The 57,671-nt window shown below is 59.9% G+C and carries 45 protein-coding genes (1 of these 45 cut by a window edge); 26 read left to right on the top strand and 19 right to left on the bottom strand.

Going from position 1 to position 57,671, the window contains the following annotated elements; translation table 11 throughout:
* The 4 genes from BGIM_RS0121560 to BGIM_RS0121545 all read right to left on the bottom strand — a co-directional run.
* A protein-coding gene (locus tag BGIM_RS0121560; RefSeq protein WP_020471808.1) for an efflux RND transporter permease subunit crosses the window boundary here: on the bottom strand, nucleotides 1–1,151 show its start. It extends 2,020 nt beyond the left edge of the window; only the first 1,151 of its 3,171 coding nucleotides appear in the window; its start codon is at nucleotides 1,149–1,151; its stop codon lies beyond the left edge, outside the window.
* A gap of 176 nt (nucleotides 1,152–1,327) precedes the next feature.
* Nucleotides 1,328–2,668, bottom strand: coding sequence for an efflux RND transporter periplasmic adaptor subunit (locus tag BGIM_RS0121555; protein ID WP_157369327.1), 1,341 nt, complete (start codon nucleotides 2,666–2,668; stop codon nucleotides 1,328–1,330).
* A 35-nt stretch (nucleotides 2,669–2,703) separates the two neighbouring features.
* The gene (locus BGIM_RS0121550; protein ID WP_020471806.1) at nucleotides 2,704–3,735 is read right to left on the bottom strand and encodes an aldo/keto reductase; all 1,032 of its coding nucleotides are present in this window, start codon (nucleotides 3,733–3,735) and stop codon (nucleotides 2,704–2,706) included.
* A 139-nt stretch (nucleotides 3,736–3,874) separates the two neighbouring features.
* The gene (locus BGIM_RS0121545; protein ID WP_020471805.1) at nucleotides 3,875–5,344 is read right to left on the bottom strand and encodes a sigma-54-dependent transcriptional regulator; all 1,470 of its coding nucleotides are present in this window, start codon (nucleotides 5,342–5,344) and stop codon (nucleotides 3,875–3,877) included.
* A 241-nt stretch (nucleotides 5,345–5,585) separates the two neighbouring features.
* Between BGIM_RS0121545 and BGIM_RS0121530 the strand changes: the two genes are divergently transcribed.
* Genes BGIM_RS0121530 through BGIM_RS57985 form a run of 4 tightly spaced genes read left to right on the top strand, consistent with a single transcriptional unit; the run spans nucleotide 5,586 to nucleotide 10,608 of the window.
* Nucleotides 5,586–8,414: a PAS domain S-box protein gene (locus tag BGIM_RS0121530; protein WP_020471803.1), complete on the top strand. Its 2,829-nt coding sequence runs from the start codon at nucleotides 5,586–5,588 to the stop codon at nucleotides 8,412–8,414.
* On the top strand, nucleotides 8,411–8,872 hold the full coding sequence (locus BGIM_RS0121525) for a response regulator (protein ID WP_020471802.1): 462 nt from the start codon (nucleotides 8,411–8,413) through the stop codon (nucleotides 8,870–8,872). The genes BGIM_RS0121530 and BGIM_RS0121525 overlap by 4 nt, the downstream gene beginning before the upstream one ends.
* Nucleotides 8,850–10,037 carry a hybrid sensor histidine kinase/response regulator gene (locus BGIM_RS0121520; RefSeq protein ID WP_020471801.1) on the top strand — a complete coding sequence of 396 codons (1,188 nt, stop codon included), beginning with the start codon at nucleotides 8,850–8,852 and terminating at the stop codon, nucleotides 10,035–10,037. The genes BGIM_RS0121525 and BGIM_RS0121520 overlap by 23 nt, the downstream gene beginning before the upstream one ends.
* A 16-nt stretch (nucleotides 10,038–10,053) precedes the next feature.
* Complete coding sequence (locus tag BGIM_RS57985; protein ID WP_020471800.1) at nucleotides 10,054–10,608, top strand: PNPOx family protein; 555 nt, start codon at nucleotides 10,054–10,056, stop codon at nucleotides 10,606–10,608.
* Nucleotides 10,609–10,618: 10 nt separating this feature from the next.
* Here the strand turns inward: BGIM_RS57985 and BGIM_RS0121510 are convergent, their stop codons facing one another.
* Nucleotides 10,619–11,191 (bottom strand): protoglobin family protein, encoded by a 573-nt coding sequence (locus BGIM_RS0121510; RefSeq protein WP_020471799.1) that lies wholly within the window; start codon nucleotides 11,189–11,191, stop codon nucleotides 10,619–10,621.
* Between the two features lie 109 nt (nucleotides 11,192–11,300).
* Here BGIM_RS0121510 and BGIM_RS0121505 point away from each other — a divergent pair, with 109 nt between their 5' ends.
* Together BGIM_RS0121505 and BGIM_RS0121500 are read left to right on the top strand one after the other, a co-directional pair.
* On the top strand, nucleotides 11,301–11,768 hold the full coding sequence (locus BGIM_RS0121505) for an RrF2 family transcriptional regulator (RefSeq protein ID WP_020471798.1): 468 nt from the start codon (nucleotides 11,301–11,303) through the stop codon (nucleotides 11,766–11,768).
* 93 nt (nucleotides 11,769–11,861) lie between these two features.
* The gene (locus BGIM_RS0121500) at nucleotides 11,862–12,704 is read left to right on the top strand and encodes a fumarylacetoacetate hydrolase family protein (protein ID WP_020471797.1); all 843 of its coding nucleotides are present in this window, start codon (nucleotides 11,862–11,864) and stop codon (nucleotides 12,702–12,704) included.
* Nucleotides 12,705–12,718: 14 nt separating this feature from the next.
* Here BGIM_RS0121500 and BGIM_RS0121495 read toward each other — a convergent pair whose 3' ends face one another.
* The 3 genes from BGIM_RS0121495 to BGIM_RS0121485 form a co-directional block, all read right to left on the bottom strand.
* Nucleotides 12,719–13,507 (bottom strand): DUF4058 family protein, encoded by a 789-nt coding sequence (locus BGIM_RS0121495; protein ID WP_020471796.1) that lies wholly within the window; start codon nucleotides 13,505–13,507, stop codon nucleotides 12,719–12,721.
* 147 nt (nucleotides 13,508–13,654) lie between these two features.
* On the bottom strand, nucleotides 13,655–15,142 hold the full coding sequence (locus BGIM_RS0121490; protein ID WP_020471795.1) for a DUF1501 domain-containing protein: 1,488 nt from the start codon (nucleotides 15,140–15,142) through the stop codon (nucleotides 13,655–13,657).
* 108 nt (nucleotides 15,143–15,250) lie between these two features.
* Nucleotides 15,251–15,979, bottom strand: coding sequence for a hypothetical protein (locus BGIM_RS0121485; RefSeq protein ID WP_020471794.1), 729 nt, complete (start codon nucleotides 15,977–15,979; stop codon nucleotides 15,251–15,253).
* A gap of 324 nt (nucleotides 15,980–16,303) precedes the next feature.
* Between BGIM_RS0121485 and BGIM_RS65960 the strand changes: the two genes are divergently transcribed.
* Nucleotides 16,304–16,702, top strand: a complete 399-nt coding sequence (locus BGIM_RS65960; protein ID WP_020471793.1) for a hypothetical protein — start codon at nucleotides 16,304–16,306, stop codon at nucleotides 16,700–16,702.
* Nucleotides 16,703–16,785: 83 nt separating this feature from the next.
* Complete coding sequence (locus BGIM_RS0121475; RefSeq protein ID WP_020471792.1) at nucleotides 16,786–17,688, top strand: metallophosphoesterase; 903 nt, start codon at nucleotides 16,786–16,788, stop codon at nucleotides 17,686–17,688.
* A gap of 222 nt (nucleotides 17,689–17,910) precedes the next feature.
* Here BGIM_RS0121475 and BGIM_RS51695 read toward each other — a convergent pair whose 3' ends face one another.
* Nucleotides 17,911–18,267: an ArsC family (seleno)protein gene (locus BGIM_RS51695; protein WP_020471791.1), complete on the bottom strand. Its 357-nt coding sequence runs from the start codon at nucleotides 18,265–18,267 to the stop codon at nucleotides 17,911–17,913.
* Between the two features lie 298 nt (nucleotides 18,268–18,565).
* Here BGIM_RS51695 and BGIM_RS0121465 point away from each other — a divergent pair, with 298 nt between their 5' ends.
* On the top strand, nucleotides 18,566–21,103 hold the full coding sequence (locus BGIM_RS0121465) for a hypothetical protein (protein ID WP_157369326.1): 2,538 nt from the start codon (nucleotides 18,566–18,568) through the stop codon (nucleotides 21,101–21,103).
* Here BGIM_RS0121465 and BGIM_RS0121460 read toward each other — a convergent pair.
* Nucleotides 21,073–21,537 carry a hypothetical protein gene (locus BGIM_RS0121460; protein WP_029630250.1) on the bottom strand — a complete coding sequence of 155 codons (465 nt, stop codon included), beginning with the start codon at nucleotides 21,535–21,537 and terminating at the stop codon, nucleotides 21,073–21,075. The genes BGIM_RS0121465 and BGIM_RS0121460 overlap by 31 nt on opposite strands.
* Nucleotides 21,538–21,595: 58 nt before the next feature.
* On the opposite strand from BGIM_RS0121460, the gene BGIM_RS0121455 reads away from it, so the two are divergent.
* Entirely contained in the window at nucleotides 21,596–22,774 is a 1,179-nt protein-coding gene (locus tag BGIM_RS0121455) for an MFS transporter (RefSeq protein WP_020471789.1), read from the top strand.
* A gap of 73 nt (nucleotides 22,775–22,847) precedes the next feature.
* Nucleotides 22,848–23,810, top strand: a complete 963-nt coding sequence (locus tag BGIM_RS0121450) for an alpha/beta hydrolase family protein (RefSeq protein ID WP_020471788.1) — start codon at nucleotides 22,848–22,850, stop codon at nucleotides 23,808–23,810.
* A gap of 25 nt (nucleotides 23,811–23,835) precedes the next feature.
* On the opposite strand, the gene BGIM_RS0121445 is transcribed toward BGIM_RS0121450, so the two are convergent.
* The 3 genes from BGIM_RS0121445 to BGIM_RS0121435 all read right to left on the bottom strand — a co-directional run bounded on the left by BGIM_RS0121445 (nucleotide 23,836) and on the right by BGIM_RS0121435 (nucleotide 28,554).
* Nucleotides 23,836–25,521: a hypothetical protein gene (locus BGIM_RS0121445; RefSeq protein ID WP_020471787.1), complete on the bottom strand. Its 1,686-nt coding sequence runs from the start codon at nucleotides 25,519–25,521 to the stop codon at nucleotides 23,836–23,838.
* Nucleotides 25,518–27,146: a hypothetical protein gene (locus tag BGIM_RS0121440; RefSeq protein WP_020471786.1), complete on the bottom strand. Its 1,629-nt coding sequence runs from the start codon at nucleotides 27,144–27,146 to the stop codon at nucleotides 25,518–25,520. Before BGIM_RS0121440 ends, BGIM_RS0121445 begins: the two co-directional genes overlap by 4 nt.
* Nucleotides 27,147–27,408: 262 nt before the next feature.
* Nucleotides 27,409–28,554 carry a GntR family transcriptional regulator gene (locus BGIM_RS0121435; RefSeq protein ID WP_020471785.1) on the bottom strand — a complete coding sequence of 382 codons (1,146 nt, stop codon included), beginning with the start codon at nucleotides 28,552–28,554 and terminating at the stop codon, nucleotides 27,409–27,411.
* A gap of 310 nt (nucleotides 28,555–28,864) precedes the next feature.
* Here BGIM_RS0121435 and BGIM_RS57980 point away from each other — a divergent pair, with 310 nt between their 5' ends.
* The 4 genes from BGIM_RS57980 to BGIM_RS0121415 all read left to right on the top strand — a co-directional run bounded on the left by BGIM_RS57980 (nucleotide 28,865) and on the right by BGIM_RS0121415 (nucleotide 33,132).
* A complete protein-coding gene (locus tag BGIM_RS57980; RefSeq protein ID WP_020471784.1) occupies nucleotides 28,865–29,866 on the top strand; it encodes a DUF1559 family PulG-like putative transporter in 1,002 nt (333 codons plus the stop codon).
* 98 nt (nucleotides 29,867–29,964) lie between these two features.
* Nucleotides 29,965–30,525, top strand: coding sequence for a GNAT family N-acetyltransferase (locus tag BGIM_RS0121425; protein WP_020471783.1), 561 nt, complete (start codon nucleotides 29,965–29,967; stop codon nucleotides 30,523–30,525).
* Nucleotides 30,526–30,558: 33 nt separating this feature from the next.
* Nucleotides 30,559–31,791, top strand: a complete 1,233-nt coding sequence (locus tag BGIM_RS0121420) for a M16 family metallopeptidase (protein WP_040890016.1) — start codon at nucleotides 30,559–30,561, stop codon at nucleotides 31,789–31,791.
* Nucleotides 31,792–31,890: 99 nt separating this feature from the next.
* Nucleotides 31,891–33,132: a M16 family metallopeptidase gene (locus BGIM_RS0121415; RefSeq protein ID WP_020471781.1), complete on the top strand. Its 1,242-nt coding sequence runs from the start codon at nucleotides 31,891–31,893 to the stop codon at nucleotides 33,130–33,132.
* A gap of 243 nt (nucleotides 33,133–33,375) precedes the next feature.
* Here BGIM_RS0121415 and BGIM_RS0121410 read toward each other — a convergent pair whose 3' ends face one another.
* Nucleotides 33,376–34,074, bottom strand: a complete 699-nt coding sequence (locus tag BGIM_RS0121410) for a pirin family protein (RefSeq protein WP_020471780.1) — start codon at nucleotides 34,072–34,074, stop codon at nucleotides 33,376–33,378.
* A gap of 246 nt (nucleotides 34,075–34,320) precedes the next feature.
* Here BGIM_RS0121410 and BGIM_RS51685 point away from each other — a divergent pair, with 246 nt between their 5' ends.
* The 11 genes from BGIM_RS51685 to BGIM_RS0121355 all read left to right on the top strand — a co-directional run bounded on the left by BGIM_RS51685 (nucleotide 34,321) and on the right by BGIM_RS0121355 (nucleotide 50,792).
* The gene (locus BGIM_RS51685) at nucleotides 34,321–35,868 is read left to right on the top strand and encodes a hybrid sensor histidine kinase/response regulator (protein ID WP_162136274.1); all 1,548 of its coding nucleotides are present in this window, start codon (nucleotides 34,321–34,323) and stop codon (nucleotides 35,866–35,868) included.
* 56 nt (nucleotides 35,869–35,924) lie between these two features.
* On the top strand, nucleotides 35,925–37,073 hold the full coding sequence (locus tag BGIM_RS57975) for a metallophosphoesterase (protein WP_157369325.1): 1,149 nt from the start codon (nucleotides 35,925–35,927) through the stop codon (nucleotides 37,071–37,073).
* Nucleotides 37,074–37,279: 206 nt separating this feature from the next.
* Entirely contained in the window at nucleotides 37,280–39,994 is a 2,715-nt protein-coding gene (locus BGIM_RS0121395) for a PSD1 and planctomycete cytochrome C domain-containing protein (protein WP_020471778.1), read from the top strand.
* A gap of 65 nt (nucleotides 39,995–40,059) precedes the next feature.
* On the top strand, nucleotides 40,060–40,311 hold the full coding sequence (locus BGIM_RS0121390) for a hypothetical protein (protein ID WP_157369324.1): 252 nt from the start codon (nucleotides 40,060–40,062) through the stop codon (nucleotides 40,309–40,311).
* Nucleotides 40,312–40,452: 141 nt separating this feature from the next.
* Nucleotides 40,453–40,713, top strand: coding sequence for a type II toxin-antitoxin system VapC family toxin (locus tag BGIM_RS51675; protein WP_238537696.1), 261 nt, complete (start codon nucleotides 40,453–40,455; stop codon nucleotides 40,711–40,713).
* Nucleotides 40,714–40,723: 10 nt separating this feature from the next.
* Nucleotides 40,724–42,124 carry a DUF1501 domain-containing protein gene (locus BGIM_RS0121380; protein ID WP_029630248.1) on the top strand — a complete coding sequence of 467 codons (1,401 nt, stop codon included), beginning with the start codon at nucleotides 40,724–40,726 and terminating at the stop codon, nucleotides 42,122–42,124.
* A gap of 214 nt (nucleotides 42,125–42,338) precedes the next feature.
* Nucleotides 42,339–42,746, top strand: coding sequence for a YidH family protein (locus BGIM_RS0121375; RefSeq protein ID WP_020471774.1), 408 nt, complete (start codon nucleotides 42,339–42,341; stop codon nucleotides 42,744–42,746).
* A gap of 29 nt (nucleotides 42,747–42,775) precedes the next feature.
* The gene (locus tag BGIM_RS57970; protein ID WP_020471773.1) at nucleotides 42,776–44,281 is read left to right on the top strand and encodes a sensor histidine kinase; all 1,506 of its coding nucleotides are present in this window, start codon (nucleotides 42,776–42,778) and stop codon (nucleotides 44,279–44,281) included.
* On the top strand, nucleotides 44,256–45,683 hold the full coding sequence (locus BGIM_RS0121365; protein ID WP_020471772.1) for a sigma-54-dependent transcriptional regulator: 1,428 nt from the start codon (nucleotides 44,256–44,258) through the stop codon (nucleotides 45,681–45,683). Before BGIM_RS57970 ends, BGIM_RS0121365 begins: the two co-directional genes overlap by 26 nt.
* A 188-nt stretch (nucleotides 45,684–45,871) precedes the next feature.
* On the top strand, nucleotides 45,872–47,308 hold the full coding sequence (locus BGIM_RS0121360; RefSeq protein WP_020471771.1) for an efflux RND transporter periplasmic adaptor subunit: 1,437 nt from the start codon (nucleotides 45,872–45,874) through the stop codon (nucleotides 47,306–47,308).
* A gap of 40 nt (nucleotides 47,309–47,348) precedes the next feature.
* Entirely contained in the window at nucleotides 47,349–50,792 is a 3,444-nt protein-coding gene (locus tag BGIM_RS0121355; protein ID WP_020471770.1) for an efflux RND transporter permease subunit, read from the top strand.
* Here BGIM_RS0121355 and BGIM_RS0121350 read toward each other — a convergent pair.
* From BGIM_RS0121350 to BGIM_RS51665, 5 genes are all read right to left on the bottom strand, one after another.
* A complete protein-coding gene (locus tag BGIM_RS0121350; RefSeq protein ID WP_020471769.1) occupies nucleotides 50,703–52,205 on the bottom strand; it encodes a TolC family protein in 1,503 nt (500 codons plus the stop codon). The two genes, BGIM_RS0121355 and BGIM_RS0121350, sit on opposite strands and share 90 nt — an antisense overlap.
* Nucleotides 52,202–53,752 (bottom strand): TolC family protein, encoded by a 1,551-nt coding sequence (locus BGIM_RS0121345; RefSeq protein ID WP_020471768.1) that lies wholly within the window; start codon nucleotides 53,750–53,752, stop codon nucleotides 52,202–52,204. Before BGIM_RS0121345 ends, BGIM_RS0121350 begins: the two co-directional genes overlap by 4 nt.
* 204 nt (nucleotides 53,753–53,956) lie before the next feature.
* On the bottom strand, nucleotides 53,957–54,961 hold the full coding sequence (locus BGIM_RS0121340; protein ID WP_020471767.1) for a hypothetical protein: 1,005 nt from the start codon (nucleotides 54,959–54,961) through the stop codon (nucleotides 53,957–53,959).
* Nucleotides 54,962–55,064: 103 nt separating this feature from the next.
* Nucleotides 55,065–57,149 carry a WD40 repeat domain-containing protein gene (locus BGIM_RS0121335; RefSeq protein WP_020471766.1) on the bottom strand — a complete coding sequence of 695 codons (2,085 nt, stop codon included), beginning with the start codon at nucleotides 57,147–57,149 and terminating at the stop codon, nucleotides 55,065–55,067.
* Nucleotides 57,150–57,304: 155 nt separating this feature from the next.
* A partial coding sequence (locus BGIM_RS51665; protein WP_040889895.1) for a transposase occupies nucleotides 57,305–57,671 on the bottom strand: 367 nt, incomplete at its 5' end.

The raw sequence follows: 57,671 nt of genomic DNA, 5'->3' as shown, positions 1-57,671 counted from the left end.
AACGCAAAAGCCCCGATGATGGTCACAGGCACCGTCGTCGCGGGGACGAGCAAGGCCCGCCAGCTTTGCAGGAACACCAAGATCACGATCAGCACCAGCACCCCGGCTTCGATCAAGGTGCGATACACGTTGTTGATGGCCGATTCGACAAACTTCGTCGTGTCGAACGGGATGGTGTATTCCATGCCGTCGGGCAGGCTTGGCTTGATCTTTTCCATCGTCTCGCGGACGCGGATGGCCACGTCCAGGGCGTTTGACCCCGGAAGCTGGAAGATCAGCAAGTTGGCGGCCGGCATCCCGTCCCGTGTTTCAAACGTGTCATAGGACTGGCCGCCGAGTTCCACGCGGGCCACATCTCGAAGGTAAACCGTCTGCCCGTTTGCCCCGGCCTTGACAATCACTCCCTCAAACTGGGCCGGATCGGTGAGCCGGCCCAAGGTGGTGACGGTGAGCTGGAACGACTGTCCCGACGGCGTCGGCGGCTGGCCCACCTGACCGGCGGCCACTTGCACGTTTTGCCGGGCGAGGGCGGCCGTCACGTCTTGCGTCGTGAGTTGCCGGGCCGCAAGTTTGTCCGGGTCCAGCCAGATGCGCATCGAGTAAGCGCCGGCCCCCTTGACGGTCACTTCGCCCACGCCGTTCACCCGACTCATGTCGTCCCGCAACCGCAGGGTGGCATAGTTGGAGAGGAACAGCGGATCGTAAGTCCCGTTCTCGGACGTGAGTGAAATCACGAGCAGAATGTTCGATGATTGCTTTTTGACCGTCACCCCCTGGCGCCGAACTTCTTCGGGCAGGGTCGGCTCGGCGATGCTCAATCGGTTTTGGACAAGCACTTGGGCGTCGTCCAGATTCGTGCCGATTTCAAAGGTGATGGTCAGGGCATACGAACCGTCAGCCGAACTGGTGGAGGACATGTACATCATGTTCTCCACGCCGTTGATCTGCTGCTCGATCGGGGCGGCCACCGTGTCCGCGACGACCTTGGCGCTCGCCCCCGGATAGTTCGTGCTGACCACCACCGTCGGCGGCGTGATCGCCGGATACCGTTCGATGGGGAGCCGCTTGAGGGCGACGAACCCGAACAGGATCATCAGGATGGCGAGGACGTTGGCGAAAATCGGCCGGTCGATGAAAAAACGAGAAATCACTTGGAATGCCCGAAATAGGTGACGGGGTGGACGAAACGATGGGCCGTTTTGCTTCTATTCATGATGCCCGAGAGCCCCGCTGCGTCAGCGGCGGGGGGGACCGTCACCCACGGAAAGCAACCCCATGACTGACGCATGCGGCTCTTGGGTGTCTGGAGACGACCGTTGGATTGGACTCACTTTTTCACCGGCTCGTCGCCGGCGGGGCCGCGGAATTCCGCCATCTCCGGGGTGACCGGTGTTTCGGGTCTGGCTCGCTGCAACCCGTTCACGACGATGCGGTCCCCTTCTTTCAACCCTTCTTCCACGGACACCACCGCACGCACACTCGGCGGGGCTTCCTTCTTGGGTGGAGCATCTTTTTTGGCCGGCTCATCCTTTTTGGGCGGCTCATCCTTCTTGGCCGGGCCTTTCACGTCCGTCAACGTCCAGGGATGGACGAGGTCGTCTGACTTTTCCGGTGAGCGCCAAATGGTCGCCCCCAGTTTGAGCCGCCGCTTTTTGACGATGTTCTCATCATTGAGCACATACACATACCGGCCTTCCTGACCTGTCATCAAGGCATCCTCCGGGATCACCAATTGTGGTTCGGGGTCGCCCATCGGAATGCGAACGCGGGCATACAGACCGGGGTACATCAGCCGGACATTTCCGGGGGGAATCTTCGGGTTTTCCAGACGACCCCGCAGACGGACGGTGCCCGTCCCGGAGTCCACTTTGTTTTCGCGGAAGTCGATGATCCCTTTGTGCGGGTATCCCTGTTCCGTGGAAATCCCGACAAACAACGGATGCGCCCCGGTGGGAGACTTGGACTCCGGCTGGTCCCGAAGACCTCGCTGATATTCGATGAGATCGCGTTCGGGGACATCGAAGTACACATACAGTTGCTCGATGCCCACAATGGTCGTCAACAGCGTGTTTTCATTCTGCCCGACGAGGTTGCCGCGCGTGATGAGCGTGCGGTTGATCTGGCCGTCGATGGGAGCGTGGATTTGCGTGTATTCCAAGTCGAGTTTGGCCATGTCGATGGCCGCCTCGGTTTGTTTCAGCACGGCATCGGCGGTTTCCCGGCTGGCGACCCGTTGCTGGAAGTCTTCCATGCTGAGGGCTTGCGTCGCCAGCAGTTGTTTCGCCCGGTCTTCGTCCGCCCGTGTCCGCTTCAACTCGGCCATCGCCTTTAGTTTGTCCGCGTTGGCCTTCTTGAAGTTCACGTCGTATTCGCGGGGATCAATCTGGAAGAGCAAGTCACCCTTCTTGACCTCGGTTCCCTCGACAAATTTGATGTCGTTCAAAAAGCCCTTGACGCGCGCGGTGATCTGGACGGTTTCGACCGCCTCCAAATAGCCGTTGTATTCCAAATACTTTTGAACCCGGAATTTAACCGGCTTGGTCACCGTGACCGCCGGAGGCGGGGGCGCGGGCGGGGCTTCCTTCTTTTGGGCGCAGCCGACCGATGAAAGCGAGGCTATTCCGGTGATTCCCAACAATAACAGGCCGAACATCAGTCGGGTTCGCACGATCATCCTCCGAACAGAAAAGATTTGGGACACCATCACACCGGCGGGGGATTGCGTTCGCCGAAACCGCGTTGATGCCAGTACGGGTAGGCAAGCGTCGTGGCGCTCGCCGAATCCAACACGGACACTTGCTGGGCGGTCAGGTTCCATCCAATGGCGCCTAGATTGTCACGGAGTTGCGCCTCGTCTCGCGCCCCGACAATAATGTTCGCCACGGTCGGCCGCTGTAACAGCCAGTTCAGGGCAACCTGCGGCACCGTCTTGCCCGTTTCGGCCGCCACGGCAATCAGGGCATCGACCACCTTGTACAGATACTCGTCGGCCACCGGCGGCCCGTTGTCGATCACGCTCTTGTTGTGAAGCCGGCTGTTGGCCGGTAGCGGCTGTCCTCGGCGAATCTTGCCGGTGAGGCGGCCCCAGCCAAGCGGACTCCAAACCACGGCGCCGACGCCCTGATCCAATCCCAAAGGCATCAGCTCCCATTCATAGTCACGACCGATGAGCGAATAGTAGGCTTGATGGGCCACATAGCGGGTCCACCCATAACGGTCGGCGGCCGCCAAAGACTTCATCAGATGCCAGCCGGAGAAGTTTGAACAGCCGATGTAGCGGATTTTCCCCGCTTTCACGAGTTGATCGAGGGCTGAGACGGTTTCCTCAACCGGCGTCATCGCGTCGAAGCCGTGTAGTTGGAACAAGTCGATGTAATCGGTACCCAGACGCTTGAGACTTGCTTCGCAGGCTTCGATGAGGTGATATCGCGACGAGCCGACATCGTTCGGCCCGCTGCCTTGGCGAAAAGTGGCTTTTGTGGAAATAAGGACTTTGTCCCGCCGTCCCTTGATGGCGTGGCCCAAGATTTCCTCGGCCAGCCCGGCCGAATAAATGTCGGCCGAATCAAAGAAATTCAACCCGGCTTCGAGACAGACATCGACGAGTTTGGAGGCCCCGCCCGAATCCGTGGTGCCCCAAGCCTTGAAAAAATCGCTCCCGCCGCCAAAAGTGCCGGTGCCAAGGCTTAGGACGGGCACGCGAAAGCCCGACCGGCCCAGTTGTCTGTATTCCATGAATCCGCTCCCCCGCAACGGCAGGCAATTCCCGCCCCGATTGGCGGGGCTTGGGGAGTAATACCCGCCTGAGAGGTGAAGCTTACAGAGACGCAAGGCCGAGGCAACTTTGTGCTGGCTTTGTGAAGGCCGATCGCCCTTACTCTTGTTTGAATTCCTCTTTGTCAATCTTGTAATGGGCGATTTTATCCGTGATGCTGCGGCGGGAGAGGCCGCTAATCTTGGCACACTTGCCCACATGGCCGCGGGTCTTTCGCATCGCCTTGCGAAGATAGCGTTCCTCAAAAGCGGATGTCAGTTCCGAAAGCTGTTCGGGCAGCGAACGGGCAAGATCAGGTTGGAAGGGGTGTTTTGTCTCGCTGTTCCGCTTGTGGATGTCCGGCGGCAGATTGGCCGGCAGGATCAAGCCATCTCGCGCCGTCACACAAGAGCGTTCGATGGCGTTCTCCAATTGCCGGACATTACCGGGCCACGGGCTTTTCAACAGGATTTCCATCGCCTCCGGGCTGACGGTGGCGGGCGCGTGGCCGGGGCGGGCAAACCGGCTGCAAAAATGACTCACCAACACCGGAATATCTTCCGGGCGATCCCGCAGGGGGGGCAGATCGATCCGCACGACGTTGAGCCGATAGAACAAATCCTCGCGGAATTTGCCTTCTTTCACCAGTTGTTCCAATGGCTGGTGGGTGGCCGCCACCACCCGGACGTCGATCTCGATCGGCTCCGATCCGCCGATCCGCTCGAATTTGCGTTCTTGCAACACCCGCAGCAGTTTCACCTGCATGTTCAGCGGAATATCGCCGACTTCGTCCAAAAACAGCGTCCCTTTGTGGGCCTGCTCAAAACGCCCCTTGCGCTGGGTGGCGGCCCCGGTGAACGAGCCTTTTTCGTGGCCGAACAACTCGCTTTCCAGCAAGGTTTCCGGCACGGCGGCGCAGTTAATGGCCACAAAATTGCCCGAACGGGCCGGGGCCGAGGCCTGATGCACGGCCCGAGCAATTTGTTCTTTCCCGGTGCCGGTTTCGCCAATGATCAAAATGGTGGAAGTAGTGTCCGAAATCTGGTCGATGAGGTCGAACACCTCCATCATTCGCGGGCTTTTGCTGATAACATTCTGAAACGAATGCCGCCCCTGCAATTGCTCCCGGAGAGCGATCACCTCATCTTGCAGCGCTCGTTCCCGCAAGGCCCGTTGCACCATCAAGGTAAGGTGTTGCGGGTCGGCCGGTTTCGTCAGAAAGTCGTAAGCCCCGAGCCGCATCGCATGGACGGCATCCTGCACGCCGCCGTGCCCGGTGGTGACGATCACCGTCACCGGCAGTTTGCGGGCGTGGATTTCCTCCATCAATTTCATGCCGTTCATTTTCGGCATGCGCAAGTCGGTCACGAGGATGCTGTAAGACCGTTCCTCCAACATGGCGAGAGCCTTCGCTCCGTCCTCGGCGGTATCCACGTCCAGCGACAGGGCCATTTGGAGAACTTGCTGGAGGGAATTTCGGGCATCCTCCAGATCCTCGGCGATCAAAATTCGTTGGATGCCAGTCGGCGCGGCCGACGAAACAGACGCGGGGGGGGGCGTGGCGGTCAGATGAGTGGAACTGGCCGACATCGGTGACTCCGGGTGGTGCGATCTCATTGATTTCCTAATTCTAGTCCGTGGCCCCATTGTTGCTATGGGAGATGGTTGACTCGAATGATCGCAACCGGGAACGGAGCACGGAGAATCGGGAGTTCGGAGGCAAAATCCCTCGCCAGAAAAGCCGCCTTGGACGGTTTTTTGCATTTATTCCGAATCCAGCGTTTCAAAAGATGTGTTTCCCAAGCGACATCGCCAATCGGGAGGACAACCGTTGTTTGAGTTTTTCACCGGTCTTTTTGATTCCTCGCCGTTTGTTCGGATGCAAACGGTGGCCGGATGGACCCGGAATCTCATCTGGCTGCACACTGGCTCGGATGTCGCCATTTCTCTCGCGTGTGTGCTTGTCCCGCTGGTGGCGTTTCTGCTCACTCGCCGACAGAACCTGCCGCCGCCTCCTCGCGTGGTTTGGATGTTCGGTCTGTTCCTGGCCATGATCGGGCTGACTCACTTTGTCATGGCAATCATGTTTCAGGCCCCCGTCTACCGGTTCGCTGGGACCATGAAACTTCTCACGGCCGTGGCCGGCTGGGCCGCCGTCATCACGCTGATTCCGGCGATCCCCAAGGCAATCGCTTGGTGGGAAGCCTGCCGGGCGTTGTCCCAAGGTTCGACAATCACTGACCCGGAACCCGAGTCGGACAATCGGTTTCTCGATTACATGGTGGCGGGCATCGCCGCCGGGGTGGCCGTTCTCATCCGGCAAGTGCTGGACCCGTTGCTGGCCGGCGACCACGCGATGGTCATTCCGCTGGTGGCCGTGATGCTCATTTCGTGGCGAAGCGGATTTGGTCCCGCCATCCTCACGATGTTCCTGAGCATGTTGGGGGTGTTGGTGTTGTTTGTGCTTCCCAGTGAAAAGCGTCAGATCGAGGCCGTCAGCGATCAGATTGTCGTGGGGATGTTCCTGTTTTGCGGAGTGGTGACCGCCATTCTCGGGGAAGCCCAGCGAACCGGGCGAAAACGGGTGCAACAAACGCTCGCTGATCTTCGCACGGCCAACGAGCAACTGGCCGACTCTCAGCGGGAGACGGCCGCCGCCCTCGCCCGGTTGAATGCGTTTATCGACAACGCCCCGGTCGGCATCGCGTTCTTTGATGAAAAGCTCCGATCCCTGAAGGCGAACCTGCCCCTGTTGCAAGCCCGGAACAAGCCCGTGGCCAATCCGATGGGCCGCCTGCCGAGGGAAGTATTGCCGGAATTTTCCGATGACTTGCTGGCCGAATTGGAACAAGCGATGGCGAAAAACACGCCGATCGCCAGCCGGATCGGCGAAGTGCCCCCGCGAGACAACAAAGGGGAACCGACGGTCTGGCTGTTGAGCGCCTTCCCGATCCGGCACGAATACGGCTTCAGCCTCGGCCTCGGCGTGATCGCGAGGGACATCACCGAACAGCACCGCGCCCAGCGTCAATTGCAGGAAAGCGAAGACCGCTTCCGCACGCTTGCGGAGGCGATGCCGCAGATCGTCTGGACGGCCCGGCCGGATGGCTACCTCGAATATTTCAATGCTCGCTGGTACGAATTCACCGGCCTGACCCCGGAAGAGAGCATCGGCTCCGACTGGAAATATCCCCTGCATCCGGGAGATTCTGAAAACACCCGGGTACGCTGGCAACACTCGTTGCAAACGGGCGATTTTTACGAGATTGAATACCGGCTCCGGGGCCGGGAGGGCGACTATCGCTGGTTCATCGCCCGCGCCACGCCCGTGCGAAACGCGGCGGGGCAGATCATCCGCTGGTTCGGAACCTGCACGGATATCGATGATTTCCGAAGAATTTCGGACGAGGCGCAGACAAACGCCCAACGCTTCCGCACGCTCACGGAATCAATTCCGCAACTTGTCTGGAACACCGATTCTCATGGGCGGCCCACTTACTTCAACACTCGCTGGAGGGAGTACACCGGGCTGGCCGATCTGGGTCGCGGGGATCTCTCATGGAAAGACATCATCCACCCGGACGACTTGAACACAGTCGGGGAAGCTTGGGGCCGGGTTCTGCGCGGGTTGCCGGAGGTTTCCCGGCTGGAAATTCGGGTTCGACGGGCGGAGGACGGGCAGTTTCGATGGTTCCAGACCGCCATCGAACCCTTGCGGCGTCCGGACGGTTCCGTGGATCAGTGGATCGGCTCGCTCAACGACATCGACGATCAAAAACGAGAGGCCGAGCGACTGGAGGATCGTGTCCGGGAACAAACTGCCGTGTTGCGGCAGACGAACGAGACGTTGCAAATGGAGGTTTCGGAACGCCAGCATGCCGAGGAGCAAGTGCGGTCGGTGGCCATTGAACTGCGCCGCAGCAACGAAGAACTGGAGCAATTTGCCTACGTCGCCTCGCATGATTTGCAGGAACCGCTTCGTAAAATCCAAGCCTTCGGGGATCGGTTGGCCAACAAGTTCCGGGAACAGGTCGGCGAGCAGGGGCGAGAATACATTGATCGCATGTTGAATTCGGCCGGCCGGATGAGGTCGCTCATCAACGATCTGCTCTCTTTTTCGCGGGTGAGCAGCAAGGCGCACGTCTTCGCCCCGGTGGATCTTGGCCGGGTGGTGCGCGAGGTGCTGTCGGATTTGGAAGTCCGTATCGGTGAAACCGGGGCAACGGTTACGCCGGGGTTGCTGCCAACCATCGAAGCCGACGCCCTTCAAATGCGGCAACTTTTTCAAAACCTGATCGCCAATTCATTGAAGTTTCGCAAAAAAGACGTGGCCCCCCGCATCGAGGTGACGGCGACGCCGACCGGGGAACTGCCGCCCAACACGGACCCTCCCGCAACCGTGGACGGGGTGCGGATCACCCTGCGGGACAATGGCATCGGTTTTGATCAATCTTACGCCGAACGGATCTTTGAAGTGTTTCAGCGTTTGCACGCCAAGCACGAATTTGAGGGAACTGGCATCGGACTTGCAGTCTGTCGGAAGATCGTGGAACGCCACGGTGGAACAATCGTTGCCCGCAGCCAGCCCAATGAAGGAGCTGTCTTCCTCATCGACATGCCAGTCTCCCAGGCCAAAGCAACGAGGAAGGTGCTTCCATGAAATCCGTCAGACCCGTGACCATCTTGGTGGCCGACGACGATCCGGATGACCGACAACTGACCAAAGAGGCTTTTGACGAGGCCAGACTCGCCAATGACCTGCGGTTCGTCGAAGATGGCGTTGAATTGCTCGATTATCTGAACCAGCGAGGCAAGTTCTCCAATCCGGAGGACGCGCCGCGGCCGAGCATCATCTTGCTCGACTTGAACATGCCCCGCAAGGATGGCCGCCAGGCATTGGCCGAATTGAAGGCCGACCCCCGGTTTAAGTCTATCCGGGTGATTATTATGACGACCTCCAAGGCGGAGGAAGACATTCTGAGAACATATGACCTCTCCGCTGCGTCATATATCACGAAACCGGTAACGTTCGACGCCCTTGTGGATGTGGTGAGGACGATCGGCAAGTATTGGCTGGAGATCGTGGAGTTGCCTGATGTCCAACGCCAGACGCCCTGAGGGCGTGATTCGGCTTCTGTTGGTGGATGACGACCCGGACGACTACGCCCTCACCAAGGAAGTCGTCGCCGAGATGCCGCGCGGACCTTACGAACTGGTTTGGGTCTCCGACTACGAATCAGCCAAAGAGGCCATTTCCAAGGGCGATTATCACGTCTTCCTGATCGACTACCGCATTGGGGCGAAAACCGGGCTTGATCTGGTGAAGGAAACTCAAGTTCATGCTCTGCACGGCCCGGTGATCTTGCTGACCGGGCAGAGCGAGGACGAGATTGACACAGCCGCCATGTCCGCCGGGGCCTCGGATTATCTCGAAAAGAACCGCCTGAACGCCGTGGTGCTGGAACGGGCTATCCGTTTTGCCCGGCGGCAATGGGAAACCGAACAAGAACTGGAACGCAAGGTCGCCGAGCGGACCAAGAAATTGGAGGCTGCCAACGAAGCTCTGCTGGACGCCGACCGCCGAAAAGATGACTTTCTCGCCACCCTGGCCCACGAACTTCGCAATCCGCTTGCCCCCATCCGCAACGCCTTGGAAATCCTGCGGCTTGCCCAGGGGAACCCGAATGCCGTCGAACAATCCCGCCAGATGATGGACCGGCAGGTCCGTCACATGGTCCGCCTCATCGACGACCTGCTGGACGTCTCCCGGCTCGCACGCGGCAAACTTCGCCTGACTTTCGTCGAGGCCGACCTGAACGAGGTGATGCAAGACGCCATTGAGGCCGTGCTTCCGATCATCCAAAAAGCCGGGCTGACGCTCGAAGCCCCCCGGCACCCGGAAAAACTCCCCATTGTGGCCGACCGTGTCCGTCTGGTGCAGATGCTCACGAACATCTTGGGCAACGCCGCCAAATATACCGAGACGGGTGGAAAAGTGACGATGAGCGCCGCTCTCAACGAAGATCACTACGTCATCACCATCCGGGACACGGGCGTCGGCATTCCTCCGGAATTGTTGCCGAAAATCTTCGATCTGTTCACGCAAATTGACCGCACTCTGAACCGTTCCCAAGGTGGCTTGGGGATCGGCCTCGCCCTTGTGAAGAGGCTTGTTGACATGCACGGCGGCTTCGTGACCGCCCACAGCGAAGGCACCGGAACCGGGGCGGAATTTCAACTTCGGCTGCCATTGAAACCACCGGAGACAAGCCACGAGCGATAGTTGCTCGGCAAAAAACATGATCGATCTGACGAGCGTCTCTGAGATCTTCGCTTTTCTCAATCGAGAAGACGGCTTCCGATTATTGAGCATGGCGTCGCTCGGTCCGGGTTTTTTCCCCGAATCCCGGCTGGTGGTGCGCCGCCGCGTCGATGAATCGACACGATCAATTCATGTTCACACAGATGTGCGAAGCCCCAAAATTGCCCAGTTGCAGACCGATCCCCGATTGACCCTCCTCTTTTACGATCCAGCCACCCGGATTCAGGTCCGGTGCCGGGCGGTGGCGTCAATTCACATCGAGGACGGCATCGCCCACGATGCGTGGCTGTCCATCGCCCCGCTCAACCGGGTCATGTATGCCGCTGTGGAATCGCCGGGGCAGATGGTTGAGGATCATCCCCCGATGCCCGCCATCCCGGAGGAAGACGACCTGGTGGCTTTTCGACATTTTGCCGTGATCGTCTGCTACCTGACGGAAATGGACGTGCTGGAATTGACTGCGGACCAAAATCGCCGTGCCCTCTTGCGCTGGACCGGAAGCGGATGGGAATCGGCGAAGTTGGCCCCGTGATTGACCCTTTTCAGACGGCATACTGCCGTGTGATTAAATCATTCTGAATCCACAACAACTTGCCAAAAGCCCGCAGAGTGGCGACTTCTGTCGCCCGATCCAGTCCGAGGCCCAAGATGGTCGCATTGAAAGCATCGGCCACGAAACCCATCAGGGCGTTCATTTGCACAAGGGGGACATGGATGTTTTTCGACCCGGCCTTGTTGGTGTGCATTTTGCCCACCATGTCGAGATAAGAAAGCATTTTGCCGTCGTAGGGTTTGGTCACCAGCGTCACCAAATACCGGCTCAGATGTTCCTTGCGGAAAGCGATAACCGGGTGATCCGGAGGAAGATCTTCCAGAGCCATCGGAAGGCCACCGGTAAAACCATCCTGTCGGGGGACGAAGTGCCGCCAAGTGGACGTGTAGTTGAAAAGCTTGGCGTAAACGGCGTCTACCAACCCCGGCACCAACGGGGCCAAGGCTCCGGCGGCCCCGTGGATGGCGGCAATGTCCGCCTCGCCGAAGCCCATGAATTCGGCCACATAACCGAATCGGTACGCCAGGTCGCTTTCCAGTCGCGGTTCATCAATTGTTTGCATCAGATTTCTCGCCAAATTGAATATCGGATCTAAATGTCTTGTTTTGGTTTCAATCTAATCCGCGTATCATGGAATTCAACATCAAAACGTCCGATTTCCGGAGCGAGCTTTGTTTTCCCAATCGGTCGAATATGCCCTGCGGGCCGTGGTTTACCTCGCCACCCACATGGAGGAACCATCGACGACGGAAGCCATGGCCGCCACCACCAAGGTGCCCGCCCCTTACCTTGCCAAGATTTTGCAAGGGTTGAACCGGCATGGAATCGTAAAGTCTCAACGCGGCATCGGCGGCGGGATACTGCTGGCAAAGCCGCCGGCCGAGTTGACCATTCTGGAAGTCGTCAACGCTGTCGATCCGATTAAACGCATCAAAACATGCCCCCTTGGCATTTCCACACACGGGGTCAATCTGTGTCCGTTGCATAAACGCATGGATGATGCTCTCGCAATGGTTGAAAAAGCCTTTCATGAAAGCACGCTGGCCGAGGTGCTTGCGGAACCCAATCCGAGCGTGCCATTGTGCGAATTTCCCGGCGTGCCGCTGGGGGTGAGGACAAAGGCGAAGAAGATGAGTTGAATGCCGATGGCTTGCCGCGATTCCCCCTCTTGTCAAACGCCCGGTTCGCCGGACAATTTTGAGAATTGAATCCGACTCTCACAGGGTGGCATCATGCAGTTGGCCAAAGTCCGCACCGCGGACGGCATCATTCGGTTCGGGGCTGTCGCCCACGGGAAGTTTCACGCCTTTTCGTGGCCGGGAACGCTTGGCGATTTGCTGGCGGCCCCGAATCCCGAGACGTTGACCGCCGAGCAACTGGCCGCCAATCCGAACGGCGTCCCCTTCACGGACGTGACCATACTTCCCCCGGTGGACAAGCAGGAAATCTGGGCGGCGGGCGTCACCTACAAGCGAAGCAAACTCGCCCGCGAGGAGGAATCAGCCGGGGCCGCATCGTTCTACGACAAGGTGTATTCGGCCGACCGCCCAGAGTTGTTCATGAAGGCCTCCTCTTGGCGGGCCGTCCCGACGGGTGGCAAGGTGCGCATCCGGGCCGACGGCAAATGGAACGTGCCAGAACCGGAACTAACGCTGGTGATTTCCCCGGCCCTCAAGATTGTCGGCTACACCATCGGCAACGACATGTCCTCCCGCGACATCGAGGGGGAAAACCCCCTCTATCTGCCGCAGGCGAAGATTTACGACGGTTCCTGTGCCATCGGCCCGGTCATCACACTGGTGAGCGGCATGCCCCCGTTGCCGGAAGTCAGTATCAAGCTGACCATCGAACGCGACGGCAAACCGGCCTTTGAAGGAACCACCAATCTCGGCATGATGGCCCGCACCCCCGAGGCGTTGGTGGAATGGCTCGGAAAGGAAATGAGCTTCCCGGACGGCGTGTTGTTGATGACGGGAACCGGCATCGTCCCCCCTGATGCCTTCACACTGGCGAGCAGCGACGTGATCCACATCACGATTGACGGCATCGGGACGCTGACCAACACCGTCGCGTAAAACAAGCGGCCGGTTTAACTGGAAACCGCGTTCGGCCCGCGACCGGCCGGAATGAGGCCCGAGGCCCAAGCCTCGTCCTCGGGCGAAAGCGGCGGCTCGGGGGGATTACGATAGATCACTCGCTCGTATCTCACCCGGTCATAGGTTTCGTTCAGAAGTTCTTGCAAATTCACTTGGATTGGCGAGTCTGGTTCCAGCAGGGGGACGGGGATGACCGGAAGTTCGTCCCGAAGGGCGACGGGCCAGACACCCACGGCCGGGCGGTCCTCTCGTCGGCTGACCAGCATGCAGTAATCGCAGACGGGTAATTCTGGCGGCGCGGGCCGCAAGCCGCCCCGGCGAAGATCAATCTCCACAAAGTGCGAGTCACTTCGCAACACCTGCAATCGTTTGGCCAGATATTCTTCCCGGCCCCGGCCGTTGGTCTTGTTGCTCGGGCTGAGGAGTTCGATCACTGTCACCACGCGGCGGGTTGATCCCTCGATCACCTCCAGCCAGCGCTCCCGTTCCTCCTCCACGGCGGGAAGCATCAGCCGGACGGGGGCAGTGATTGTCGCCGTCGTCGGCCCCGGTCGGGGATGGTCATCGCTCAGAATACCCGCGTCAGCGATGGCGATTCCGGAAAACCGTTCATCGGCTGATCGTTCGTGGAACACCACGCGGACTTCGCATTTCACGAAATATCGTTCGGATAGTTTTTCCGCGAGGATTTTTTGAAGGGTCATTAGAAAGTTGTTGTGGAAATCCCGCCAGCTATCTGCCGTCTCGAAATACGGGTTCATGCCGGGGAAGGGAGAGGGCATTGCTTCTGTCTCCGACTTTGGTCACAGTCCTTGTTTGTGACAAGGAGACAAGGTGACACGGTGACACGGTGAGAAAACCGTTTGTTTTGATCACCGTGTCACCTTGTCTCCTTGTCTCCTTGTCTCCTTGTCTTCGTGTCATCTTCATTATGCCAACAACTCCCGCACCACGCTCCCGCCGGGGATGATCGGCACCGGGCGGCCGGTTTTGTCCCGGAGCATGGTTTCCAGGTCGTAGCCCAGCAGGTGGTACATGGTGGCCAGCACGTCCTTCGGAGAGGTCGGGCGGTCGGTCACGGTGCCGCCGATCTTGTCCGTCTTGCCGACCACGCGGCCACGGGCGGTGCCTCCACCGGCGAAGAGGGCGGTGTAGGCTTGCGCCCAGTGGTCCCGGCCGCCGCCGTTCACGGTGGTGATCTTCGGGGTCCGGCCGTGTTCGCTGAGCATGACCACCAACGTGTCGTCCAGCATTCCCCGTTGTTCAAGATCGAGGATCAACCCGGAGAAGGCCCGGTCGAAGCCCGGCATCAGTTCGTTTTTCATCCGGGGGTAATGTTCCCAGTGGGTGTCCCAACCGCTGCCGGCGAAGCCAAACTCGTCCCAGAACACGGTGACGAACTTGGAACCGGCCTCCACTAACCGCCGGGCCGCCAACGAGGCTTGGCCGAAGACGGTCATGCCGTAATTTTCCCGCGTCTTCACGGATTCCCGGCTGATGTCGAGGGCATCCCGCACCGTGCTGGTGGAGATCATTTCATAGGCAGTTCGGCGGTGTTCTTCGTAAGTCGCCGGAGCCTCGCCCCGCAGGCGGCGCGCATCATCAAATTGGGCCAGCAGGCTTTTGCGGCGGTCCAGCCGGTCCAGCGTCATCTCGGCCGTTGGCGTCGCCGCATCCCCGAGCGTAAACCGGCCGTTCGGGGCGATGCCGACATACGGTTCCTTGAAGGTTTCGTATTTGCCTTGGAGCGTTTTGGTGATTTCCCGAGTGGCTTCGCCGACAAATTCGGTGTAATGCGGGTGATACCGGCTTCCCAGATACGCGGCATACGGTCCCGCCCGTTGCACCTCTCCGGTGCGGCGGGAACTGAAGGGCCAAGGCAGGGCAATGTTGTCCGGGACCGCCTTGCGGGTCTTTTTCTGTTGTTCCAAGTAGCTGACCACCGACCCGACGAACGGCCAGTGTCGGCCATCGTGCGGATTGAGTTCCATCGCCACGTCGATGTTGTCAATTCCCGTGGTCGCGTAGGCAACGCCGTGAATCGGGTGCTTGTGCGTCAAAGATCGCAGCACGGTCACCCGGTCCATTACCCGGCTGGTGTATGGCAGCAATTCGCAGACATCGCAACCCGGCAACGAGGACCGAATGGCCTTGAGTTCGCCGCGAATCTCGGGCGGGGCGTCCGGCTTCATGTCCGCCAGTTCCAACTGGCTCGGGGAACCATACAGATACAGGAGAATGCAATTTTTCGCCTTGCCAAAGGAAAGATCCTTCGGTTGATCGGCCGACGGGGGCGTGGAAGCCCGCAAATGATCGGCAAGCGTCAGGCCGAGCATGTTCAAGCCGCCGACCCACATGGCGTCTCGCCGGGTGAGGCCGTCGCAGAAATTTTTCGCGGAACCAAGGACACGAAGCACGGATGGCCCCTTTCGTGGGTCGAAGGGGAGAGATAAAACGGAACACCAGCAGAGGGTTAATCATCACCCAAACCGACCCCAAACGCAAGGGGGAAGCCCCCGGTTTTCTCAAGCCGGTTTTCTCAGCCCAATCTTGGCGATCCGATAGAGGTACTCGATCAGGAAAATCGTGGTCAGCGCGCCGAAGGTGTGCCAGAGCCAGTGGGTTCCCATCGGCAACAACGGCGGGCGCCATGTGTCGGCGATCCGGCAGAGCCAGGCCAGACCGAAACAGGCCAGCGAAGAGACGATCCACCCGACATCGCGGAATTTCGTGCGAATCAGCACGATGACAATGGGGGAGAGAATGATAATCGCCAATCCCGCGTAGGACATATTAATGGCCCAATGGTGGGGCAGTTTCCAGTGGCCCAGTAATTGCAAAAATCCCAAGACAGCCAGTATTCCGAAGAGATATCGAAGTTTTGGCCCAAGCCGAATCCATAGGTAGAGACTAACCATCAATCCCAATAGATAGATGGGGACGACATCCAAGAGAAAAAAACCGGTCCAGTTCCGCAAACCGTGGTAGAGGGTGCCACCCACGCCTCCGACAAACAACAGAGGCAAGGCCATCGATAAAAATGGATATTCCCGATAACGGCCACGAAGCCGCCAAACCCATACAAGGACAATAAGGACGAAAAAGAATCCGGTGACGGTGTTCCACGGTTCCGCAACCCAGCCGGGGTACGGTTCCAACCGCCGGATCTCGTCGGGGGTTTCGATGTAGAACGGTCCATGGTCGAGTCCCACCACAGGTTCGGCCTGTCCGGCGGGGGAATCGGCATCAGACATGGGGCACTCTCCGGTCGGCCAAAAACACGGCATCGGGCGTTGTAACGATATGAAATATTTCACCGGAATCCGGGTTTCTGCTTTCTCGGCTTGACACCCCCGGAGAGCGTTCCTAAAGAAGCGTCTACGAATCGGAACCCCGGTCTCCGACAGGCATTTGCGTGTCGTCCGGGCCGGATTGTCCCTGTCTCTGAAAAATCAGTTACCCACCGGCCGAACGGGTCCTGTCGGCTTGGTGGTTAAGGCTGGAGTTTCGTCGCGAAACTTCCGATAGCCAAAGAAAATGCACGGACTCTGATCCATTGGCACTGAGGAACCTTTCCCATGACCGGCCGCACCAAACTGCTCCTGGCGGGGCTTGCCGAGGCGGGAATCCACCCGTTTCCGGCCCGAAACCCCGCGCCAACCGAACGGACGCCCCTTTGGGCCGCCCGTGATGAAGATGATGTTGACGAAGACGACGCCGAAGACGATGCGGATGATGACGACGACGATGAAGACGAAGAGGACGAGGAAGAATTCGAGGACGACGACCTTGAGGACGACGACCTTGAGGACGAAGAATTTGAAGACGACGATTTCGACGATGATGATTTCGACGATGACGATGACGATCTGGACGACGACGATTTCGGAGATGACGACGAGGACGATGATGATGACGACGAGGACGATGATGATGACGACGAGGACGATGATGATGACGAGGAACCGGCGGTTTGACCCGCTGTTACAATGAGGAACACGGCGTTTCGGTGAAACGCCGGTCTTGATTGGTTTTCGCCTCTGTTATTGGATTCAACACCATGCCGGAAGTTCGGTCCGGTTTACCCGGTTTGTCCTCCCCGGCGGTTGTTTCTTCCCCGACCGCCCGCTGGGTGGGTCGGCAATGGGCCCGTTGGAATTATGCCCGTCAAATCGAGCCGGTCTGGCTTGAGGAAAACGATCTCACCATCCCCGTTCGCGATTTGCCAGCCCCATTGGAGGGGCTGACGATCGCCCATCTGACGGACTTTCACGACGGGCCGCAACTACCTGCGGAATACTTCCACGAAGTGATCGAGCGGACCAACGGCCGCCGGCCGGATCTGATCGCCCTCACGGGGGATTACATCCATCATGGTTACAAGTCCGTGGCGTCGGCCGCCGAGACGCTTGGCCGGTTGAAGGCCCCCTTGGGGGTGTTCGCCGTGCTGGGGAATCATGATTTTTCCGTGCGGAATGCCTTGGGCCTGCGGCGGCATCGCGGATTGCACCAAGCCATCGCGGATGCCCTGTCAAACAAAGGGATCCGCGTATTGCGGAATGAGGGTTTGCTGATCGGCCAAGGGGCCGTCTCCTTTGGATTGGCGGGCATTGATGATTTGTGGTCCCGCGAGTGCGACCCGGCCACCGCCCTGCGAGATTTGCCTTGGGATCTTCCCCGCGTGTTGCTGGCCCATAATCCGCAAACCGTCGAAATGCTGGCCGGCCACCGATCCGACCTCATGCTGAGCGGTCACACCCACGGCGGGCAGGTGAACTGGCCGGGCTTGGGCCGGGTGTTCCTAAGTAAAAAGTCCCGCCGGATGGCGGCGGGCTTGCACCATCACGAATCGGTCCCCGTGTATGTGAACAAGGGAGTGGGCTTCGGCTGGCGCTTCCGTTTCGGTGTGCGCCCGGAAATCGCCTTCCTCCGGCTCACCCGGATGAAGCAAAGAGAAGACTAACCACAAAGACGCAAAGGTCACACAAAGTTTCACAAAGAATAAAACCGGACCGGAAGCAAAGAAAAGAAAAAGTCAGTGAAGAAAGAAAACAGTGCTTTTCTTGGTTTCGCTCAGTGTTCTTTTTCTTCCCTTTGCTTGTTGCTTTCGGTCCGGTTTTATTCTTTGTGAAACTTTATGTGACCTTTGCGTCTTTGTGGTTAGTCTTCTCTTTGCTTTCCCACCTCACAAGCCGAGGATGGTCTTGTAGGTTTCCTCATGGAAGCCGACCATCATTGTCTTGCCGACGAAGGCGGTGGGCGCTCGCAGGTTGCCGGTCGGGCCGATCAGGACCGCCAGTAATTCCTCATCCGATGGCGGGTTCTTCTTCAAGTCGAATTCAACCACCTTTTGGCCTTTCATCGCCACCACGCGGTCGGCCGTCCGGGCGAGTTTCAGGGCCTCCTCCGGGCTGATGCGTTCCTTGGAGGCTTCCTTCTTCTCGCTGACGGTCACCCCGCCGACGGATTCCATGTAGCCCCGAGCTTTTTTGCAGGTGACACAGGATTTTCGGTCGTACATCCAGTCAATTTTTTTTGCCATTACGGCGTCTCCTCAAAATTGCGGTGAAAAGCGAAGCATGAGTGAATGAATACCAGACAATCCCCCTCCCGTCCGATGGAACACCCTTGCCGTGACGGATTTGTGTGCCATGATTTCCCTGAAGAGGTTGGAAGGAATCAACTAAACCGTGTGTTCGGCCACCCCTCCCATCTCCCCGACTGGCCGGGCAAACCTGACCTTCCTTCTAATTTGCTAATTTGGGTACAATCTGAAAGCCTTGACGGACAATACCCGGGACCAGGGAGCCGACGGGACATCAACCGCCGGAAATGAGCATATGCAGGTTCAACCGTTTCAAACCACCAGCGGCATGATGTCGCCGGGAACGTCCGTTCACTCGTTTGGCGGCGATCCGCGCATCAACGTCCCGGCCGGGCACGGCCCGGTTCCCCCCAGCCTGTTTGCCATCTTCCTTCAAGAGATTTTGAAGCGGAAGGCGCTGTTGGTTGTGTGGGGGATCATCACGATCGTCCTCGCGGCCGCCCTGATCTTCAAATTTGCCAAGCCAATGTACCGGGCCGAGGGGAAACTGGCCTACATCCCGAACTATCGCGGCGGAACCCGGCCGCTCTACAACCCGCCGAACATCCAGACGATGGGGCAGATCATCAAGTCGATGGACGCCCCCGAAAGCGTTCGTGAAAAGCACATGCCGTGGGTCTCCAAGGATGACTTTGCGAAGAACCTGCATGTCGAAGTTTCCAAGATGTCCGAGTTTCTGGATGTCTCCTATGACTCGACCGACCCGGAAACCGCCATCACCATCGCCAACGCGGTAATGGATGAATCCATTCTGTACTTCGGAAAATACCGGCAAACCACGCTGAAAGAGCGAGCCGCCGAGGTGAAGGCTGATTTGGAACGCGCGATGGCCGATCTGCAAAAGGCCAATGATGAGTTTTCAAAAGCCGAAAGAAGCAAGGGTGTTTCAAACATCAAAGTGGATATCGACAACGCCAAGGCGGCCCTCGCGGACGAAGAACGAAATCTTCGAACACTCAGGGAAGCCGAGGCTAAGTTGAAACTGGAATTTGCTTTTTTGAAGAATCGCCAAGAAAGCTCACAGACAGACACCGAACGTGGGGTGGATGAATCGTTCAATCCAATTCTTCAAGCATTGCAAAGCGAGTACACGGTCGGACAACAAACGGCCCAGATTTACATGGCGGCCAAAGCCAAAGTCATCCAGTTGCAATCTGAAGAGGAGCGGATGCGTGTATTGACAGCCCGGGGAGTGAATCCGATCAGTGAATATCAGAAAGTAGTCGCCGACCTCCAAGCCAATGAGGCCATTGTCAAACAATATGAGGATTCACAGGAACTCCGGGAGGCAATGAAAAAACGGTATGACTTGTTGAAAAAACATCTTCTCAGTGGCAAGCCATTGCGGTTGAGTAATAACTCAGAGATGGACAAGGCCGCCAAAGACTTGGCGACAATGCCTGCGGTGATTGCCAGCAGCGAAGCCCAAGTCAATGAAAAACGGATCGCTCTGACGTCTCTGCTGACCCTTCAGCATGATCTTGAACCGAAGCAAGTGGCCATTACCTTGACTTTCAACCGGGTCACCCAATTGTCGGATCAACTCAATGATTCGGTGGGCCGAGACAAGGACCCCAACGCGGACGATCTCAAGATTGCCACTCCGGCTTCCACCGGCAACGGTCCTTACGCGACCAACGTGCCGAAACTGGCGGCCTCCGTTTTGGGACTCTCGTCGTTGCTTTTCCTCGGCTACATCGCCTTGTTCGCGATTCCGCAGGTGATGGCCAGCCATCATCGGGCGGCGGCTGTCCAAACCCAGCAACCAAGGGCGCTGCTCGCCGTGGTTCCGGTGGCGGCCAATGTCCCGATGAATCCCCAGCCGACCGCCGCCGCTCCGGAACAACCCAAGGCTCCGCGTTTGATCGAAGGATCGGGCGGCGAGATGATATCCCTCTCGGAACCCGTTCCGGCCCCAACCCCGGCCAAGCCAACTCCTGCCCACACCGTGTCCGCGCCGACCGAACACGAAATCATCATTCCGCTGGAAGCCACGCCCGCCCAGCCGAAGCCGGTTCCCGCGAAGGCGACCCAATTCCCGCCGTCCAGGGCTTCTTTGTCGCTCAAGGATCTGGGTAGTTCTTCCAAGTCCGTGCCGCTCGCGCCGACGCCCATTCCGCAAACGCCGGTCCCGGCGCCGATGCCGACAAAGGAACCTGTCCAACCGATAGTGAAAGCACCGGCGCCGATGACCGATGCCGTGCAGGCGTTGGCGAAGCGGATTTCGCAGGAAGGCGTGGATCGGGGGAGCATCGTTCTGTTCACCCCCACGCAAGAACAGCTTCAACTCACGCCGATCATTGGCGACCTTGGCCGACAACTCAGTCAGGAAGGCAACCGTGTGCTGGTGTTCGACGCTCGCACCGGCGTTGAGCATCCCTCATGGGCCGGGCCGAACACGCCGGGCGTAGCCAATCGCGTCGAGGGGTATCTGGATGGCCAATCCGAAGCAACGCATTGCTTCGTGCCCACCTCCATGAAGAACGTCGAATATTCGCGGGCCGATCTCACCAACCGCGTCAGCGGGGTGATGTCCGCCCACCGTTTCCGGCAACTGGTCGAAGAAATGCGGGAACGCTATTCGCTCGTGCTGATGGTCGCCCCGACAATGGAATTGGGCGGCAATGATCCGCTGCTGACCGCTCTGGCCGAGGGGTTGGTCCTCGTCACCGAAAGCACCGCCCCGGCGAATCAGATCAGGGCCTACATCGACCATCTGGCCGAACAAGTTCCGGCCCCGGTTTACGGAGCCTTGTCGGTTCCCAAGGCGTAATCCCGCAGCGTCAGGGCGGTCCAGGCCAGACTGGCCGCCCAGATGGCCGTGGCGGCGAGAAGATAGAGTCGGTGCCACCAATAAAACACCTCGAATTGCGGAATCAACTCCCCCTCGGCCGCATCCACAAACCGGCCGATCACCGGATGAAGGGCGAACTCGCCCGCCAGACCGGACACCATGATTCCCCAGCAAACCCAGCGATACTTTGACTTCCCGGCCGCCAGTTGATCCCAAGCCATCAGCAGCAGGGCTGGCAGGCCGATCAGATTCATCCATTCCGTGACCGGCCGGGTCACGCGCCCTTGGGTGAATCCTCCCAATTCATCAGTACCCATGGGAACCACAATGGCGGCGTAAAACAAAAATCCCCCCTGCCAGAACATGAGGGCCTGCCAGACCAGCCAGCGTCGAACCGTTTTCCAATTCTTCATGTTTTGTTTCGTTCCTCGGGGGCGCCACGTTGTCATCCTATTTCCGTACCCTGACCCCATGCGGACGTTTAGCTCCCTCCGGCATCGGAATTACCGACTTTATTTCATCGGACAATTGGTCTCGTTGATCGGGTCGTGGACGCAGACCACCGCCCTGATGTGGATCGCCCACCAGAAGACCGGCCTCGCCCAGTGGCCGGCGTTTTTGGTGGCCGTGCAGATCGGCCCGACGTTTCTCTTTGGCGCCTTGGGTGGATCGCTGGCCGACCGGGTGCCGAAACGCCGGCTCATCGTGGCCACGCAATCGTGCTTTCTCACGGCTGCCGGAATCTTGATGGCTCTTTACTATCTGGACGCCCTGACGCTGTGGGTGATGCTCGCCATCATGTTCTTCCACGGGTGCGTGCAGGCCATCGACCTCCCGGCCCGGCTGGCGTTCGTGCCGGGGTTGGTTCCGCGTGAAGACCTAATTAACGCCGTCGCCCTCAATTCGCTGCTTTTCAACGCCGCGCGGGCCATTGGCCCGGCCATCGCCGGGTTTCTGCTGCATGTCTCCGGGCCGGGGTTGTGCTTCTTGGTGAACGCCATCAGCTATCTGGCGGTGCTGTTCGCGCTGCGATTGATGACGCTGCCGCCGGAGGAGGAAATCGTTCCCGCGAAAACGCCCGGCGGCGGGTTCGGCGTGTTGTCCCGCGAAGGGCGGTTGCTGGCCTTGGTGCTGGTGGCGGGGTTGGTGGCCATCGGCGGCTGGCCGTTGCTGGCGTTGCTCCCCTCGTATGCGGCGAAGGTGCTGGGCCGGGGGGAGGATGGTTACAGCATGCTCCTGAGTTCCGTGGGGGCCGGGGCGTTGCTGGCGGCCCTGACGGCGGCGACCTATGGCTCCGAAACCCGGCGCCGCCGGTTGCTCTTCGCCGGGTTGTGTCTTGTGGCGATGGCCCTCGTCGGGATGGCGGCCGCGTCGGAGCAAATCGGGGCGATGGCCGCCTGCATTCTGTTCGGCTATGGAATGATTATGTTCTTCGCAACGGGCCAGTCGGCCGTGCAATTGAGCGTGTTGAACCAAGATCGCGGCAAGGTGATGGGCGTTTGGGCGATGATGCTCAGCGCCGGGGTGCCGATGGGCAATCTCGTGTTCGGCCCGGCGGCCGATGCCTTCGGGCTCACGGCCGTGCTGTTGGCCCAAGCCGGAATTGTCCTTTTGGCGGCGTCGATTATCCTGTTTGGCAGGGTAAGATGAATCCAAACCGGGCCAATGCCCGGATATGCAAATCGCTTTTCATCGTGTCATCTTCCGACAGGAGACTCCCGAGATGAAACCCCTCATTCTTCCCCTGCTGGGACTCTTGATGCTGGCCGGGTGCAACCGGCCGGGAAATCAGACCGAAAAACCGTCCACGCTCCCCGAGGCCCGCAAGGGATTTGTCACGAAACTCCCCGCGCAGACGGGCATCAGACATCCGGTTGACACGCCTCCCGCCGGGGTGTTTCAAGTGGTGAAATACGCCTCCCCGGCCGGCAACATGTCCGCATACCTCAGCCCGGACCCGAAGGACGGCAAAAAGCGTCCGGCCATCATTTGGATCACCGGCGGTGACTGTAATTCGATTGGCGAGGGATGTTGGGAAGAAGGACCGGCCGACGGCGATGAATCCGCCTGCCAGTACCGCAAAGCCGGGATCATGATGATGTTCCCGGCTTTGCGCGGCGGGAATACCAATCCGGGCTTTAAGGAAGGCTACTACGGCGAAGTGGAAGACGTGCTGGCGGCCGCCGACTTCCTCGCCAAGCAGGAATACGTCGATCCCGCCCGCATCTATCTGGGCGGCCACAGCACCGGCGGCACGCTGGCGTTGCTGGTGGCCGAATGCAGTGACCGCTTCCGGGCCGTCTTCTCCTTCGGCCCGGTGGACGACGTGTCCGGCTACCCTGCCGAATTTCTGCCTTTCAATCATTCCAATCGCAAGGAAGTGGAACTGAGGTCGCCGGGCTACTGGCTCTCAGGCATCAAGAGCCCCGTGTTTGTGCTGGAAGGGGGACGCAAAGGCAACATCGAGTGTCTGCAAAACATGTCGCGGGCGACGAGCAATCCCAACGTGCATTTCCTGCCGGTCAACTGGGGCGATCATTTCAGCATCCTCGCCCCGATGAACCGGCTGCTGGCTGAAAAAATCCTGCAAGACGACGGCCCCGAATCCAACCTGACGCTGACCGAGGAAGACGTGAAGAAACCCCAGGCGGCGAACAAGAAGCAAAAGCCAAAGGCAAAAGAATGATGTTTCCGCCGGTCGGCGTGCTTGGTCAATCAATTCCGAAGAACGGCAAATCCAGCGGCGGTGACTCCTTCAACGGCATTTCGATGGCCCCGTCATCGCCGCGAGGAGCATCATTTTTTCCCCGGCCTTGGTCGTCGATCCGATTCTCGCCGATGCTATGTAACATGTAGCCTGTGTCTGTGCGATGGTATTTCAATTCGCCGCCGGAGTAGATGTCCTTCGGGATTTCGGGCAGGTATTTTGGGGCCAGATCCGTGAGTTCCGCCGGATAGCGGCTTTGATCGATCTGATAAGCGGCCAAGGCAAAGGCGACCGCCAGATTGCGATGCTGTTGCATGGTTCGTGTCTCCAATGCCGCCATCTTGCGTGTTGACGGGCGCATCAGGATGATCACAATCTTTCCGAAGAGTTCCCCTCGTTGTTTCGCGCCGAGGATGGACATGGCCCATGCTTGTTGCTCGGATTCATTGGAAAGGTCTTTCAATGAATCTTCCAACTCCCTGATCGCCTGTTCGCGGGCTTGGAGATCCTCGATTCGCATGGCGGTGACGATGCGATCATACCAGCCGTTGGCCAACCGCATGGCCGCGTCCCAATCGGTGCTGCGGGAAAATGGACGCCCCGCCACTGGTTCCGCCAAGGCAGTGTCTGCCCCGCGATTGAGTAGTTTCAAGATTTCCGATCCGGTGCGAGCCATCCACTGGAGTGTGTCGAGCGCCGAGAACCGCTCGGTCAGATCGATCTTGTCAGCGGCATGGAGGGGAGGAAGAAGATTGTTGAGGTCGGCCCGGCAGACCGCCAGCCTCGGGGCTGTCAGTTTCGCATGGCTCAGGAATACTGTCTCCGCATTCATCGCGATCAATTGAATGGTCACGGCGGCCCGATACTCAACCTCCGTGCCCCCTTGCTCCATTACCTGGCCGAATCGGTGGCAGGTGATCAGGTCCTTCCATGCTTCGTCCGTTCGGCCGGCCCCGAGGTGCAGCATCGCCCGGCAGACGAATAACTGCGCCGCCTGCCGACAATACTGCAAGGTGGGCAACAGGCAATTGATCAAGGGGGCAATCCCGGCCGGGGTGGGCTTTGGCACCAGCGGGTTGTAGTAGGCCGGCCGCGTTGAGGCTTGGGCGAACAGCTCCAGGGGACGGGAATTCTTGGCGAGCCACTCGACAAGGAGCGGTTCGTCTGCCGCCTTCCAAGGCCACTTTTGCGCCCGAGCCTGCCGGGCGTCTCGAATCTCTTCAACACTAGGTTCATCATCTCTCTTGGGAGGCGCTTCTTCGACCGCCACAGGCGTCTTTGCCCTGAGGAAGTAGTACCAAGGTAGGAGATATTCCCCTTCCTCCGGCGGGGCCGGTTGGCCGAGCCACCGGAAGTATTCATCGGGCAGGGTGGTGCCTTCCGGGTGGGGGCCGATGGCCTGCCAGATAAGGACGTTGGCGTTTTGCTCGGGAGTGGTATTCCCGCGAAGGCGGGTGTTGAGGGCAGCGATGTTGTCCACGAAACCGTCGTCGCCCACATGGTCGGTGGCGTAAGTGGTCTCGGGGCTGACGGTGTAAATGTTCTTTCCCGGCAGGGCGGCGAAGGCGAGCAGCAAGAAGAGAATAATCGGCGTGGCGATCAACACCCACAACAGCCGGCGGCGTTTCTTTTCCGTGGTCATGCGATAGCGGCCTTTGGCAAAGTGGTTGTGTTTCGACGAGATTCTCACTCCGGCGGATCGACTGGTTTCGGCTTCTCCAGCGGCGGCGGTTCCTTCGCGGGCATTTCGAGGGGCAGGTCGTCGCCGGGGGGATTGCTGTCCCGGTCCCGGCCTTGGTCGTCAATGTGGTTGGCTCCGACGCTGTACAGCAGATATCCGGTGGTGGTGCGGCGGTATGTCAGCTCGTTGTTCGTAAATATGTCCTTTGGAATCTCGGGCAGGTACTTGGGGGCCAGTTCCGCCAGTCTGGCCGGGTAATGGCCGAGATCGACCTTATAAGCGGCCAAGGCAAAGGCGACCGTCAGTTGATGGTGCAGTTGTCTGGAGCGGACATCCGCCACGGATACCTTGTCCAACGAGGGAAGCACCAAGCCGACGATGATCTTTCCGATGTTTTCCCCTCGTTGTTTCGGCCCGAGCAAGTGGGTGGTCCATGCTGTTGTCGCATCCGACTTCATGGCGCTCAGTTCTTGTTCGATGGCCGCCATCTCCCGTCGGCGGGTTGGTTCGTCGTCTTGACGAAGGACGGCAACACATCGGTCGTACCACGTGTTTGCCAGTTGAAACGCCGGATCCCAGTTCACGCTCCGGCTGAACAAGCGGCTCCGGGGACGGTCGGGGTTTTCGGAGCCTCCCAATTCGGGGAGATCCATGATCGAGGTCGTCCCGGTGCGGGCGGCCATCTGCATGGCGTCCAGCAAATAGTAACGCTCGGCAAGATCAATCTTTTCCGCGACGCGGGAAGGGGGCGGCAGACGCCCGAGGTCGTCCCGGCAGGCCGTGAGTTGGGGGATGGTCAGTTTTGTCTGACTGAGGAACACCGTCTCCCCTTGAATGGCAATCGATTGAATCGCCACGCCGACCAGATATTCGATGAGCGTGCCCCCTCGCTCCATCACACGGCCAAGCCGGTGGCATGTCATCAAATCCCGCCACGCCTCGTCGGGCCGGCCGGTGCCGAGGTGCATCATCGCCCGGCAGACGAACAAGATCGCTGATTCCCGGTAAATCTGGACGTTGGGAAATTGGCTGCTCATCAACAAACCGTTCCCCGGCGGGGAACTGCCCGGCACGATCGGGTTGTAATAGGCGGGGAGCGCCGATGCTTGCGCGAGGGTGGCCAGCGGGCGTGTGTTCTTCGCCACCCAAGCGGCGGTGTCCGGATCGTTTGCCGCTGCCCAAGGCCATTTCTTGGCGCGATCCCGACGGACGGTCGGATCGATTGGGTCGATCAGGTCGTCTCGCGCCGCCTCGTCCTCGACCGGGGCCGGGGGCTTCGCCTTAAGGAAGTCCTCCCATCCGACCAGATATTCTCCCTTTTCCGGCGGGGCCGGGTGGCCGAGCCATTGGAAATATTCCTTGGGCAAAGTCTTCCCCGCCGGCCGGGGACCGATGGCCTGCCAGAAGAGGATATTGGCATTCTGTTCGGGGGTGATGTCGCCTCGCAGCCGTGTGTTCAAGGCGGTGACATAGTCCACCCATCCTTCCGCGTTGACTGGTTCGGTCGCATGAGTGGTTTCAGGGCTGACGGTGTGCGTGATCTTCCCCGGCCAGGCGGCATAGACGAATAGACCGACAAATACCAAGGGGAGGATGATCAACAGCCGTCGGCGGCGTTTCTTTTCCGCGATCATGTGGGCTCTTTGAAATCAGCGAGAAAATGTTGCGTCCATTTTAGGGATTCTACCCCGGCGGATGTGTCCGATGATGGTGACTCACTTGCCATCAAGCGATTGGATCGCCGTTATCGTACTTTGGGGATGTTCTGATTCGTGGACGACGCAGCTTGCGTCGTTTCAAAAGAGTGTGGCGCGAGTTTTTGAAGCGACGCAAGCTGCGTCGCCCACGATGGCGGATGATCTGCCTTAAAGTTAACAGCCAATTTCGGCCATACGTTCAGGCGGGCACAGTGCTGTCGCGGACGACCAGTATGCCGGGCAGAACCACCTTGGATGGCGGGTCGTTTGGATGGGCGATCCGGTTGGTCATGACCCGGAAGGCCGTGCGGGCGAGCGCCTCGGAAGGGTAGGTGTAGGAGGTCACCCCCAAGGCGAAGCTCTGGCCGATTGGCAGGTCGTCGCACCCGGCCACGGCCACATCACGAGGCACATTCACCCCGCGCCGGAACAGTTCCAGAATCACCCCGATGGCGACGTAGTCCTGATAGCAGATCACGCCATCCACCCCGAGGCGAATCAGCTCGGCGGCAATCCACGGGTAGGCCTCGCGGGCTTCCATCTGTTCGGGCGCGCGAATGACGCGGGGGGGCCGGCCGCCGCCGGTTGTCTCCAGGGCGTAGAGATAACCGGACAGCCGGTCGTTGTGGGCGCTGGTCGGGGAAGCGATCACGCAGGCCACGTTTTTCCGGCCCAGCCCAAGCAGGTGTTCCGTGCAGCGGAAGCCGCCGTCGTGGTGGTCGGAGGCGACGAGGTCATGATCGAGGGCGCGATTGTCGCCGCGCAAGTTGCGGTCAAGCAGCACGACGGGCAGGCCCTCGCGCCGACAGGCCGCCAGGAACCATTCGTCTTGTTCGCGGGCCGCCTCGCTCACCCGCGACGGCAGATAGAACACCCCTTCGACCCGGTTCGCCGCGAAGGCCGCGACTTTCTTGCCGATCTCGCCGACCGTCAAATCGGCGCGCACGTCCAATGATTGCAGGTCAAAGATTCCCTCTTCTTCAAGCCGCGCGAACCCAACCCTCACCACGGCCTCGGACGCGCTTTGCCACGGGCCGGGGGACATGCGGGTGACGACGGCCCAACGCCCGAGTTGCGCCGGTTCGGTGGCCGCGACCGGGCGGGTTTCAGAGGCCGCGACGTAACAGCCGGAGCGCTCTCGCGTGACGATCAATCCCTGATCACGCAACAAATGCAACGCCCGCGAGGCCGTGAACGAGGAGACTTCGTAGGCGCTGGCGATGTCGCGGACGGTCGGCACCTTCCCGGTGTTCCACTCACCGGCCCGGATGCGGTTTGCCAGTTGCTCGGAAAGATGGACGTATTTGGGACCGGATTCGACGATCAGCGGTTCTGTTTGAGACACATCGCCTCCGGAGAGTGGGGCAAAGGCATTTGCTGTGTTGGCAGATCGGATTGGTGGCTCGTTCCGCAATCTGGTGATCCAATCAATTATTTTACTGGCCTTTTTAGTTTAACGTCGAGACATCTTCCAGCAAGTCAAATCGGTCTATTTTCACCTGCATTGAATTATGATTGATACAGAACAGAACAAATCGCTCGCAACTTCATGCGATCTTAACACAGATTGTCTTGTGTTCTTCAAAGTGTGTCGGTAGCCTGTCTTGGATGAATGGCCGATCTGGCCCCCGTGTGATTTGTACAGGAGATTTGCCGTGATTAAGCGTCGATCAGGTTTCACGCTCATCGAATTGCTGGTGGTGATCGCCATTATTGCGATTCTGATCGGGCTGCTGCTGCCCGCTGTTCAGAAGATCCGCGAAGCCGCGAATCGCATGAAGTGTCAGAACAACCTCAAGCAAATCGGCCTGGCCGTCCACGGCTACCACGACAACTTCCAAGCGATGCCCAACGCCGCCAATTACACGTCGACCTATTCCCCCTACGGCGGCACGGCGGCCAACGGCGCCGGCAACACCTCCGCAGACGGGGCGGCCGGGACTTGGATGGTGCATATCCTCCCCTTCATCGAACAGGGGACCATTTATAAAGCCATGTTCACGCCCACCACCGCGGACATTTACAACGGGTTCATCCCCGGCACTTCGAATTATTATTGGTACCAATACTCATCCAACGCCTATGCCGGCGGCGTGGGTGGCGGGAACACGGTGATCAAAACGTACATTTGCCCTTCCGATTCCTCGCTGGCCGGTAGCACAGCGACGGTTTCCGGTTATGTCTGGGGCATGAGCAATTACGCCGCCAACGTCATGGTGATGGACGCGACCGCTCCCAAGGCCCTGACGAATTCGATGACGGACGGCCTCTCCAACACGATCATGATCGGCGAACATTACCAGAATCAGGGCACCAACAGCAGTTGGGCCTTCCTCAACACGTTCCACGGACCTTTCGGAAGCCCGGGCTTTGGCTGGTACTCGGCCGGTTACACGGCGGTGTACGGGCAAGGCCAGAACACCGATTTCTCAGATAATTCGAGCAACCCCTCGTCACCGACATCCACGAGCACTCTCTTCCAAGTCAACCCGGCGCCCTCGAAGGCGATTTCAAAAGTGTTGCAAAGCCCCCACTCCGTCTTGGTGGTCGGCCTGGGCGACGGAAGCGTGCGGACCGTTGCCGCCGGCATCGCGCCCGCGACCTGGATCGCCGCCTGTCAACCGGGCGACGGAAACGTTCTCGGGGCCGGTTGGTAAGAGCCGGGCACTCACTTTTGTTTCTCCCGCCTCCGGCAGCTTCTTTACTGGTTCCCCCCAAATGGTTACGATGAACCGATCATCGGGGGAACCGCATCATGGCCACGTTGTTTCGCAATTACGTGAAACGCTTTCGGATGCACCGGGCTGTTGCCGGGTGGCTTCCGGAAGTGACGCTTCCCGCCGGTTTCGTTCTGCTGCCGTGGGATGAATCGCACATGATTCCGCATGCGGACATCACCGCCCGCACATTCCGCACAACCATTGACGCTCGTCTTTTTCCAAATCTTGGCCGGTATGAAAGCTGTCTGGATCTGATGCGGGTCATCTCGTCTCATTCAGATTTCATTCCCGAATCCACCTGGCTGATTCGGTATCAAACGGAATATGTCGCGTGCATTCAGGCTCTCGGGCAGCCGGGGGGCACGGGCGTGATCCAAAATGTGGCGGTTCATCCCGGTTTTCAGGGGCACGGGCTTGGAAAAGTCCTGTTACTGGGCGCGATGACCGGATTTCGATCACACAAAATGCGGGAAGCCCGGCTGGAGGTCTCCGCGAAGAACGACCGGGCCGTCCGGTTGTATCACGGATTTGGCTTTCAGCAGATGAAGACGATCTATCGGGAGACCCAAACCGAGCCTTCGGACTACACTATCTGAATGGTCGGCGGTTTACCCCGGAGCGAGGAATCAGTGGCGCAGGAAATCTACACGCATCAGCTTCCCAACGGAATGACCCTTCTCGCGGATCGGATGCCTCATGTGCGGTCGGTCGCGTTTGGCTTTCTCGTCCCCGCCGGGGCCGCCTACGATCCGGCCGGGAAATTCGGCCTCGCCACTCTGGCGACCGACCTCCTCACCCGCGGCGCCGGTGACCGCGACAACCGGCAACTCTCGGATGCTCTCGACAACCTCGGCGTGGACCGGGGCGAATCGGCCGGGACGATGAACGTCCAGCTTTCCGGGGCCACCATTTCACGGAATCTGCTTCCTACCCTGGCCATCTATTCGGATATATTGCGCCGACCTCGGCTGCCGGAGTCGGAACTGGATGCCGCCAAGGCCCTGAGTCTTCAGGACATCCAATCGACCGAAGACGAACCGCAGCGCAAGGTGATGCTCGAACTGCGCAAACGCTATTACCCCGACCCGTTGAGCCGGGACAATCGTGGCCTTGCCGACGATGTGAACGCCGTCACCATCGCCGATATTCACCGGCATGTCGAAACGTATTTCCAGCCGAAGGATGTGATTCTCTCCATCGCCGGTGATTTCGACTGGCCGACACTCAAGGGGGAGATCGAAAAGCTCTATGGCGACTGGAAAAGCTCCCCGCGAACACCGCCGGTGATCGGTTCGCACATGCCCTCCTCGGGGCATATTGAAAAAGACATCGAGCAAACGCAAATCGCCATCGCCTTCCCGAGCATCCCGACGAGCGACCCGGAGGCATACAACGTTCGCGGGGCCGTCGGCGTGCTGTCGCAGGACATGAGTTCCCGTCTGTTCAGCAACGTGCGGGAGAAGCACGGGCTTTGCTATTCGGTGTACGCCAGCTACGAATCGCACCGAGACCGCGGCACGATCATCGGCTATGCCGGGGCCAAGCCGGAACTGGCCCAAGAAACGCTCGACCGCACTCTCGCCGAGTTTCGCCAACTCAAAGACGGCATCTCCGAGGAAGAACTGGACCGCGTGAAGATCGGCCTGAAATCAGCCCTCATCATGCGGCAAGAATCCACCGGCGGCCGCTCCAGCGTCCTCTCGGCCGACTGGTACTATCTCGGCCGCATCCGCCCGCTCGACGAAATTCAGGCCGCCGTCAACGGGTTGACCGTGAACAAGATCCTTGGGTACCTCGAACGACACCCGATGCAGGACTTCACGGTGGTGACGTTGGGGCCGAGCGGGCTGATTGTAAGGTGATTTGTCTTGCTCCCCCTTCCTTCTTAGGGAAGGGGGAGCAAGAGGGTGTTGATCTAAGTCCGTGTGATTGTCTTAATTCCCTGTCTTTTGAGAGCCGAGATGCCCTTCCACCATCAAACCCTTGCCAACGGCCTGACCATCCTGGGCGAATCGAATCCAGCCGCGTTGTCGGTGGCGGTTGCCTTTTGGGTGAAGACCGGGTCGCGGGACGAGCAACCGGCCGAATCCGGCGTGTCGCACTTCCTCGAACACATGGTGTTCAAAGGGACCGAACGGCGTAACGCTTATACTGTCAACCGGGATTTCTCGGTGATCGGAGCCGACAACAACGCCTGGACCTCCGAGGAAAACACGGTGTTTCATGCCGTCGTCTTGCCGGAGTTTTTGCCGCAACTGGTGGACGTGCTGGCCGACATCATGCGGCCCTCGCTGCGAACCGAAGATTTCGACACCGAGAAAAAGGTGATCCTCGACGAGATCGTGCGGTACGAGGTGCAACCTGGCTGGGCGAGTTTTGATCTGGCCCGCAAGAACTTCTACGGCAGCCATCCGCTCGGCAACAGCGTGCTGGGCACTTCCGAGAGCATCACGGCCCTCAAGCAAACGCAGATGCTCGACTATTTCCAACGCCGCTACGGGGCGTCGAACATCGTCGCCGTGGCGACCGGCAATTTCGACTTTGCCGAGTTTTCCAAACTTGTGAAGGCGCGATGCGAGAGTTGGCCCTCCGGAATCACCGGCCGGGGCAACCGCACCGAGACGCCGGGACAAGGGGGGCTGCACATGCTCGCCAAGCCGCCGGAAAAGGTGTCCCAGCAATACATGACGCTGATCGCCCCCGGACCGGCCGCGAATTCCGAATTGAGTTATGCCGCCGCCGTGCTGGCCACGGCCGTCGGCGATTACTCCGGCAGCCGCATGTATTGGGCGCTGACCGACCCCGGCCTCGCCGACGAAGCCGGCATGGGCATGGACGAATGCGACGGGGCCGGTGCCTATTGCACCTCCTTCAACGGCGACCCGGAGAACGCCCCGGAATGCTTCGGCATTGTCCAAGACCTGCTTCACGAAGTGCAGCGCACCGGACTGACTCAAGCCGAGTTTGAGCAGGCAAAAACGAAAATCCTCTCCCGCGAACTCCGCGCGGGCGAACGCTCCAGCCGACGAATGCTGACGGTGGCCAAAGATTGGGTCTACCGAGACATGTACCGAACGGTGGACGACGAAATGAAGTCATGGGACGCGGTGACGATGAACGACATCCGGGCGGTGCTGGACAAGTATCCGTTGACCAACCAGACCGTGACGGGTTATGGGCCGTTGTCGACTATCGAGGGATAAAGCCGAGAAGAAAGCGAAAGAGAAGAGTTCACGCAAAGCTCGCAAAGGGGACGCAAAGTTCGCCAAAGTTGTCAAAGCCCCGTGTCGATTATCTCCCCCCGCATGACTGATGAAATTTTTATTTATCATCAATGACGCGGGGGCGAGCGTTTGCCACTGGGCAATGACAACTTTGGCGAACTTTGCGTCCCCTTTGCGAGCTTTGCGTGAACTCTTCTCTTTCGCTTTCTTCTCAACTTTTCGTTACTTCAGGTCAAACACCAGTGTTTCGCCACTGGTCACGCCGGTGAGTTCCATCTTCGATTCGTCCGTGATGGCGGCTCCGTCGCCTTCCTTGAGAATCTGCCCGTTCAGGCAGACCGAACCGGTGGCGACTTGCACCCACCCGGAGCGGCCGGGTTCAAAGGTGTGCGTCACCGTTTGTTCCGGCAACAGAGCGGCGGCGAACAGGTCCGCGTTTTGGGCCATGCTGATCGAACCATCGCGACCGGTACGGGAGGCGACCAGTTTCAACTGGCCGATCCGTTCGGCGGCGGGGAACGATCGTTGGTCATAACCAGGGACCAACCCGCGAGCTTCCGGGAAGATCCAAATCTGAAGCAAACGAACCGCCTCGGTCGGAGACGGGTTGAATTCGCTGTGGAAAATTCCCGTGCCGGCGGTCATCCGTTGCAGGTCCCCGGCCCGGATCACAGACCCGGTTCCGAGGCTGTCCTTGTGTTCAAGGGCGCCTTCCAGCACCCACGTCACGATTTCCATGTCGCGGTGCGGGTGCGTCGGAAAACCGCCGCCGGGGGCGACGCGGTCATCATTAATCACGCGGAGTGTGCGGAATCCCATGTTCGCCGGATCGCGATATTCTCCAAAGGAAAAGGAGTGTCGGCTGTCCAGCCAGCCAAAATCAGTCACGCCTCGGGCGTTGGCGGGTCGAATGGTGATCATCGGAACCTCCTTTCAATAAATATGTTGGTTCACGATCGAGTCATTCGATCTGTTTTACCGCCATCCGTGAGAACCCTTACAATGGCGGGTGACATCAAAGATTGTGTGAATGTCGTCGGCGGGTAACTCAACCCCCGGATCGCCGAATCGGACGAAGTGGGCCTCCCTCTGCTTGTTCCGATTCAAATTGGCGGTTATAATTGCTGACGGACCATTCGTTACCCCGAGATGGAAAGCGGGCACGGCGTGAGCGATCCCCTGCCAATGAACGGCCTCCCGATGGCCGACGCGGGCAATCACCTTCAGCGAGCCGAGCAAATCGTCGGTTCGCTGGACAAGGGCCTCGCCGTGCTGTCGGCCGATCTGATCGTGCGATGGGCCAACAATCCCTTCCGCGAATGGTGTCCGGCTGAGCCGACGGGCCTGTCGTTTTTCGACGCCCTCAACACACCCGATGAAGACCGTCTCGGGGATCACGCCTTTCACACCGCCCTCGCCGGCCAGCCCTGTTGTTTCCGGCTCAATCATAATAATCGTTTCCTGGATGTCACCGTCTCCCCGATCCGCGAGAACGGCCGGGTGATTGAACTCGTCGCAATGGCTGACGATGTGACCTCGGCCGTCGCCCGACAGCAAAAACTCAACGCCCTCTACAAAGCCGGCCAAGAACTCGACGCCCTTGACCCGGATCAACTCGCGGAAATGAACGTCCTGTGCCGGGTCGAACTGTTGAAGGTCAACCTCCGGCGCTACATTCATGACCTGCTGCGTTACAACGTGATCGAGATTCGCCGGCTGGAACCCAAGACCGGCCGGTTGATTCCGCTGTTGGAAGAGGGGATGATTCCCGAGGCGGCCCAACGGGCGTTGTTCGCCCGCGAGCACGGCAACGGGGTCACCGGCTATGTGGCGGCCACCAAGAAGTCTTACCTGTGCGCGGACACGGCCCACGACCCGCATTACATCGAAGGTTCGGTCGGGGCCAAATCGTCCATGACCGTGCCGCTGGTGTTCAATGATGAACTCGTGGGAACCTTCAATGTCGAAAGCCCGGAAGTCAACGCTTTCGGCGCCGAGGAACTTCAGTTCACCGAACTCTTCTCCCGCGAACTGGCTCGTGCCCTGCACACCCTGAATCTTCTCGATGCCCAAGAAGCATGCGCGGCGGCCGGTGTCGTCGAACAAGTTCACCGCGAAATCGCCCTTCCGGCCGATGATCTACTTTCGGTGACCAGCAACTTGTTGGAGAAGATCTCCAACCAACCGGAATTTGCCGACGCCCTGCGGCGGATCGTCGGCGACCTTCGCAAGATCAAACTGGCGGTTCACAATATCTTCGAGGAAGTCGCCCGGCAGAATGCCGTGCCGATGGACCCCAAGCTCGCCGGTCTGCGGGTTCTTGTGGTGGACGGCGACGAACGCATCCGCCGCAGCGCCCACACCATCCTCGAACGGCAAGGGTGTTTGGTCGATGCCGCCACCACGGCGACGGACGGCATTGCGATGGCCAAAGTGTCCACCTACGACGCGGTCCTCTGCGCGATCAAGCACAAGGACATGGGCGGGACTGCCGCCTATCGGTCGTTGGTGAAGGCGGTTCCGTTGGGCCGGGTGATTCTCACGCAAGGTTTTGAATACGACGGCGGCCACACCATCGTGAACGTCAAGCACGACGGTTACTGGCTGCCGATTCTCTTCAAGCCATATCAAGAGCCAAAACTATTCGCCGCCCTCACCTGCCCTGCCCCGGCGAATGTGCCGGCCCCGGCCGAGCCGATGGCGACCGCCTCATAACCGGGTTCCCCGCCTCCATCCATGAAGCAAAGCAATCACCGCACGGCGAATCATCCGTGTTAGGTTTCCTCCTGTTCATGATCGCCTGGGTTGGCCACGGCTACTGGCTGATGGTCACGCTCAACATGATCTATTCCCGGCCGTTCCACCGCTCTTTCCTGCGGACGCTTCGCAAGATTTACGGCCTCTTCCTCGTCATTGGCCCGCTTGCTTTCGGAATCCTCGTCGGCTTCGACCTGCTCGCGAACATTGATCGGGCCGCCGGGGAACCGTGGGTTTGGGGGCCGTTGGGTTACATGCTGGCGTGCGCCGTCCTCGGCGGCGTCTGGTTCCCCTTGGTCACGCTGTGGCGACTGACCCGGCGAAACCCGGCGGCGGTTCTGGAAGAGAAGACCACCATGTTCGACGTGGAGGTGGAGTTGGGCCGCCGCCCGGTCGGGGATGGCAAGCACAAGCATGTGGCCGAGTGGTCATTCAACGGCATCTTCCAGGTGGAATTCACCACCTTGCGTCTCAAACTGCCGGACCTGCCGCCCGCTTGGCGCGGGTTGACGATCCTCCACTTGAGCGACCTGCACCTCTTCGGCACGCCGGATCTAATCCATTATCAAATGCTAATGCGTCGATGTATGGCCGACGGCAAGCCGGATCTTGTTGTCTTGAGCGGGGACATCATCGACGACGGCAAATACCTCGACTGGATCGCCCCCATCCTCGGCGAACTGTCTTGGAACATCGCGGCCGTTGCCATCCTCGGCAATCATGATTGGTGGCAGGACGCCGACGCCGTGCGAGAGCGGATGAAAGCCTGTGGCTTCCGCATCCTCAGCAACACTTCGGAAGTAATCGACGTGCGCGGGCTTCCCCTCGTTGCCGTGGGACACGAAGGCCCGTGGTTCCGGCCGGGGCCGAACGTGTCGGCGTTGCCCGAGGGCTTCCGGTTGCTGGTCAGCCATTCCCCGGACAACATCGGCTGGGCCAGACGCCACAACTTCCAACTGATGCTCTCGGGACACAATCACGGCGGGCAAATCCGCATCCCGGTCGTCGGATCGATGTTTGTGCCAAGCTGGCACAGCCGGAAATACGACATGGGAACCTTCGACGAACCGCCAACCGTGCTGCATGTGAACCGGGGCATCGCCGGGAAAGAGCCGATCCGGTTTCGCTGCCCGCCGCAAATCACCCGAATTGTGTTGGAGTGAAGAGAACTTGGCTCCGGTTTTCAGATTGAGTTCCCGGCGAATTCGATTGCGGGGCCTGTTGGGCCGGGTTATTCTCATTCAAACAATATCAATCAGTGATATTGTTGATTGGTCAAACACCAGCCTGATGAGCGTGGTAGAATAATATTTCCCGCCAGCGCCCGCTCGCCCGCTTCCTGCGGCAATAGATTCACGAGAAACTCTCCATGAACCAGCGTGGGTTATTCTTGGTTCTTGCCTTGGCGTTCATCAACTTCCACGAAGCCGGTTTCGCTCGCGCCCAAGACAATCGCGCGGGCATTGAGTTTTTTGAAAAGAAGATCCGGCCGGTGTTGATCGAACATTGTTATCAATGCCATTCGGATGATGCCAAGAAAAGCAACAAGCTCAAGGCCAAATTGTTTTTGGACAGTTCGGCAATGCTTCTGAAAGGGGGCGAAAGCGGCCCCGCCGTCGTGCCGGGGAAGGCGGGAGAGGGAACCTTGCTCAAGGCCCTTCGCCACGCGGGCGACATCAAGATGCCCCCCAAGGGGAAACTGCCGGAAACTGTTTTGGCCGATTTCGAGACATGGGTGAAAGCGGGCGCGGCGATGCCGGAGGCCGCCAAATCGGCGCCGGTGGCCAAGGAGACGGATTGGAACAAAGCCCGGCAATTCTGGGCGTTTCAACCACCCGTCAAATCCCCGGCGCCCAAGGTCAACGACACCGCCTGGCCGCTGAAAGAGATCGATCGCTTTATTTTGGCCGAGTTGGAAAAGCGTCAGCTCAAACCCGTCGGCCCGGCCGGCAAGCGAGAACTGTTGCGCCGGGCGACCTTCGACCTGACCGGCCTGCCGCCAACGCCGGAGGAGATGGATGAATTCCTGAAGGATGAATCTCCGGCCGCTTATTCCAAAGTCGTTGAGCGTCTGCTGGCTTCCCCGCATCACGGGGAACGCTGGGCGCGTTACTGGCTGGACATCTCGCGTTATGCCGAGGACAAGGCGCTGGCGTTTGTGAACACCCGGCCCCATGCGTATCGCTATCGCGATTGGGTCGTGCAGGCGTTGAACAACGACATGCCGTATGATCGCTTCCTGAAATTGCAGTTGGCCGGCGATTTGTTGGCCGAGCCGGAACCGGATGCGTTCGTGAAGATGGCCGGGCTTGGTTTCCAAGGATTGGGGGCCGAGTATCATCGCGGTTCGGTTGCCCCGCAGGTGATGGCCGACGAACTGGATGATCGGGTGGACACATTGACCCGCGGCCTCCTCGGGCTGACCGTCGCCTGCGCCCGTTGCCACGATCACAAGTACGACCCGATCCCGACGCGCGATTATTATTCTCTCGCGGCGGCCTACAACGGAGCCGATCTTGTTGAGAAACCGCTGGTCGAAACGTCGGTCTTTGAAAAATTCAAAGCATGGGAAAAACAGACCAAAGAGGCCGATGAGAAATTGAATCAGTGGTTGAAAGAGCAGGCCCGCGAAGTGGCGAAGCCAGCGGTGAACGATGCTGGAAAGTATCTGCTGACAGCCTGGCAGGTGCAAGTCTCCCGGCGCAACAAGTTGACGCCCGATCTTGCCGCTGTGGCGAAAGGCGAGTCGTTGAACCCGTTGTTTCTGGAGCGGGTCGTCAACTTCCTAGAGCAAGGTAAATTCGACAAGCTCGACCCGGCGCTGATGTCTTGGATTACGGCAGCCAAGAAGGCGAGTGAAACCGCCCGTGTTGAACAGAACAAGGTGATCGTGCCGGACGTTTTGAAACAGGCGACCGAAGTCTTGCAAGGGGCGATCCGCTCGGCGCTTCCGCAGGCCGCCGCCAAAGAGCCGCCGTCGTTGTTAAAGGCGCTCTGGCTGAATCCGAACACGCTGTTCTTTGTCAGCGACAAGGAACTCACGCCGCTCTTGTCCGATGCCGCTCAAAAGGAACTGGCCCAACGCAAAGCGGACATCGAACGACTCAAGAAAGAGGCAGTACCGGTGCCGCCGATGGGGCACGTCATCGCCGGGGGCGGGGCCGCGATGCGGATCAATATCCGGGGCAACGTCGAGCGACTCGGGGAACCGGCGCCCCCCGGTTTCCTGCGTGTTCTCTCGTCATCGGCCAATGGCCCGGCCGGTAAATTCACGCGGTTGGAACTGGCGAACGTCATCGCTTCGTCCAAGAATCCACTGACGGCGCGCGTCATCGTCAATCGCGTCTGGCATTATCATTTCGGCCGGGGGATCGTCGGCACGACGAGCAACTTCGGCGCCCTCGGCGACCGGCCGACCCACCCCGAACTGCTCGATACGCTGGCCGTGCGCTTCATGGAAAGCGGCTGGTCCCTTCGCTGGCTGCACCGCGAAATCATGCTGTCGCGGGCGTATCAACTGAGCGGCACCGGTTCGCCATCCAATGCCGAACGCGACCCGGAGAACCAATACCTCTGGCGTCATACGCCGCAACGGCTCGACTTTGAATCCTGGCGGGATTCCTGGCTCGCCGTCTCCGGCCGGCTTGATCGCACGCGCGGCGGCCTGTCGCTAGACTTGAACCAAGCCGACAATGTTCGCCGCACACTTTACGCGAAGATCAGCCGCGTGCAGCCGAACGCCCTGCTGGTGCTTTTCGATTTCCCCGACGCCAACGTGACGAGCGACCGCCGCAGTGTGACCACCGTTCCCCAACAACAACTCTTCGCGCTGAACAGCGACTTCACCATCGGGACCGCCAAGGCATTTGCCAAACGCCTCGAAGCCGCCGCCCCAAAAGAAGAGGACCGCCTCGCCCTCGCCTTCCGGCTGGCGTATGGCCGAGTTCCGTCGAAAGAAGAAAAGATCGCCAGTGAAGAGTTCCTCAGGGAAGCTCGGGCACCCAAGCCGACAGATCGCCTGACGGCATGGGAACAGTTCGCCCACGCGATCCTGGCGTCGAATGAGTTTCAGTGGGTGGATTAAAGAAAACCGGGCAATCGACGACTTGTGTCGTGGTAAAATACAGGAAGCAAACGAAGGCGATCATCATGAAAAAAATCATCACCACTCATGTCGGCGACAATGGTGTTTTGAACGTCTCGATGCCCTTCAGCATGGAAAGCGCCCGCAAGGCTGTGCGGGTCACGGTTGAGACTTTGGAGGAGCCGGCCTCGTCCGTCCTCCCCGCCGACCGGGATTCTTGGCTGCGGTTTATCGAACGAACCGTCGGCTCGGTTATCGATCCCACTTTTGAACGACATCCCCAAGGTGAATTGGAAGAGCGAGAGACATTCGCGTGAAGTATCTGCTCGACACAAACACTTGTGTGCAGTATCTGCGATACGGAACCTCCTCTCCCGTCACCGGGCGGTTGGCGGCTGCGAATCCTCGGAGATGTGGTGTTATGCTCGGTGGTTGTGGGTGAACTGCTTTTCGGAGCAATGCGGAGCAAAAATGTCCCCAAAAATCTTGCGGCCGTGAAAGCTTTTTGCGCGGGATTTCTGTCTTTGCCGTTTGATGATTTGAGTGCGGAAGAATATGCCAAGGTGCGGGCCGATCTGACTTCAAAGGGAATGATCATCGGGCCGAATGATTTGCTGATCGCCGCAATCGCTTTGGCGAACGGATTGATATTGGTCACGCATAACACCGCCGAGTTCGTCCGGGTTGCCGGTTTGACGCTGCAAGACTGGCAGATTTGAGAGAAACAAAATGCAATGTGCCTCTCCCGTTTCGCGTCGTGACATGCTGGCCGCCTGCGGGGCCGGGTTCGGCATGATTGGCCTCGCCGGGATGTTGGGGGCCGAGGCGCCGGCATCCGGGGCGCTGGCGCCGAAGACGCCGCATTTTCCGGCCAAGGCGAAGCACATCATTCATGTGTATATGAACGGCGGCCCGTCGCAGGTGGACACGTTCGACCCGAAACCAGCACTGGCCAAGCACGCCGGTCAGCGGCCGGCGAGCATCACCGGGCTGAAGACGGAGAACGGCACCTTGGGGCTAAAGCCCTCGCCGTTCAAGTTCACCAAACACGGCCAATCCGGGTTGGAAATCAGCGAAATTTATCCGCACGTCGCCCAGCACGCCGACGAGTTGTGCGTCATCCGCTCGATGTACACGGACATCCCCAACCATGAACCGTCGATGTTCATGATGAACAGCGGCCACCTGCAAGCCCTGCGGCCAAGTTACGGTTCTTGGATGGTCTATGGCCTCGGCACCGAGAACCAAAACTTGCCGGGGTACATCGTCCTGAGTCCCGGTCTGCCGGTGAACGGGGCGGCCAACTGGAGCAGTCGGTTTCTGCCGGGGATTTATCAGGGCTGCCACATCAATTTGCCGGTCGGCTACGATCCGCGAACCGTGTTGCCGTTCCTGCAAAACCAGCACCTCGGGCGGGACAGTCAGCGCCGGCAACTGGACTTCACTCAGCGGCTCAACACGCTCCATGCCGATCAGCGCAACCATGATCCCTTGTTGGATGCCCGCATCGCCTCGATGGAGATGGCGTTCCGAATGCAAACGGCCGCGCAGGAGGCGTTCGACCTGAATCAAGAATCGAACCGGACCCGCGAAATGTACGGCATCAACGGCAAAGGGGGCGACGTGTTCGCCAGCAATTGCCTGCTGGCCCGGCGATTAGTCGAGCGGGGCGTGCGGGCCGTGCAGATTTACACCGGCACCGGCCAGCCTTGGGACACCCACTCCAACAACGACGCCCAGCACCGCCAACTGGCGCTCGGCACCGATCAAGCCATCGGGGGGTTGCTCGGGGATTTGAAGCAACGCGGATTACTGGACGAAACCATCGTCCTCTGGGGTGGCGAGTTCGGCCGCACTCCGGCCTCGCAGGGTGGCGACGGCCGGGACCACAATCATTGGGGCTTTTCCCTTTGGGTCGCCGGCGGCGGCTTTCGCGGCGGCATGGCCTACGGGGCGACCGACGAATTCGGCTACCGGGCCGAGGAGAAACGCACCCATGTCCATGACCTGCACGCCACCATTCTCCATCTGATGGGCCTCGACCACGAAAAGCTGACCTACCGCTACAGCGGCCGCGACCACCGGCTAACCGACGTGAGCGGTGTCGTGATGAAAGACATCCTTGCGTGACAGAGTTCTTCAAGAGCCCCTCTACGTCGGCGGCGGCTCTTGAGATCATCCGAGCATCATGCCGACAAGCCGAACATTTCTCGCGTTTTCAACGTGAACTTCCTGAAACTCGACCGCGTGCGAGCATCGATCAGATCGCCTCCCAGACTCGCACATCCTCCAGTGGCCTATCATGGTTGCACCGTCTCCTGATTGATTTTCAAGAAAGCCCGAAATGGATGCCAAGACCGACAATCAGCCTTTGACTAGCAAAACGCCCCCCGATCCTCGCGTGCGCTTTGCTGCCGAGCGGACATTGCTGGCGTGGATTCGGACCGGCGTGTCCATGATGGGGTTTGGGTTTGTCGTCGCCCGGTTTGGCTGGTTTCTTCGAGAATTCGCGGCCCAAGAGCGGCATGATGTGCCTCATGCCGGGTGGTCGTTGGGCATCGGTGTCGGGTTGATCGGCCTCGGGGTGGTTGTCAACGTGTTGGGCGGGTTGGAGCATGGCCGTTTCCTGAAGCGGCATGATCGAGGCGAGGAATATCAGCCGCCGACGTGGTCGTTGGGAATGGTGGTTTCAATCGTGGTCGCCGCATTGGGCATCCTCATGGCCGCCTATCTGGTGACCTTGTCCGCCTGATTCGCGGATCGTCTTTGGGAAGACCTCCGATGATCTTTCAACGTCGCCTGTTCATTCATGTGACTCTGCCGGCCCTGGTCATCAGTCTGTCGCTCGGGGCGGTGTGCGTGCTTGGCATCCGGTCGCTGAACCGGCTGCAGGCCGACCGGGTTCGGCTGCTGGTGCGGGATGTGGCGAGCTTGCAGTCTGCCCAAGAGTTACAACTCCGACTGCGGCAGGTGCGCATTCATAGTTTCGTGTACATTATGGACCCTGGTCCGGCCCGGCAGGCGGTGTTGAACGAGGACCATGCGCAGTTCGATGCGGCCCTGTCCAGGGCGAAGGATGCGGCCGACGAACCAGAGGTGCGCCGGTTGATTTCGGTGATCGAAGAGGGATATCGCCGGTACCGCGCCGATATCGACGACCCGAACCGGCGGCCGAGGGCCAATGCTCCGTTGGCCGAGTACCTCGCGTGGTCCGATGGCCATCCGATGAGTCCGCTGATGGTCCCGGCCGAAGAGGTGATCCGGTTAAACCGGCGATCCATGTCTGTCACGGCTGATCAGAATGACGAATTGACTCGGCAAACCCGCTGGATGCTGGTGCTGCTCGGAATCTTGGGGCCGCTCGCCGGCCTTGTCGGCGGCATGGGGGTGGCGTGGGGGTTGAGCCGTTCGTTCACGCAATTGCGACTTCGGATTCAGGATGCCCGCGAACAACTCGATCAGGAAATCGGCTCCGTTCAAGTGACGGCCGACGGGGATTATCGCCAGCTCGACCGGCAAATGGAAATCGTCTCCGACCGGGTGCGGGCCATCGTCGAACAGGTCCAGCAGCAGCGACAGGAAATCTCGCGGGCCGAGCAATTGGCGGCCGTCGGGCAACTGGCGGCCGGGGTGGCCCATGAGGTCCGCAACCCGCTGACCGGGGCGAAGATTTTGATTGAAGCCGCCTTGCTGCCGAACGGGCATCATCAATTAACCGCCGACGAATTGCGGATGATTTTGGCCCAAATTCAACGAGTGGAGCGCACAGTGTCCGGCTTGCTCAATTTCGCGCGGCCGACGAAGTCCTCCCGCCGCCGGACGGATCTGGCCGAGTTGGCCCGGCAGGGGATCAATTCCTTGCGAGCGCAGGCCCGCGAACGTAATGTTCGTTTGGAAGAAGAACTGCCTGCCGGTCCCGTCCGGGTGTTTGTCGATCCGGACCAGTTGTTGTCCTTGTTCACCAATGTCGTGCTGAACGCCATTGAGGCGACTCCCCCTAGCGGGAGCGTCCGGGTTCGGTTGCGGGCGTTGCCGAATTGTATGATGGGGTTGACCGTCCAGGATGACGGACCGGGCATCGACCCGGAAATGGCCGACCGTCTGTTTCTCCCCTTTGCCACCGGAAAACCCGCCGGGAATGGCTTGGGATTGTATGTCGCCCGACGGATCGCCGAGGACCACGGGGGCACGCTCGCGGGGGAAAACAACCCCGAGGGGGGCGCCCTCTTCACCCTGACGCTCCCGCTATCGGAGGAAGATCATGCCCCGGCTCTTGGTGGTCGATGACGAACCGATGATCTGTTATTCGCTGCAAAAAGTGTTCTCCAGCGAGACCACGGAGGTCATCACGGCGGGGACGCTTGCCGAGGCCCGCGAAAAATATCTCCGCGAACACCCGGATGTACTGGTCCTCGATCTGCAACTTCCCGATGGTTGTTCGTTGAAATTGTTCGATGAAATCCGTGCCCGCGATCCCAAGCGGCCGGTGATCTTTCTGACCGCCCACGGCACCGCCGACACGGCCATCGAAGCCATGAAGCACGGGGCCTTTGACTATCTCATCAAGCCAGTTGACTTGGCGAAGCTCAGTTCATTGCTGCCGATGGCATTCGAGGCCGCCCGGTTGATGGATGTGCCCGCCATTTTGCCGACCGATCCCGGCGGGGACCGCATCATCGGCCGCAGTCAGGTCATGCAGGAGATGTGCAAATCCATCGGCCGGTTGGCTGGGCAGGAAGTCAACGTGCTGATCTTGGGTGAGAGCGGCACCGGCAAAGAATTGATCGCACGCGCGTTGTATCAACACAGCCGCCGGGCCAACCGGCCGTTTCTGGCCATTAATTGCGCGGCAATGCCGGAAAACCTCGTGGAAAGCGAGCTATTCGGCCACGAACAGGGAGCCTTCACCGGAGCCGACCGGCAGCGGATTGGCAAGTTTGAGCAATGCGACGGTGGCACACTGCTATTGGACGAAGTGGGCGACATGACACTCGCCACGCAAGCCAAGATGCTGCGATTGCTTCAGGAACAGCAGTTTGAACGGGTCGGCGGGAATCAATTGCTCACGACGCGAGTGCGGATTCTGGCGGCCACCAATCGCAATCTGGAAGAACTGATCGCCGACGGAAAATTCCGGGCCGATCTGTATTACCGACTCAAGGCGGTGACCATCCGGGTTCCCCCGTTGCGGGATCGCCGGGAGGACATCCCGGAACTGGCGCATCACTTTCTGTATCAATATGCCCGCGAGTTGAACCGGGACATCCGGGGTTATTCCCCAGAGGCTCTGAACCGGTTGCAACAATATTCGTGGCCGGGCAATGTCCGGGAATTGCAGGGGGTCATTCGGGAGGCAATTCTGGCCGCCGTCGGGCACACAATGTTGCCGGAACATCTCCCGCCGACGTTCGGCGGCCAAGCGGTGGTGCCCGTGTCCCCGCCATCGAACACGCTGGATGTGGTCGCCCGCATTGAACAACTGTTCACCGCCGGGGCGACGAATATTTACAGCGAAGTGATCGCCGATGTCGAACGCGAATTGTTGATTCAGGCATTGAAGCGAACCCACGGGCATCAGGCCCAGGCGAGTGACCTGCTCGGCATCAACCGCACCACCCTCCGCACCAAACTCCGGGATTTGGGGATCACGCTCGACAAGGTCGTCGCCAATCGGCCGGCCGGCGAATGACACGGTGAATCTCTCGCCGCGACGGTGTGACTTTCACCGTTCTCCGTGGCAGCCAAGATGGCAGACGTCTATTTTTACCGCGAAAACGCTGTCATATAATTGTTGGCATCCCACTTGCTTAAACTTATATTCTCGCCCACACGCCTGCTTAGGCGTTCCTGTTTTGTCGGTCAAAATGAGGCATCACCGTGACATCCGCCGCCGATTCAACACAGATCCCGGTCGTCCGCTCCGGCCGTCGAAAGCGAATTGCCGGTCTTTTAGCCGTGTGCGCTGTTGGCGGCGGTATCTGGTACGCCGCGATTTATCAAAGGGCGTTGCACGGGGCCTTGCACGTTGATGAAGCCAAACCCGCCGAAAAACAAACGGAAGCCCCGGTCGGCGAGAAAACTCCCGTGGAGGTGATCCATCCCCGCGCCGGAGGCATCAAGCGGGTGTGTATTCAACCCGGTTCACTGGAGCCGGTCGAATCGGCCGACCTATACGCCAAAGTGTCGGGGTTTCTCTCGGAACAATCCGTGGATATCGGCAGCCGGGTGAAAAAGGGGCAGGTGTTGGCAAAGCTGGCCGTCCCCGAATACGAGAAGCAAGTCCAGCGGGATGCCGCCACCCTGAGCCGGGCGAAGGCCAAGGTGCAACAGATGGAAGCTCATGTCGTGTCCGCCGAGGCCGAAAGCCGTTCGGCCAAGTCGATGATCGAGGTTTCCCAATCGGAAGTGCAAAGCAAGACGGCCTACCGGACTTATCGCAAAAAGCAGTTGGACCGTATGAAGCAACTCAGCGAAATGAAAGCGGTGGATAGCCGACTGGTGGATGAAAACGAAGACCAATACGAAGCCGCCTTCGGGGCCGAGAACACGGCGAAAATTGGCGTCTCCCATGCCCGGTTGAATGCCGAGGCCGCCGAGGCAAAGATCGCCGAGGCGAAGGCGGATTTGGCGGATGCGAAGGCCCAGATCGAAGTCGCGGAGGCGGAACTGGCCAGAACCCGCGTCATGCTCGCCTATACCGAAATCACGGCGCCGTTCGATGGAGTCATCACCAAGCGGTCATTCCGTCGGGGGGATTTCATCCGCTCGGCCGATGTCGGCGGCGACCGGGTTCCCCTGCTCAGCATCGAGCGGACCGATCATATGATTATGGTCGTTCAAGTTCCCGACCGGGATGTTCCATTCCTTGATGTCGGCGACGAGGCGACGATGGAATTGGATGCCCTTCCGGGGTCTTCCCTAAACGCCGTCGTCTCCCGTTGCGCCGAATCCGAGGACATCAGCACCCGCACGATGCGGACGGAAGTGGATATCCCGAACACCAGTGGAAAACTTCGACGCGGCATGTACGGCCGAGTGACCGTGGTTCTCGACAAGGGGCAGGCGAAATCAATGATGATCCCCTCCACGGCGCTCACCGGAAAGGCGGAGGGAGGGAAGGGAACCGTCCGCGTCGTCCGGGACGGGACTTTAAGACTGGTGTCGGTGACGACCGGAGCGGACAACGGGCTGGAAGTCGAAATTCTCTCCGGTCTCTCGACTAACGATCAGGTGGTCGTGCGGACAGCGGGACCGGTCAAAGAAGGTTCTCCGGTGATTGTGACCCCGACGGCGCCGGCCGCCAGCGGGCATTGATTCTCCCACCACCCCACATTCCCGCCAGAAGGCATTTCCCATGAACGGGCTGATCCGCTTTTCACTCGGCAATCCCCGAGCCATCACCGTATTGGTGTTAACCATCGCCCTGATGGGGATTGCCGCCCTGCTGGCGATTCCAGCGGACATTCTGCCGGTTTACAAAAGCCCGGCCGTGCAAGTGCTTACCTTTTATGGCGGCATGTCAGCGACCAACGTGGAGGCCGACATTAGCTCCCGGATGGAACGCTGGACCGGTCAGGCGGCCGGCACGCAACGGCAGGAATCCCGGTCGATCATCGGGGCGAGCATTGTTCGCAACTATTACGCGGACGACATCGACCCGAGTTCGGCCCTCACGCAAGTAAACTCTCTCTCCACAGCGGCGATTCCGACGCTCCCCCCCGGCACGCTCCCGCCGGTGATTCTGCCGTATGATCCGACCTCTTCAACGCCGGTGGCTCTCGTCGCCCTTAACAGCAAAACGCAGGGAGAATCGACGCTCTATGACACCGGCCGTTATCAGGTTCGCAGCATGATTATGTCGTCGCCGGGGGCCAACGCCCCGGTGGTTTACGGCGGCAAATTACGAACGGTGCTGGCGATGCTGGACCGGGACAAATTGCAGGCACGGGGGCTTTCCCCGACCGACGTGATGGATGCCCTGGACCGTTACAACATCTTCCTCCCGGCCGGGGATGCCAAGGTGGGCGGCACCGATTACGCCTTGGATTCCAATTCGATGTATGAGCTAATCGCCCGGATGGGCGATATCCCGATCCGGGCTGATTTGAGCGGCGTGGTGTTTCTGAAAGATGTCGCCACGCCGAAAGATTCCAGCCTCATCCAGACCAATATTGTCCGCGTGGACGGCCGCCGACAGGTGTATATCCCCGTCTATCGGCAGCAGGGATCAAGCACTCTCGGCGTCGTCGGCAACCTCCGGGACAACCTGCCGGACATGAAGGACCGTCTGACGACGCCGGACGTTGATTTGAAACTGGTGATGGATCAATCGGTGTATGTCAAAAGCGCCATTGAAAGCCTCGCGGAAGAGGGTGTTCTCGGGGCCATCCTGTGTTCAATGGTGATTTTAATCTTCCTCGGCGAATGGAAGATGACGGTCATCGCCGTGATGACCATTCCGGTTGCCGTGTTGGGGGCCGTGGCCTGTCTCTATGCGGTCGGACAGTCCATTAACGTGATGACACTTGCCGGGCTCGCCCTTGCCATCGGGCCGCTGGTGGACAGCGCCATCATTTGCCTGGAGAACGTCCACCGGCATCTCGGGTTGGGAGCGACCTCAAAGGAGGCGGCGTTTGTCGGCCCCAGCGAGGTGGCCATGCCCGAACTGGCCGCCAGCCTTTGCACGCTGCTTGTGCTGGCCCCGCTGACACTCATTCCCGGCCTCGGCGGGTTTCTCTTCAAACCGATGTTTCTGGCCGTGACGTTTTCGATGATTATCGCTTATATGCTCTCGCGAACATTCGTTCCGGCCCGCGCCGCCGCGTGGCTTGGCGGGCACGGCCCTAAGGAGATCGAAGTTCATGGGTTGGATTATCAGCATCGCAATCTTCACGAAAACTTGCCGCCAAAGGGCTTTTTGGGGCGGGCGTTTGAGAAATGGGAGGCGTTGATTGACGCGGGCATCCGGCAATATGTCCGAATGCTTGGAGCAGCCATGAAGTTTCGGTTTGTCGTCATTGCCTCGGCCTTCGGCTTGCTGGCTTTGGTCATCGTGCTGATCGGCCCGCACCTTCGCCGGGAGTTCTTCCCGGAGGTCGATGCCGGGGCGTTCGAGATGACGGTCCGCCTTCCCTCCGGCACGCGAATCGAGGTGACGGAAGGTTACATCGAAGCGGTGGAACTTTACATCAAGAAAAAGCTCGGCGCTGATCTGGAATTGGTCATCTGCGAGCTCGGGCTGACGGCTGACTGGTCGGCCGCGTTTACCCCGAACAGCGGCCCGATGGATGCCGTGGTGAAGATACAGCTTACCCCCGGCCGGAGCCGGTCGGCCCAGCAATATGTTGCCATGCTTCGACAGGGGTTCGAGTCCGACCCGGATTTTGAGGGATTGTTGGCCGAGGTTTATGAACGCAAAACAAATGCCGGCGAACTTCCCGTCGGCGTGGACGCCTTCTCCCGGATGAACATGGAGTTTGCCTTCGATTCGGGGGGGATGATCCGCTCGGCCATGAACGAAGGAAAATCCACACCGTTGAATGTGAAGATCATCGCCAAGAATCTGGGGAAGGCGAGGGCCGTCGCCGAGAACATTTTGGCCGAAGTGCGGCAGATCAACGGCGTCGTGGACGCCCGGATCATCCAACGGCTCGATTACCCGCTTTATGTGATTGAAGTGGACCGGGCCAAGGCGGCCGCCGTTGGACTGAATCAGATGGAGGTGATGCGGAACGTGGTGGCCGCCTTCAATTCCAGCGTACAGTTCAACAAAAAGAACTTCTGGATCGATCCCGTCAGCCACAACCAGTATTACGTCGGCGTGACTTACCCGGAAAAAGACATCGCCGATCTCGACACGCTGTTGGACATTCCGCTCACCAGCCCGACACAGAAGAAGCCCGTCGCCTTGCGGACGGTCGCCACCCTTCGCCGGACAACCGCTCCCTCCGAGGTGGCCCACACGAATTTGCAACCGACCATCGACTTGACGATGGGGGTGCATGGCCGGGATTTGGGGCATGTTGCCGAGGATGTGCGAAAGGTGGTCGCCAGGGCGGGCAAAGAACGGGCGGACGGATCATGGACGCCGTTTGATCCGACCGTCACGGATGCCAAGCTCACCAAACTTATGGAGGGATCGAGAATCACTCTGAGCGGCGAATACCAGAAGATGCAAACCACGTTCCGCTATCAGGCAATGGGAATGGCCGCCGCCGTGTTGTTGATTTACTTCTTGCTGGTCGCCTTGTTCAAATCGTATATCACGCCGCTGGTTGTGTTGTCGGCGGTTCCCATCGGGATCATCGGTGTGGTGTTGGTGTTGTATTTCACCGGTACCGCCTTGAACATCCAATCGCTTCTCGGGGTGATTTTCATGATCGGGATTGTCGTTTCCAACACCGTGTTGCTGACCGATTTTGCCACCAATCTCCAGAAGACAGAAAAGCTGACCGCCAAAGAAGCGATCCGGCGGGCGGCCTCCATCCGGGTGCGGCCGGTGGTGATGACCGCACTGGCCACTTTCTTTGCATTGATTCCGATGTCTCTCGGATTGGCGAAGGGAAGCGAAGCCAACGTGCCGCTCGGTCGGGCCGTTCTCGGCGGGTTGATGGCCGGGTTGGTGACGACGCTGTTTGTGGTTCCGTGTGTCTATTCGCTCTTGGTTTCGGACAAGTTGGAAGAGGATGACGCGGAAGAAAAAGCGTCATCAGGGAACCGGAGGCCGGCCGACGGCCACCAGCAGGCGGAATTGGGCCAGGTTGTGGTCGGTGATCGCCCGGATCATCTCCAGCCGTGATTCCTGCAATTGCCGGGCGCTGTCGATGGCTTCCAACGGCCGCCATTCGGGTTGCTTGGTCCGGGCCTTCTCGGCGGCGTATCCGTCCTCGGCCGTCGCCAGTTGTGTTTTGGCGGTCGCCATGCGGGAAGCCGCAGCTGTCAGTTGAGCATAAGCCTCAGAAACTTCTCGTTTGACTTGTTGCCGGACGCCCTCAAGGTTTGCGGTGGTCTGGCCGATCCGGGCCATCGTTTGCTGTTGCAAGGCCCGGTTGCCGGCCCCGGCGTTGCGAAGAGTCCAGACGGCATACACATCCAAATCCGTCCGGGAATCGAAACTGCCGAACGACGAGGTCGTGCGAGTGCTACCTCCGCCGAAACCGCCGGCGCTGAAACCGAGGGAGATCGTCGGCAGCCACGGCCGCAACGATTCTTGCCGCCAGCGGGTGTTTGCCTCGGCCACGTCCGCCGAGCGGGCGGCGATTTCCGGGCGAGCGAGCAATGACTGTCCCATCAACGAATCAAGATCCGTTTCTTCGGCAAACAACCGGACGGCGGCGGGCGTGGTCGTGGGGACGCTCAGCCGCCCCGAAGGATCAAGGCTCAACAATCCCGCCAGCCGGGCAGTTGCGGCCAGTTGCTCTCCCTCGGCTTCCTTGATCTGTCGGCGAAGCATTTCCAAATTCGCCTTCGCCCGGTTGGCGTCCCCCGACCGGCCCTGACCAACCTTCGCTTGGTCTTCCGTCAACCGACTCAATTCGGCAAATTCCGCCTCGCTCAGACGCAGGGCGTTTAGCGAGGCATTCGCCGCGACCAACTCCAGATAGGCGGTTGTCACTTCCAGCATCGTCGCGTTGCGCACACCCACAGAGTCGGCCCCGCGGGACATGACTTGTTCGCGGGCGGCGCGGGGTTCCAAGATCGTGTCGGCCAACGGATAGAAGAGGCGAACACCGGGGATGGTCACCGTGCCGCTGCCAACCGCCCATGCACCGGACCCGAAGAAGAGTCCCTGAGTGTCCACGTTCGTGATGCCGCCGGTGCCTTGCTGCAAATTCCCCCGGTGGACGCGAACGTTGGCGCCTCCCAGCAAGGACGGAAGCCACATGGCCTCGGCCATTTCTTGGCGGGCGATGGCCTCCCGCACCGCTTCGCGGGCGAGATTGATTGTCGGACTATCCACTCCCGCAAGTTCCAACGCGCCGCCCAGATCAAGGATGGTGTCGCTGGCAAACAAGGCGTCCGGTTTTTCGGAAACGTCAGTCGTTGCCGAGGCTTGGACGATGGCGGGCAATCCCTCGTCGATAGCCCGCATCGCGGTTTTCGACGCCTCCTCATCCTTGGCTTCCCGCCACGGGGCGACGGTTCCACAACCGGCCGGCATCAGGGCCGAGCAGACAAGCCCCGGCAGGGCAAGTTTCTTCCACGGATTCATTTTTTCTCCGTGATGATGCCGGCGGGAACCGGGCGGGCAAGGGCGGCGGCCGGGGGTTGGCCAAGGGCCACATAAAGCTGGAATTGGTAGCGGTTATAGTCGATCACCGCGTCCAGATATTCATACCGCGAACGTGAGAGCAACCGCAGGCTGTCAATCACCTCAATGGGCAGTCCCTCGCGCCCTTTGATGCGGGCGAGGTCTTGGGTATAAGCTTCCTGGCTGGCTTCAAACGCCTTCGCGGCAATGTCAATCTGGAGGAACCGGGCATTCACCCGCGCGTGGGACTCGGCCACATCCGTTCGCACGCGGTTGAAGGTTTCCCGTTCCCGCCAGTTCGCTTGTTTCGCCCGGCTGTCGGCGGCTCGGATCAGGGCCAAATTGCCAACACCGAGGTTTTGCAGCGTCCAATACATCACGGCATCGAAATCAGTCCGGCCGTCGAAATTGCCAAAACGAGGGCCGGTCTGGCTGCTGCCGTTGGCGGCGACGACTCCCGTGGGCGAGCTAACGAGATTGCTGCCGCCACCGAAGGTTCCCGAACTAAATCCAAGGATCACGTTCGGAGAAAACGGAAGAATTTTGGCCGACGAGAGGGCATACAACGCCTCTTGAATTTCAGCCCGGCGTTCGGCCAGTTCCGGCCGTTGCATCAGGGCGATGGCGATGAGTTCGGCCAGCGGAACCGGGTCCGGCACGATCGGCGCAGGGACCACCCAGCCATCAATCGGTTTCAGTCGCGTGGTTGGCCCGAGGTTCAACAATTGGGCTAACCGGGCCGAGGCGGTCAGGATGTCGGCTTCCGCTTGCGTCAGTTCGGCATCCCGCTTCCGCAGTTCGACCGCCGCCCGGTCGGCGTCGGCTTTGCGGCCTTGGCCGGTTTTGGCGTAAGCTGCCGTCAGTTTGGTGAGTTCGTCAGCTTCCGACCGGTTTTGCGTGGCGACAGCCCGGCGGGCTTCCGCGCGGAGCAGTTCGGTGTAGGCCAGGCAGACACGCAGCAAGACATTGTTCTCGGCGGTTTTGGTCGCGGCGGCCACGCGGGCCACGACTTGCTGTGTTTGGAGATAACCGTACCAAGCGGTTCCCACGTTCAGGTTGTAATTGATCCCCGGAATGTTGACGGTGCCACCGCCGATGGCGCTGGCTCCCAAGCCGACATACATGGCATCTCGGTTGACCTTCAGAATATTCCCGTTGGATTGTTGAAGCGCCCCGCGATGAAGGTCGTAATTCGTGCCAAGGTTGATGTTCGGCAGGATTTGGGCGGCCGCCAGTTGTTGAATGGCGCCCGCCTCGGTCAGCCGTTCACGGGCCAGCATGAGTTCCGGGTTTTCGCTCCCCGCCAGTTGCAAGGCGGTGGCGAGATCGATGGGCAATTCCCCTTCTTTGAGAAGGGTTCCCGGCGGCGGGGCGGGCGGAGTTGTTTTTGCCGGGGCTGGTAATTCTATTTTGGCGGTCGGTCCCGGTTGCGCCCCGGCGAATGAAAACGGAATGCCGCCGACCAAGATCGCGGCCGCCCACTTGGAAAAATGCCGTGACGATTCCATCGTTCAATCCCCGCCGGGCCGATTCATGAAGGACGTTATCGGATCGCGGATTCGATTGAATGAACAGTTTTCAGCGATTGGATGGAAAGAGAGGATTGGGAAAGCTGACTCGGGCGGATTCTCGTCGGCGCGGTGATTGTTTCCGCACGGCCGGGCGAAAAACCACCCGGCAAACTCTCGCCATATTCGGCATCTCGCCCAGTTTTATTTTGATTCGACAGTCTGCTTCGAGACTTGAGCCGCGAGGGCCTTCAAATCGATCAGTTGCCCTTTCTTGGGAAACGGATGCGACAACAGCCACCAATCTTCAGTGAACGAGGCCGATTCACCGGGCTTCAGGCGTTCGCGCGGGCCGATGGGTTCGAGTTCGATTCGCGGGCCGGTCGGATACCACACGGAGAGCGTGAGACCGGCGGCCTCGTTGTACACCCGGTCGGGGAAGGTCGGAAACCGCTTCACGAACACCGTGTCATTCGGCAGAACGTAGCCAAGCCACCCGGCTTGCGTGTCGAAGCCCAACTTCGGCTTCCGGGGCGGGGCCAGAATCTCCAGAAACCCGTCTCGCTCGCGGATGAGATCATCTTTCGGCTTCACGTTGATGATGGCACTGTCCTCGTACATCGCATACTTGCTTGGAAACCGGCTTGGCCGGTCACCCAGCGAGATCACGCAGATGCCGCCCCCCGGCGAGAACGACCGGCCCCAGTGGCATACCTCCTTGGTTTCTTTCGAGATGTTGAGGAAAGTTTGTTTGCAAGACAAGCCGGTGAATTCGCCATGCGGGATCAGACGGAACTCCCGCACTACTTGTATCCCGGCGTCTTCTTCGCGGGGGCCAGTGAGCTTCGCCGAATGTTCTTTGGTGATCTCGGCCGACCATTCGCCAGCCCATGTTTTCGGGTGCGGTGTCACCGTCAACTCCGGACCGTAATCGAACCGCCCGGCAGAGCTTCCCCCCGGTTTCCCCGGCTGCCAGTTCTTTTCGGCTTCGTCCAGATACATCACGTTGACGCCATCGACTGAAAATTCCAGCGGCCGTCCCCCGGCTTGCGGGCACAGAACCGCCCGGGTTTTCCCGAGTTTGAGTTCAATGGCTTCGGTGTAACCGAGATACTTGATGACCTGAGCGGCCGGTTCCTCGGCGGCCGAATTTCCAACCAGACCAAATAATGCGGGGAACAGAACGAAGACAGGCAATCGCATGAACATGATGATCCTCCGGGACAAGCGGGGAGAGTTCCCGTGATGGAGACCCTAACTGTCAGCCGGTCCCCGATCAAGGAAATTACTCCCGCTGTGCGAGAAGATTCCATCATGGCCCGGAGGATGGCTTGCCCCCAAGCCGGGCGAGGGCCGCCTTGGCAAATCGGGTTGGCCCGGCGGCGGGTTCCCCGGCGGCCAGTTCTTCCAGCAAAGTCCGGGCGGCCGGAGTTCGCAGTTGTTCAAGCAGGGCCAGTCGGCGTCCCAACGCCATGCCTTCGGGGGATGCCTCCCGCTCGGCCAAACGCTGGACGACGGTTTTCGCTCGCGTCTCGGCTTCCGCGCTCGGCGGGGCCGCCAGCAGTTTTCGAAGGGCGGGCAGGACGCCGTCCCCCATGTCGGCGAGTTCCTTGACAGCCGCTTCCCGAGTGGCGAACTCGGCGCCGTTTAAGTTGGCGGTCAGTCGTTCGACCTTCTTGGCATCCAGCAAGGGGGTCGGCTTCAAGGCTTCCTTCACGAGGGGAAAGACGGCCTCCGGCGATTCGGCGAGCGCCCAATGGCTGCGGAAAGCCGCGGCGCTGTCCTTGCCCGACAATGCCTGCCATAGCTCATCCCGTTCCGCGTTGGACATTGCGCGAATCTTTGGCTTGCCAGCCCTCGCGACTCCGGGGAGATCGTAAACGCCCACCCAGCCATTCAACCCGCCGGCCACCAGGCTCCTTCCGGTTGGCGAGAAGGCGACCGTCAGTGTGTCGCCGTTGCCGCCGTCGAGCCGGGTCATTAGTTGCCAAGTGGCCGTTTCAAACAGGTGGACCGTTCCCCAACCGCCGGCCGCGAGGATTCGGCCGTCCGGGGAGAAAGCCAGCGACATCACATAGCCGCGCGGACCCGTCAAATTAACGGGCGGCTTCGTCCGGTCGTGCCCCCAGACCAGCACGCCGTCGGTGCGAGAGCCGCCCGCGATCCATCGGCCGTCCGGGGAGATGGCGGCCGATTCCAAGGCGGTGATTCCCGCCGGCATGGGAAGGTCGGCCGGCTTGGCGCCTTCTTTCACGGAGGCCACGAACGCCCCGCCGTTCGGCTGTCGCCAGACCAATTCGGAACCGTCTCCGGTGAACCGCAGGTGGGTGGCCGGGCCGGCTTCGTCGATCTTGCCGGTTTCTTTTCCGGTGGCCGTCTCCCAAAACCGGATGGTCTTCTCGCCGGAGGACGTGGCCAGTCGTCGCCCGTCCGGGGAGAAGGTCATTCCCGCGACGCCGTCTTTGTGGGCTTGGAATGCCAGTGTCTCCTTGCCTGTGCGCCAGTCAACGACGTGAACCCGGCCGTCAGTCCCGCCCCAAGCCGCCGTCTGGCCGTCTTGGGAGAACGCCACCGCATGACGGGCGAAGACATTGAACGGGACCACCAACGGGGAACCGGCGCCTTCCCAGCGGCGAAGCGAACCGTCTTGTCCGGCGCTCGACACCAAGCCATCGGGCGAAACCGCCACCGCCATCATGCCGCCGGAATGACCGATGGCTGGCCAGGCCATCTTTCCCGTGGCGGCTTCCCACACCCGAGCCCGCCCCTCCCAAGGAACCGCGCAAGCCACAAACCGGCCCCCGACGGACACCCCGACGACTCGCGGCCCCTTGACGGGCGGTGCGTTCGCCCATCCGGTTTCCTTCCCCGTGGCGGTTTCCCACACCTTCGCCACGCCGTCCTCATCCATCGAGGCCAGATGCTTCGCATCGGCCGAGAAACTCAATCCCCGGACGGCCTTCTTGTGGCCGTCCAGTTTCCGGAGTTCCTTCCACCCGCTCAAATCCCAGAGCCGGACCCCGCCGGTTTTGTCCGCAACCGCCATGATTTTTCCGTCCGCCGAGCAGGCCAGCGCCGTCGCCTCTTCCGGCAATTCCTTGGCCGGCGATCCAACCTTTCCGGCGGCGATGTCCCAATAGCGCACCGTTTCGCCCACGAGGCCGACGCCGAACTTTCCCCCCGTCACCAAGCCAATCGAGTGGACGGCCCCCTCTCCGAACGCGACTTGCTGAAGCACCCGACCGCTGGCCGTCTCCGCCTGCATGGCTTGTTGCTGTCCCGTGCCGATCATGAGAGTGGCGCCGTCGGCCGAAAAGGCCAGCGAGGTGATGCCGGATCGGGTGGCGAGGAAAGACCGAATCGCGGTCCCTTTCTCGATGTTCCACAGAGTGACCATTCCGACCGGCCATCCGCCGGCGTGTGTTCCGGTGGCCAGGATCGCGCCGTCCGGCGAGACGGCCGCCGAGTATACCCAGCGCTCATAGGAAAACGGATCAACCCGGCTCTCGACATCCCCGAACGCCCGGATTTCATCTTTTGAAGTTGCGCTTTTTATCCGGCGGTGCGAAACTCGGCCGGGATGGCCTGCCGGAGTTTTCGTCGCAAACGCCGGATTCCGCCGGGTGTTTGCATGGCGCGGGCCAGGTATTCCAAGTCGGCCTGTTCGCTGTGGCGGCGGACCGCCAGGCAGAGGCCGTGGGTTCGCTGGTGTCGCCAGCGCTCTTTCTGCTTCGTCGTCAGGCCGGACTTGGCCAGTTGCCTCGCCCGATGCCACTCCAGCCACAGGAACGTCACCAGGACCAGCTCCAGCCATCCCTCCGTCGCCTCGAACCGGCGCAGGCGGCATTGGGCGAAGCCCAATGTGCTTTTCAACTCCTTGAAGAACAGTTCGATCTGCCAGCGCAAATCATAAAGTTCG

This window comes from Zavarzinella formosa DSM 19928, assembly GCF_000255705.1.
Lineage (GTDB): Bacteria > Planctomycetota > Planctomycetia > Gemmatales > Gemmataceae > Zavarzinella > Zavarzinella formosa.
Note: the sequence above shows the minus strand (reverse complement) of the source record. Positions and strands in the feature narration are given on the sequence as shown.

Bases quoted from the DNA above. Each gene is read 5' to 3' on its own strand.
- BGIM_RS0121550 (WP_020471806.1), bottom strand. From the start codon at position 3,735: ATGGAATACAGACAACTGGGCCGGTCGGGCTTTCGCGTGCCCGTCCTA.
- BGIM_RS0121545 (WP_020471805.1), bottom strand. From the start codon at position 5,344: ATGTCGGCCAGTTCCACTCATCTGACCGCCACGCCCCCCCCCGCGTCT.
- BGIM_RS0121525 (WP_020471802.1), top strand. From the start codon at position 8,411: ATGAAATCCGTCAGACCCGTGACCATCTTGGTGGCCGACGACGATCCG.
- BGIM_RS0121520 (WP_020471801.1), top strand. From the start codon at position 8,850: ATGTCCAACGCCAGACGCCCTGAGGGCGTGATTCGGCTTCTGTTGGTG.
- BGIM_RS57985 (WP_020471800.1), top strand. From the start codon at position 10,054: ATGATCGATCTGACGAGCGTCTCTGAGATCTTCGCTTTTCTCAATCGA.
- BGIM_RS0121510 (WP_020471799.1), bottom strand. From the start codon at position 11,191: ATGCAAACAATTGATGAACCGCGACTGGAAAGCGACCTGGCGTACCGA.
- BGIM_RS0121500 (WP_020471797.1), top strand. From the start codon at position 11,862: ATGCAGTTGGCCAAAGTCCGCACCGCGGACGGCATCATTCGGTTCGGG.
- BGIM_RS0121495 (WP_020471796.1), bottom strand. From the start codon at position 13,507: ATGCCCTCTCCCTTCCCCGGCATGAACCCGTATTTCGAGACGGCAGAT.
- BGIM_RS0121485 (WP_020471794.1), bottom strand. From the start codon at position 15,979: ATGTCTGATGCCGATTCCCCCGCCGGACAGGCCGAACCTGTGGTGGGA.
- BGIM_RS65960 (WP_020471793.1), top strand. From the start codon at position 16,304: ATGACCGGCCGCACCAAACTGCTCCTGGCGGGGCTTGCCGAGGCGGGA.
- BGIM_RS0121475 (WP_020471792.1), top strand. From the start codon at position 16,786: ATGCCGGAAGTTCGGTCCGGTTTACCCGGTTTGTCCTCCCCGGCGGTT.
- BGIM_RS51695 (WP_020471791.1), bottom strand. From the start codon at position 18,267: ATGGCAAAAAAAATTGACTGGATGTACGACCGAAAATCCTGTGTCACC.
- BGIM_RS0121465 (WP_157369326.1), top strand. From the start codon at position 18,566: ATGCAGGTTCAACCGTTTCAAACCACCAGCGGCATGATGTCGCCGGGA.
- BGIM_RS0121460 (WP_029630250.1), bottom strand. From the start codon at position 21,537: ATGAAGAATTGGAAAACGGTTCGACGCTGGCTGGTCTGGCAGGCCCTC.
- BGIM_RS0121455 (WP_020471789.1), top strand. From the start codon at position 21,596: ATGCGGACGTTTAGCTCCCTCCGGCATCGGAATTACCGACTTTATTTC.
- BGIM_RS0121450 (WP_020471788.1), top strand. From the start codon at position 22,848: ATGAAACCCCTCATTCTTCCCCTGCTGGGACTCTTGATGCTGGCCGGG.
- BGIM_RS0121440 (WP_020471786.1), bottom strand. From the start codon at position 27,146: ATGATCGCGGAAAAGAAACGCCGCCGACGGCTGTTGATCATCCTCCCC.
- BGIM_RS0121425 (WP_020471783.1), top strand. From the start codon at position 29,965: ATGGCCACGTTGTTTCGCAATTACGTGAAACGCTTTCGGATGCACCGG.
- BGIM_RS0121415 (WP_020471781.1), top strand. From the start codon at position 31,891: ATGCCCTTCCACCATCAAACCCTTGCCAACGGCCTGACCATCCTGGGC.
- BGIM_RS0121410 (WP_020471780.1), bottom strand. From the start codon at position 34,074: ATGATCACCATTCGACCCGCCAACGCCCGAGGCGTGACTGATTTTGGC.
- BGIM_RS0121395 (WP_020471778.1), top strand. From the start codon at position 37,280: ATGAACCAGCGTGGGTTATTCTTGGTTCTTGCCTTGGCGTTCATCAAC.
- BGIM_RS0121390 (WP_157369324.1), top strand. From the start codon at position 40,060: ATGAAAAAAATCATCACCACTCATGTCGGCGACAATGGTGTTTTGAAC.
- BGIM_RS51675 (WP_238537696.1), top strand. From the start codon at position 40,453: ATGCGGAGCAAAAATGTCCCCAAAAATCTTGCGGCCGTGAAAGCTTTT.
- BGIM_RS0121380 (WP_029630248.1), top strand. From the start codon at position 40,724: ATGCAATGTGCCTCTCCCGTTTCGCGTCGTGACATGCTGGCCGCCTGC.
- BGIM_RS0121375 (WP_020471774.1), top strand. From the start codon at position 42,339: ATGGATGCCAAGACCGACAATCAGCCTTTGACTAGCAAAACGCCCCCC.
- BGIM_RS57970 (WP_020471773.1), top strand. From the start codon at position 42,776: ATGATCTTTCAACGTCGCCTGTTCATTCATGTGACTCTGCCGGCCCTG.
- BGIM_RS0121365 (WP_020471772.1), top strand. From the start codon at position 44,256: ATGCCCCGGCTCTTGGTGGTCGATGACGAACCGATGATCTGTTATTCG.
- BGIM_RS0121355 (WP_020471770.1), top strand. From the start codon at position 47,349: ATGAACGGGCTGATCCGCTTTTCACTCGGCAATCCCCGAGCCATCACC.
- BGIM_RS0121350 (WP_020471769.1), bottom strand. From the start codon at position 52,205: ATGAATCCGTGGAAGAAACTTGCCCTGCCGGGGCTTGTCTGCTCGGCC.
- BGIM_RS0121345 (WP_020471768.1), bottom strand. From the start codon at position 53,752: ATGGAATCGTCACGGCATTTTTCCAAGTGGGCGGCCGCGATCTTGGTC.
- BGIM_RS0121340 (WP_020471767.1), bottom strand. From the start codon at position 54,961: ATGTTCATGCGATTGCCTGTCTTCGTTCTGTTCCCCGCATTATTTGGT.
- BGIM_RS0121335 (WP_020471766.1), bottom strand. From the start codon at position 57,149: ATGGTCACTCTGTGGAACATCGAGAAAGGGACCGCGATTCGGTCTTTC.